Consider the following 57671-nt stretch of genomic DNA (forward strand, 5'->3'; position numbering starts at 1 on the left):
CCTCGGCTTCGAGTCCGGCGAGCAGGACGGCCGGCGCGCGCTCGACGGCGCTGTACGTCAGGCCCGTGCCGTCCAGGTCCCTGCCGCGTCCGGCGACGTGCGCGGCGAGGAAGTCGGCCTCCTCGGCGCTGTGGACGCGGGCCCGGAAGTCGATGTCGTCGGTGTCCAGCGCGACCCGGGCGAACTTGGCGTAGGCGTAGGCGTCCTCGACGGTGAGCCGGCCGCCGGTCAGCACGCCGGCGCGTCCCCGGGCGGCCGCGAGTCCCCGGGCGGCGGCGTCCAGCGCCTCCGGCCAGGCGGCGGCGCGCAGTTCACCGGTCTCGGCGTCGCGGACCAGGGGGTGGGCGAGGCGGTCGGGCAGCTGCGCGTAGCGGAACGCGAAGCGTCCCTTGTCGCACAGCCACTCCTCGTTGACCTCCGGGTCGTTGCCCGCCAGGCGCCGCATGACCTTGCCGCGCCGGTGGTCGGTGCGGGTGGCGCAGCCGCCCGCGCAGTGCTCGCACACCGACGGCGAGGAGATCAGGTCGAACGGCCGGGAGCGGAAGCGGTAGGCGGCGGAGGTGAGCGCGCCGACCGGGCAGATCTGGATGGTGTTGCCGGAGAAGTACGACTCGAACGGGTCGCCCTCACCGGTGCCGACCTGCTCCAGCGCGCCGCGTTCCAGCAGTTCGATCATCGGGTCCCCGGCGATCTGCTGGGAGAAGCGGGTGCAGCGCGCGCACAGCACGCAGCGTTCGCGGTCCAGCAGGATCTGGCGGGAGATGGGGACCGGCTTGGGGTAGGTGCGCTTGACGCCCTCGAAGCGGGTGTCGGCCTGCCCGGCGCTCATCGCCTGGTTCTGCAACGGGCACTCGCCGCCCTTGTCGCACACCGGGCAGTCCAGCGGGTGGTTGATCAGCAGCAGCTCCATCACGCCGCGCTGCGCCTTCTCGGCGACCGGCGAGGTCAGCTGCGTGCGCACCACCATGCCGTCGGTGCAGGTGATGGTGCACGAGGCCATCGGCTTGCGCTGGCCCTCGACCTCCACGATGCACTGGCGGCAGGCCCCGACCGGGTCGAGCAGCGGGTGGTCGCAGAACCGGGGGATCTCCACGCCGACCATCTCGGCGGCCCGGATCACCAGCGTGCCCTTCGGCACCGACAGCTGGATGCCGTCGATGGTGACGGAGACCAGGTCCTGCGGCGGGACCGGCGCCTGGTCGCCCCCGGAGGGAGCGCTCGTCGTGACGGTCATGCGTTCACCTCCAGGTGGGACGCGCCGCCCCACGCGGTGGACAGCGCGGGGTCGAAGGGGCAGCCGCCCCCGGTGACGTGCTCCTCGTACTCGTCGCGGAAGTACTTCAGCGAGGAGAAGATGGGGCTGGCGGCACCGTCGCCGAGGGCGCAGAACGACTTGCCGTTGATGTTGTCGGCGATGTCGGCGAGCTTGTCGAGGTCGGCCATGCGGCCCTTGCCCGCCTCGATGTCGCGCAGCAACTGCACCAGCCAGTAGGTGCCCTCACGGCAGGGTGTGCACTTGCCGCAGGACTCGTGGGCGTAGAACTCGGTCCACCGGGTGACCGCGCGCACCACGCAGGTTGTCTCGTCGAAGCACTGGAGCGCCTTGGTGCCGAGCATGGAGCCCGCGGCGCCGACGCCCTCGTAGTCCAGCGGCACGTCGAGGTGCTCGTCGGTGAACATCGGTGTCGAGGAGCCGCCCGGCGTCCAGAACTTCAGCCGGTGCCCGGGGCGCATCCCGCCCGAGACGTCCAGCAGTTGGCGCAGGGTGATGCCGAGCGGCGCCTCGTACTGGCCGGGGCTGGTGACGTGGCCGGAGAGCGAGTACAGCGTGAAGCCCGGGGACTTGTCGCTGCCCATCGAACGGAACCACTCCTTGCCCCGGTTGAGGATCGCGGGAACCGAGGCGATGGATTCGACGTTGTTCACCACAGTGGGGCACGCGTACAGACCGGCGACCGCGGGGAAGGGGGGTCGCAGCCGGGGCTGGCCGCGGCGCCCTTCGAGGGAGTCGAGCAGCGCGGTCTCCTCGCCGCAGATGTACGCGCCGGCGCCCGCGTGGACGGTGATGTCCAGGTCGAACCCGGACCCGGCGATGTCGTTGCCGAGGTATCCGGCCTGGTACGCCTCGGCCACCGCGTGGTGCAGCCGGCGCAGCACGGGGACGACCTCGCCGCGCAGGTAGATGAAGGCGTGGTGGGAGCGGATCGCGTGACAGGCGATCACCATGCCCTCGATGAGCGAGTGCGGATTGGCGAACAGGAGGGGGATGTCCTTGCAGGTGCCCGGTTCCGACTCGTCGGCGTTGACCACGAGGTAGTGCGGCTTGCCGTCGCCCTGCGGGATGAACTGCCACTTCATCCCGGTCGGGAAGCCCGCGCCGCCGCGGCCGCGCAGACCCGAGTCCTTCACGTACGCGATGACGTCGTCCGGCGGCATGGCGAGCGCCTTGCGCATGCCCTGGTAGCCCTCGTGGCGCAGGTAGGTCTCCAGCGTCCAGCTGCGCGGCTCGTCCCAGAAGGCGGACAGGACGGGGGAGAGCAGCTTCTCCGGTGACTCCTCGTTGAGCTGGGTCGCCACGCTCATCACTCCCCCTCCTCGGTGCCGTCGGTCACGGGCCCTGCCGGGTGCTCGGGGTCGGAGGCCGACGTGGCCTGCGGCGCGTCGTGCGAGCTGGGGTGCCCTGGCGGCGGTTCGTCGGACGGGTAGCCGGAGCTGCGCGGCGAGACGATCCTGCCGGGCGAGCCCGGCACGGTCTCGCCCTTGGCCAGCCGCAGCCCGGCGAGCGAGGCGTGCCCGGCGCCGCCGCCCGCCTCGACCGCCCCGGCACGCGGGTCGGGGAATCCGGCCAGCACCCGGGCGGTCTCGCGGTAGGTGCACAGCGGGGCGCCGCGGCTGGGCTTGACGGTGAGGCCGGCGCGCAGGTCGTCGACGAGGCGCTTGGCGGTCTCGGGGGTCTGGTTGTCGAAGAACTCCCAGTTGACCATCACCACCGGCGCGAAGTCGCAGGCCGCGTTGCACTCGATGTGCTCCAGCGTGACCTTGCCGTCCTCGGTGGTCTCGTCGTTGCCGATGCCCAGGTGCTGCTGGAGCGCCTCGAAGATGGCGTCGCCGCCCATCACCGCGCACAGCGTGTTGGTGCAGACGCCGACCTGGTAGTCGCCGGAGGGCTTGCGGCGGTACATCGTGTAGAAGGTGGCCACGGCGGTGACCTCGGCGGTGGTCAGCCCCAGCAGGTCGGCGCAGAACCGCATGCCGGTCCTGGTCACGTACCCCTCCTCGGCCTGCACGAGGTGGAGCAGCGGCAGCAGGGCGGAGCGGGAGTCGGGGTAGCGGCCGATCACCTCGGCGGCGTCGGCCTCCAGCCGGGCCCGTACGTCGGCCGGGTACTCGGGCGCGGGCATCTCGGGCATCCCGAGCCCCACCGCACCCTGTTCTGGGGTGTTGGTCACCGGTCGACGCCTCCCATCACGGGGTCGATGGACGCCACCGCGACGATCACGTCGGCGACCTGGCCGCCCTCGCACATCGCCGCCATGGTCTGCAGGTTGGTGAACGACGGGTCGCGGAAGTGCACCCGCTGCGGCCGGGTGCCGCCGTCGGAGACGACGTGCACGCCCAGCTCGCCCTTGGCGGACTCCACCGCCGCGTAGGCCTGGCCGGGCGGCACCCGGAAGCCCTCGGTGACCAGCTTGAAGTGGTGGATCAGGGCCTCCATCGAGGTGCCCATGATCTTGCGGATGTGGTCGAGGGAGTTGCCGAGGCCGTCCGGCCCGAGCGCGAGCTGCGCGGGCCAGGCGATCTTCTTGTCGGCGACCATCACCGGGCCCGGCTCCAGCCGGTCCAGGCACTGCTCGACGATGCGCAGCGACTGCCGCATCTCCTCCAGGCGGACCAGGAAGCGCCCGTAGGAGTCGCAGGTGTCGGTGGTCGGCACCTCGAAGTCGTAGGTCTCGTAGCCGCAGTACGGCTGGGCCTTGCGCAGGTCGTGCGGCAGGCCCGCGGACCGCAGGATGGGTCCGGTGGCACCGAGTGCCATGCAGCCGGCCAGGTCGAGGTAGCCGACGTCCTGCATGCGGCCCTTGAAGACCGGGTTGCCGGTGGCGAGTTTGTCGTACTCCGGGAGGTTCTTGCGGAAGGTCTTCACCAGTTCCCGGATGTTGTCGACGGCGCCGGGCGGCAGGTCCTGGGCGAGGCCGCCGGGGCGGACGTAGGCGTGGTTCATCCGCAGGCCGGTGATCAGCTCGAAGGCGTCCAGGATGAGTTCACGGTCCCGGAAGCCGTAGATCATGATCGTGGTGGCGCCCAGCTCCATGCCCCCGGTGGCGATGGCGACCAGGTGCGAGGAGATCCGGTTGAGCTCCATCATCATCACGCGGATGACGGTGGCCCGGTCCGGGATCTGGTCGGTGATGCCGAGCAGTCTCTCGACCGCGAGGCAGTACGCCGTCTCGTTGAACAGCGGCGTCAGGTAGTCCATGCGCGTCACGAACGTGGTGCCCTGCGTCCACGTCCGGTACTCCATGTTCTTCTCGATGCCGGTGTGCAGGTAGCCGATGCCGCAGCGGGCCTCGGTGACCGTCTCGCCGTCGATCTCCAGGATCAGCCGCAGCACGCCGTGGGTGGACGGGTGCTGGGGGCCCATGTTGACGACGATCCGCTCGTCGTCGGCCTTGCCGACGGTCTCGGCGAGTTCGTCCCAGTCACCGCCGGTGACGGTGAAGACCCGGCCCTCGGTGGTGGCGCGCTCTTCGGCTTGCTGAGGCGATGCGTAGCTCACGAGTACGACCTCCGCTGGTCGGGAGCCGGGATCTGGGCGCCCTTGTACTCGACGGGGATGCCGCCGAGCGGGTAGTCCTTGCGCTGCGGGTGGCCCTGCCAGTCGTCCGGCATCATGATCCGGGTCAGCGCGGGGTGGCCGTCGAAGACGATGCCGAAGAAGTCGTAGGTCTCGCGCTCGTGCCAGTCGTTGGCCGGGTAGACCGGGACGAGCGACGGGATGTGCGGGTCGCTGTCGGGGGCCGAGACCTCCAGCCGGATCAGCCGGTTGTGGGTGATCGAGCGCAGGTGGTAGACGGCGTGCAGCTCGCGGCCCTTGTCGCCGGGGTGGTGGACGCCGGAGACCCCGGTGCACAGCTCGAAGCGCAGCGCCGGGTCGTCGCGCAGGATCCTGGCCACCCGGGGCAGGTGCTCGCGGGCGATGTGGAAGGTGATCTCGCCGCGGTCGACCACCGTCTTCTCGATGACGTTGGCCGGGAGCAGGTCCTGCTCCTCCAGCGCGCCCTCCAGTTCGTCGGCGACCTCGTCGAAGTCCCCGTACGCGGATCCGCCGTACGGCCGGGAGGCCTCCCCCGGCATCCGCACCGTGCGGACCAACCCGCTGTAACCGGACGTGTCCCCACCGTTGTTGGCGCCGAACATGCCGTGCCGCACGCCGATGACCTCGCCGTGGTCACCGCGCTGGCCGGGGAGGTTGGTGGCGCTGACGTCCTTGTCGGGGTTGACGCCGTTGCTCCCGGCGCCGTTGGCTTCGGAGTCGCTCACCGCAGCAGCCCCTTCATCTCGATCGTCGGCAGGGCCTTCAGCGCCGCCTCCTCCGCCTCCCGGGCCGCGCGCTCCTTGTTCACGCCGAGCTTCTCGCCCTGGATCTTGGCGTGGAGCTTGAGGATCGCGTCGAGCAGCATCTCGGGGCGGGGCGGGCAGCCGGGCAGGTAGATGTCGACCGGGACGATGTGGTCGACGCCCTGCACGATGGCGTAGTTGTTGAACATGCCGCCGGAGGAGGCGCACACGCCCATGGAGATGACCCACTTCGGGTTCGGCATCTGGTCGTAGACCTGGCGCAGCACCGGGGCCATCTTCTGGCTCACCCGGCCGGCGACGATCATCAGGTCGGCCTGCCGGGGCGAGCCGCGGAAGACCTCCATGCCGAAGCGGGCCATGTCGTAGCGCCCGGCGCCGGTGGTCATCATCTCGATCGCGCAGCAGGCCAGACCGAAGGTGGCCGGGAACACCGACGCCTTGCGCACCCAGCCGGCCGCCTGCTCGACCGTGGTGAGCAGGAAGCCGCTCGGCAGCTTCTCCTCGATACCCATCGCGTTTGCCCCTGTCCTAAAGGCTGGTGTCCCAAATGTCGGGTTTCGCGTCCATTGTCACTCGGTGACTCAGTCCCATTCCAGGCCCCCGCGCCGCCAGACGTAGGCGTAGGCGACGAAGACGGTGAGGACGAAGAGCAGCATTTCCACGAGGCCGAACAGGCCGAGCGCGTCGAAGGTCACGGCCCACGGATAGAGAAAGACGATCTCGATGTCGAAGACGATGAAGAGCATCGCCGTCAGGTAGTACTTGATCGGGAAGCGGCCTCCGCCGGCCGGCTGGGGCGTCGGCTCGATACCGCACTCGTAGGCGTCCAGCTTGGCCCGGTTGTACCTCTTTGGCCCGGTGAGCGAGGCCATGGCCACGGAGAAGATCGCGAACCCCGCTCCGAGGCCTCCGAGCACGAGGATGGGCGCGTAGGCGTTCACCGTCCCGCACTCCTTCCAGTCGGCGTTGACTGACATGCCGGTCGGCGTTGGCCGGCACGACGGACCGGACCCGGGCCGGCGGGCCGCCCCACGGCGGTCCCGGCCGCGCGACGACCGGGGCAGCAGTCGCGATCCGTGGCCGCGCGGACCTAGATCACGGCTATGTGAGGCAGTTCACAAGCCCGAACCGCCTGCATCCTATGCCCGTCCGTGTGTGATCTGCGACACGGGGTGCGCCAACGACTTTGTGATCTCCACCACCTGACGAAGGATCATGAAGCCGGACGACCGGTGCCGGTCGCACGCAAAGCGCTCATCTGATCACCATAGGTCACATCAAGTCCGGTAACCGCAGGTCACACCAGTCGACGCAATACCAAGTCACGCCGTCCGACGCAAAGTTGGTCATGGCCGGTCCGTCGTGATATGGCGCGAACACGTCGGTCGTGGGCGCCGCGCGGGAGGTCGCCGACGGGTGGGGCGGGAGGCGGCCGACGGGTGCGCGCGCCCTGCCCGCGGGTCGCCGGACCGGAGGACGCGGGACACGCCGCGCTGACCCCGGGGAACTACTGTCCGTCCACTGTGTGAACGCGTGCACGAGCGGCCGGAGGCGCGCATTCCGTCACCTGCGCGTAAGAGGGGAGAAGGCGCCGTCGCGTACGGCTTTCAATGAGCCGTCAGAAGTCGGGAACGCGGGCCGGAATCGGCGGTTGTGAAGATCGAATTCGCGCGTTGTCCAGCCTGTCCACGACAACTGTGGCGCATCTTACGTTTTTTGTATGGACCCAAGAATTCCTGATAGCCATATCTGCCATGTCCCCAACGCAGACCCGGGCCCCGCAGTCCGATCCCCGCACAAACCGCCGGCGGCACGCCCGACATACCCAGCCCAACTGGGTGAAACGCGCCGGAGTTACCGGTGGCGTGATCGGTGCGGCGGTCCTGACCGCGGCGGCGTCCCCCGCCTCGGCCACCCCCGCCACCGGTGACGCGCCGGTCAACGAGGTGACCCAGACCCTCGACCTCTCGCAGCTGCGCGCGGCCGACGCCACCGCCCAGGCGGCCGTCAACTACCAGCTGCAGGCGGCCGAGCAGCAGGCCTCCACGGCCGCCGTGAAGACCGCGGAGCAGCACAAGAAGGCCGACGACGCCAAGCGCGCCGCGGCGGCCAAGGCGGCCAAGGAGCGCGCCGAGCAGGCCGCTTCGCGCTCGCAGGAGCGCCCGTCGCTCTCCCTGACGTCGAACAGCTCGTCCGCTTCGTCGTCTTCGTCGTCCTCCGCCTCCGGCAGCGTCGCCTCCGTGGTGAGCTTCGTCGAGTCGCAGGTCGGCAAGGCCTACGTGATGGGCGCGACCGGGCCCGACGCGTACGACTGCTCCGGCCTGGTGCAGGCCGCGTACCGCACGATCGGCGTGGACCTGCCGCGCGTCTCCGAGGACCAGTCGACGGCCGGCACGCAGGTGTCGCTGAGCGACCTTCAGCCCGGCGACATCCTCTACTGGGGCTCCGCGGGCAGCGCGTACCACGTGGCGATCTACATAGGCGGCGGCAACTTCATCGGCGCCCAGAACCCGAGCAGCGGCGTCGTCGAGCACCCGCTCAGCTACGACGAGCCGACCGGCGCGGTGCGCGTGGCGTAGTTCGCCGCTTTTGTCCTGCACTTGCTCCACGTTCGCCGGAATTGCCCTCTTTACACCTGAACGGCCGCCAACCCTTTGCGGGTCGGCGGCCGTTCGGCGTTCTCCGTAGCCGGGGTCAGCCGGTGAGCGGCATCGTCAGGCTGGGCTGGACCGGGTTGGCGTCGGGACGCACCCGGTTGACGGCGGTGCCGAGGGCGAAGAACTCGACCGCGTGCTCGCCCCAGTAGCGGTGGTCGTTGACCGTCGTTCCGACGACGCCGTCGGCGCCGATCTGCTGGCCCTCGTACTGCATCCGCGCCATCGCCAGCTCCCGCGCGTCGTACAACGCCTGGGTGAACTGCGGGAGTTCGGTGTTCTGGCCCGCCTGGGAGATGGTCTGCCGCAGGGTCTGGTGGGCGACGTGGTAGACGCACGAGCCGAGCGCCAGGCGGCGCGGCAGCCAGCCGTGCTGCCACAGCGTCCAGAAGTCCTGGCCGGACAGGGTCGTGGTGAACGGCCTGCCGTCCGGCGCCCGGTACGACTGCGCGCTGTCGGTGGCGCGCACCGCGGTGCCGAAGGCGATGTACTCGATGACGTCGGAGAAGAAGCCGTAGTTCATCGGCCGCAGCACGACGCTCAGCACACCGTCCGCGCCGAGCTGCGCGGCCTCGGCCTCCATGCGGCCCATCGCCAGCTCGCGGACGTTGTACATGGCCTGGCTGAGGTAGCCGAGCTCCTGGCTGGTGCGCCAGTTCCCCTGCTGGGTGCCGACGTGGTAGACGCTGGTGCCCATCACCATGCCCAGCGGCTCGAACCCGGCCTGGGTGACGAGCACGAACTCGTTCACCGACAGGTCGGAGGTGAAGCAGGGCCGCCCGGCCCGCGAGTTGTCCAACCGGGTCCGCGCCACATCCGGCAGCGGAGGCAGCGCCGGCCCGGCACCGGCAGTGGTCGTCGTCATCTTCAGGCTCCTGTTCCCCGTGGGTCCCCGGATGCTAGTGCGGGACCCTGGAGCCCGAGCACGCGGGGCGATCAGCCCCTGTTGCGCTGAACACCCCTTCCGCCCGCCGTGTTCGGTCAGCCCGCCTGGACCGGGCCGATGGTCAGGCTGTGGATGGTGGGGCCGGCGCAGTGCTGGGTGCTCCACGGGATGAACAGGGCCGCCTTCTGGTTGGGCGGGTAGACGCGCAGGCCCTGCGCCTGCGACAGCCGGCACTGGGACGGGTCGTAGCCGCCGATGCCGTTCGCGTCGTGCAGGACGGCACTGGCGGTGCCGTGCGGCTTCAGGGTGACCACGTGGGCCGGACCGCCGCTGCGCTGGGCGGCGTTGCCGGACTGCACGCCTGCCTGCTTGACGTAGGAGACGCCGGGGAAGCCGTCGAGGGTGCAGGTGGTGCCGGAGACGTTGGTGAAGACGATCTTCGAGTAGTACTGGCCCGCGCCCACGCTCGCGTCCTGCTGGGTGGCCTTGAGCTGGCCGGTGGCACACGGCACGACGCTCGCCGCGCCGCCTGCCTGCGTCCGCAGCGAGGAGGACGACGTGCCGGAGGTGGCCGTGGAGCCCGTGCCGGTGGACGTGGACGGCTGCGAGGAGGTCCCCGTCGAGCCCAAGGCGGACGCGCTCTGCGAGGCCGTCGTGCTGCCGGAGGCGGCCGTGGACGAGCCGCCCGAGGAGCACGCGGTCAGGGACAGGGCCGCCGTGGCGAGCGCGGCGGCCGATATCGCCAGTCGTGCGGACCTGGTTCGCATCGTCGAATCTCCTAACGGAAAGCCGTGGGGGGAGTCTTCACTTCCTCGTCTTTCCGACCTTGCGCCGGAGATTCCCCGATGTCACGTCCTGTTACGCGGCTATGACACGCCCCTGCCCGGCCTGCGACAATCAGGAACGCGGCGCGACCTTTTTCCGGCCCCGGTCTGCGGACGGCACGCCCCGGCCCCACCGCGATCGATCGTGGATGCTGCTCCGGGGGGCGGGGGCTAGGGTGGTGATCGATCACGGTTACCGACGAGGGGGTTCCGAGGTATGAGCGGGAGAGTGACTGCGGTCAGCAGCAACGGGGAGTATTCGTTCACCAAGCCGAACCGGGACAGTGTCCGACTGCTCGCCGGGCTTGGTGTGGAAGGGGACGTCCACGCCGGTGTGACGGTCAAGCACCGCTCGCGCGTGGCGCAGGATCCCACTCAGCCGAATCTGCGCCAGGTCCACCTCATCCACGAAGAGCTCTTCGCGGAGGTCGGCGAAGAAGGATTCAAGGTGGCGCCCGGCGAACTCGGCGAGAACATCACCACGCGCGGCATCGACCTGCTCGCTCTGCCGGTCGGCACCCTGCTGCACGTCGGCGACTGCGCGGTCCTGGAAGTCACCGGCCTGCGCAATCCCTGCCTACAGATCGACAACTTCCAGGACGGGCTGCTGAAGCAGGTGGTCGGCCGCGACGAGGCGGGGAGGATCGTACGCAAGGCCGGAATCATGAGCATCGTGAGGGAAGGCGGCGTGGTGCGCCCTGGCGACACGATCGACACAGCACTTCCCAGCGGTCCGCACCGGCCCCTGGACCGGGTCTGACCGGCCTGGCCGAGCCGTGACATCTGGCCAGGCCGTGACATGGCGATGGCCGCGCGGTTGTCGAGGCGTGAGGTCCGAGCGGGCCCGCGCGGCCACGGCCCATCGTTCCGGCGTGCGGCCCCCGGCCGCACGCACGGTCACGAACGCGGCGCGACCTTCGACAATCCGTTGATCACGCGGTCCATCGCGTCGCCGCCGGTCGGGTCGGTCAGGTTGGCCAGGAGCTTGAGGGTGAAACGCATCAGCATCGGATGGGTCAGGCCGCGCTGGGCGGCCAGCTTCATGATCTTCGGGTTGCCGATCAGCTTCACGAACGCCCGGCCCAGCGTGTAGTAGCCGCCGTACGTGTCCTTGAGGACCTTGGGGTAGCGCTGGAGGGCCAGTTCGCGCTGGGCCGCGCCCGCGCGGGCCGCCGCCTGGGTGATGACGTCCGCCGCGATCTGGCCGGATTCCATCGCGTAGGCGATGCCCTCGCCGTTGAACGGGTTGACCAGACCGCCCGCGTCGCCGACCAGCAGCAGGCCGCGGGTGTAGTGCGGCTGGCGGTTGAAGGCCATCGGCAGGGCCGCGCCGCGGATCGGTCCGGTCATGTTCTCCGGGGTGTAGCCCCAGTCCTCGGGCATGGACGCGCACCACGCCTTGAGGATCTCCCGCCAGTCCAGCTCCTTGAAGTCGGCGGAGGTGTTGAGCACGCCGAGGCCGACGTTGGACGTGCCGTCGCCCATGCCGAAGATCCAGCCGTAGCCGGGCAGCAGCCGGTCCTGGGCGCCGCGCCGGTCCCACAGCTCAAGCCAGGACTCCAGGTAGTCGTCGTCGTGGCGCGGGCTGGTGAAGTACGTGCGCACCGCGACGCCCATCGGGCGGTCCTCGCGCCGGTGCAGGCCCATGCCGAGCGACAGCCGGGTGGAGTTGCCGTCGGCCGCGACCACCAGCGGGGCGTGGAAGGTGACCGGGGTCTTCTCCTCGCCGAGCTTCGCCTCGACGCCGGTGATCCGGCCGGTGCGCGGGTCGGTGATCGGCGCGCCCACGTTGCAGCGCTCGTACAGCCGCGCGCCCGCCTTCTGCGCCTGCTGGGCCAGCTGCTGGTCGAAGTCGTCCCGCTTGCGGACCAGGCCGTAGTCCGGGTACGAGGCCAGCTCCGGCCAGTCCAGTTCGAGCCGCGCCCCGCCGCCGATGATGCGCAGGCCCTTGTTGCGCAGCCAGCCGGCCTCCTCGGAGATGTCGATCCCCATGCCGACCAGCTGCTTGACGGCGCGCGGGGTCAGGCCGTCGCCGCAGACCTTCTCGCGGGGGAACGCGGTCTTCTCCAGCAGCAGCACGTCCAGGCCGGACTTGGCCAGGTGGTAGGCGGTGGCCGAACCGGCGGGACCGGCTCCGACCACGATCACGTCGGCGGTGCGCTCGGTGGCGACGGTCGGCTCTGTCACGGTCCAGTCTCCAGTCCGCTGGGCGAATCTACGGGGTGTGCACGGGCGGGGGACGGCAGCGCGTGGGCCGGTTCCCGTCCGCGACGAGTCTAGGCAGGCGGGGCGGCGAGGGGGACGGCCGGGCGCGGTGTCACGCCAGGGCCGCGCCGGGCGGCCGCCGTCAGGGCTTCGTGGCGCGGTGCAACGCGACGATGCCGCCGGTGAGGTTGCGCCAGGCCACCTTCGACCAGCCCGCCTCGGCCAGCAGCGCGGCCAGGCCCGGCTGGTCGGGCCAGGCGCGGATGGAGTCGGCGAGGTAGACGTACGCGTCCGGGTTGCTGCTGACCGCCGTGGCGACCGGGGGCAGCGCGCGCATCAGGTACTCGGTGTAGACCGTACGGAACGGCGCCCAGGTCGGGTGGCTGAACTCGCAGACCACGATCCGCCCGCCGGGCCGCGTCACCCGCAGCATCTCGCGCAGCGCGCCCTGCGTGTCCTGGACGTTGCGCAGGCCGAAGGAGATGGTGACGGTGTCGAAGACGTCGTCCGCGAACGGCAGCCGGGTCGCGTCGCCCGCGGTGAACGGCAGGCCGGGCCGGCGCCGCTTGCCCTCGCCCAGCATGCCGAGGGAGAAGTCGCAGGGCACCACGCGGGCGCCGGCGCGCTCGAAGGGCAGCGAGGAGGTGCCGGTGCCGGCCGCCAGGTCCAGCACGCGGTCGCCGGGACGGGCGTCCACGGCGCGGGCGACCGCCTTGCGCCACAGCCTGCTCTGGCCCAGGGACAGCACGTCGTTGGTGAGGTCGTACTTGGCGGCGACGTCGTCGAACATCGAGGCGACGTCGGACGGCTGCTTGTCCAGGAAGGCGCGGGTCACGCCCCCAGCATAGGCAGCGCGCGGCGGCCCCCCGCGTACCGCCCTCACCGCCTGCGGTGCAGCACGCGCCCCGCGAGCACGGTCGCCAGGCACTCCCCGGCGTCCCCGAGGACCGTCAGGTCCGCACGGGCTCCCGGGGCCAGCGCGGGCACCACGGCCTCGTCCACCACCCTGACCCCGCTGCGCCGCGCGGCGTCCCGCAACGCCGGGTCGGTGACGTGGCGGGCGACGACGGCCGCCGCCCCCGTCCGCATCACCGCGTACACCCGCTCCCGCGGACTCGGCGCGTCCGGCAGCGGTCCTTCGTGCACCAGGGCGGGCCCGAGCGTGCCGGGCCAGCACCGCACGCGCGCGGACGGGTAACGCGCGGTCAGCTCCTCCAGACCGCCGACCGCCTCGATCCGGTCCCCCGACACCACCACAGCGCCCTCCGGCACGGGCGGCCCGGACTCCCAGCGCGTCCGCAGCAGCGGCGCGGTGTGAATCGTCAGCACCAGGGACTACGACGCGTCGATGAGCTTCAGCTCGGGATGCGCCGTGCCCCCCTCGATCGCGGTGGACGAAAGGTGCGACACCACATGGTCGTTGACCGGGTCGTTCGCCGGGTCGTCGTGCACGACGAGGTGCTCGTACGTGGTCGCCCGCTGCGCCGGGACGCGGCCCGCCGAGCGGATCAGGTGGATCAGCTCCATGCGGTTGGAGCGGTGCTTGGCCCCGGCCGAGGAGACCACGTTCTCCTCCAGCATCACCGAGCCGAGGTCGTCGGCGCCGTAGTGCAGCGACAGCTGGCCGACCTCCTTGCCGGTGGTCAGCCACGAACCCTGGATGTGCGCCACGTTGTCCAGGAAGATCCGGGCGATGGCGATCATGCGCAGGTACTCGAAGAGCGTGGCCTGCGTCATGCCCTTCAGGTGGTTGTTCTCCGGCTGGTAGGTGTACGGGATGAACGCGCGGAAGCCGCCCGTGCGGTCCTGGACGTCGCGGATCATGCGCAGGTGCTCGATGCGCTCGGCGTTGGTCTCGCCGGTGCCCATCAGCATCGTGGAGGTGGACTCCACGCCCAGGTTGTGCGCGGTCTCCATGATCTCCAGCCAGCGTTCGCCGGACTCCTTGAGCGGGGCGATCGCCTTGCGCGGGCGCTCCGGCAGCAGCTCGGCGCCCGCGCCCGCGAAGGAGTCGAGGCCGGCGGCGTGGATGCGGCGGATGGCCTCCTCCACGGAGACACCGGAGATGCGGGCCATGTGCTCGACCTCGGAGGCGCCGAGGGAGTGGATGACCAGCTGCGGGAACGCCTTCTTGATGGCGGAGAAGTGCTCCTCGTAGTACTCGACCCCGTAGTCGGGGTGGTGGCCGCCCTGGAACATGATCTGGGTGCCGCCCAGCTCCACGGTCTCCGCGCAGCGGCGCAGGATGTCGTCGAGGTCGCGGGTCCAGCCCTTGGCGGTGTCCTTCGGCGCCGCGTAGAACGCGCAGAACTTGCACGCCGTCACGCAGACGTTGGTGTAGTTGATGTTCCGCTCGATGATGTACGTGGCGATGTGCTCGGTGCCCGCGTAGCGGCGGCGGCGGATCGCGTCGGCCGCGGCGCCCAGCGCGTGCAGCGGCGCGCTGCGGTACAGGTCGAGGGCTTCTTCCGGGGTGACCCGGCCCCCGGCGGCGGCACGGTCGAGCACGGACTTGAGGTCGTCCTGCGAGGTCACCACGTCGTCGTCCCTCCGGGGTTGCGTTGACGGACCGTCTCAGCCTACCGGGTCGCATGCGGCGCCGTTCTGGCCCGTTTCGTCCCCATGGCGGGCCGCCGCGAGCCTCTTGGGGCGGGGCGGGCAGGCCCGTGACACCCCCAAATCGTCCGGCTACCCTCTTGACCGGCAAGCGCGCGCGAAGCTATTGGGGGAGCCGGGATGTCGGAGACTGGCGGCGGGCCGCGGCCCGGACTGCGGCTGCGCGATCTGCGGGAGCGCCCTGAGGCGGCGGCCGGCGCCCGTACCGGGCAGGGGAGGAGAGCCGACGCGCTGCGCCGGGCCGCCCGCGCGGTCTGGGCCGCCGTACGCCCGACCCGCAACCGCACGACCGGCTACGTGGCCGTCGGCGCGGTCGGCGCACTGGTCGGCACCTCGGTCGCGGTCGGTGTGGGCGCCGCCGGAGCCCTGCCCAGGCTGGCCGACGTCGGCGCGTGGCTGGGCAGTTCGCACAAGGGCGAGGCCGCCCACGCCAACGGCCTGACCGGCCAGGTGGACGGCAAGGTCACGCTGCCCGGGATGGCGGGCGACCCGGTGCAGATCTCGCAGGACGGCAAGACGGTCCTGGTCCTCGACACCCGCACCGGCAAGGTGGTCCGGCTCGACCCTTCGCAGCTGACCGCCGAGCAGTCCACCGAGTACGGCGCGGCCGGGCTGCAACTGGTCTCCGGCGGCGCGGTCTCCTACCTGGTCGACCCCGCGCACGGCACCGTCCAGCGCATCGACCCGGTGCTCACCACACCGCTCGGTCCCAAGCTGGACCTGGGCGCGCCGCTGGGCGCCGCGGAGGTGGACCCGCGCGGCACGCTGTGGGTGCCGGTGCCCTCGCGCGGCCAGGTCGTCCCCGTGACCGGCGACACCCGCAGCCCGGCCGTCACCGTCGGCAGACCCGGCGACAATCTCGTCCTCACCCTCGCGGGCGGGCAGCCCGTGGTGACCGACACCACCGCCGGCGTCCTCAGGACGCTGTCGGCGACCGGCACGCAGGAGTCGTTCAACCTCCCCGGCGTGGCCGCCTCCGGCGCCTCCGGCGTGCTGATCCCCGACCAGACCGACGACGCCGTCGTCCCCGTCCTGGACACCGGCGACGGCACGATGGTGCTGGTCCAGACCGGCACCGGCGGTCAGACCGACGTCAAGGTGCCGACCGGCGGCGACCGGCTCGGCGCGCCGCAGGTGCTGGGCAGCAAGGTCTACATCCCCGACGACTCCACCGGCAGGCTGGTGGTCTACGACACGGCCACCGCCTCGTTCGACCCCACCTACACCGTCACCGGCACGCCCGGCACCCTCAACGTCTTCGTGCGTGACGGCCTGTTGTGGGCCAACGACGAGAACAACGCCACCGCGGCGGTGATCAACGCGGACGGGCAGGCCCACCGCATCGGCAAGTACGCGGACGACGTGCCCACGCACCGGCAGCCGCGCGAGCACGACCCGGTGGTCGACACCGTGCCGACCGCGCCGGTCCACACCTCCGTACCCGCCGGGCCCACCCGGCACCGCGCGCCGTCAGGCCCGCCGCCGGGCCCGGTGGACACCGTGCGGCCGACGCCCACGCCCACCCCCAGGCCCAAGCCGAGCCCCTCCCGTGACTGCGGCACCGACTGGCAGCCGGGGTGCCCGGAGCCGATGGCCCCGGGCACGCCGCAGGCCCAGTCCGGCGCGGGCACGATCACCGTGACGTTCGCCGCGGCCTCGGGCACGACGCCGAAGGACTACACGCTCAGCGGCGCCCCCGCGGGCGCCACCGTCACGCCCGACTCGGTGGGCCCCGGCGGCCCGTTCATGTTCGAGGTGCGCGGCGGGTCGTGCGGGAGCCGGTACACGTTCACGGTGGTCGCCCACTACGCGGGCGGCGCCCCGGACAAGGCGTCGCAGCCGTCGGCGCCTGCGCAGCCGTGCGTGGTCCCGACCCCGCCGACGGTCAGCGTGTCGGTACCGCAGGGCGGCCACGGCGCGGACCTGAGCTGGACGTCGTCCGGGAGCGGGATGACGTACACGGTCTCCGGCGCGGGCGCGACGGCCACGACCAGCGGCCTGTCGCACAGCGTGCGGGGGCTGACCAACGGCAGGACGTATGCCGTGACGGTGACGGCCCGCAACGGCGCGGGGTCGAGGGCGGGCAGCGCGACGATCAACCTGACGCCTCCGGCGCGGACGTTCCACGTCACGGACAACTCCAACAACGGCGATCCGCTGTACGTCCACACAAGCCCGTACGCGACGACGGCCAACCGCACGACGACTCACATCAACGCGGGCGACAACACGACCCAGCTGACCGTCTACTGCCAGACCACCGGAAGCCACGTCAGCAACGACAACGGCAACTACAGCGGCAGTATCTGGGACCGCATCCAGTGGGACGGCAGCAGCAACAGCTACGTCAGCGATCTGTGGGTCTCGACCGCCAACCACCGCAGCGGCCAGTTCTCGCCCCAGGACGTATGGCAATGCACCTGACCCCCGCCCCCGTACCGATCCCCGACACCCCCCGAGCGAGCGCCCGATGACCGTCCCCGCGCAGCACCCCGCCTCCGGGCCGAACGACGCCGTCTCGCTGTTCGCCCAGTGCTTCCACGCCCTCGCCGACAACGTCGAGCGCGTCGTGAAGGGCAAACGGCCCACCGTCGAGCTGGCGTTGACCTGTCTGTTCGCCGAAGGGCACCTGCTCGTCGAGGACGTGCCGGGGACCGGCAAGACGACGCTCGCCCGGTGCCTGGCGGCCTCCCTGGAGGCAAAGTTCGCGCGCGTGCAGTTCACCCCGGACCTGCTGCCCTCCGACATCACGGGCGTGACGGTCTACCGTCAGAACACCGGCACCTTCGACTTCCTGCCCGGCCCGGTCTTCGCCAACATCGTGCTGGGCGACGAGATCAACCGCGCCTCGCCCAAGACCCAGTCCGCGATGCTGGAGGTCATGGAGGAACGGCGGGTCACCGCCGACGGCAGGACGCACCCGGTGCCGCGGCCGTTCATGGTGCTGGCCACGCAGAACTCCGTGGACATGGGCGGCACCTATCCCCTGCCCGAGGCGCAGCTCGACCGGTTCCTGATGCGCGTCACCGTGGGATACCCGGACCACGCCTCCGAGGTGGCCGTGCTCAACGGCTCGGCGGCGGGCGCGACTCCCGAGTCGCTGTCCACGATCGCCTCCGCGCACCACATCGCGGAGTTCATCCAGGTGGCTCACCAGATCCAGGTCGCCGAGCAGCTCTACGACTACATCGTGCGGATCACGGCCGCCACCCGTGAGCTGCCCGACGTGCGGCTGGGCGCCTCGCCGCGCGGCAGCGTCGCGCTGGCGAGGGCGGTGCGGGTGCGCGCCGCCTCGCAGGGGCGGCCGTACGCGCTGCCGGAGGACGTCAAGGCGCTGGCCGAACCGGTGCTGGCGCACCGCCTGATCCTCACGCCGGAGGCCGAACTCAGCGGCCGCACCGGCGCGGACGTGGTGGCGCAGGTGCTGGCCACCGTGCCGGTGCCGCACGCGGGCGGGGCCCGGGTGTGATGCTCACGCCGACCGGGTGGGGCGTGGGGGTCGCCGGCGCGGTGCTGACCGCGCTGGGCTACGCCTTCGGCTACCGCGAGGCGGCGGCGCTGGGCGTCGCGGGGCTGCTCGCGGTGGCGGTGGCCGTGGTGTGGACGCTGCCGCGACCGCGTCTTGAGGCGACGCGCCGGATCGCGCCGCGCAAGGTGGCCAGGGGCGAGTACGCGCAGGGCGTGGTGACGCTGGCCAACGCGGGCTCGCGCACCCGGCGCGGCCTGCGGGCCACCGACGTGTGCGGCGGCGAGGCGCTGAGCCTGGCGGTGCCGGTGCTGCGGCCGGGCGCGACGTACGAGGCGCGCTACCCGCTGCCGACCGCGCGGCGCGGGCGGATCGCCGTGGGGCCGTTGGGACTTGAGCGCACCGACCCGCTGGGCCTGTCGCGCCGGACGGTGGCGTACGGGGAGGCCGACGCGTTCGTGGTGCGGCCGAAGGTGTGCGTGCTGCCGGTGCTGCCGTCCGGCACGGCGCACCACATGGAGGGCCCGACCTCGGACACCGCCGACGACGGTTCGCTGACCTTCCACGCGCTGCGCGAGTACGTGCTCGGCGACGACCTGCGCCGGGTGCACTGGCGATCCTCGGCGCGCACCGGCACGCTGATGGTTCGTCAGATGGTGGACGTCTCGCTTCCGCACACCACGCTGGTGCTCGACACCCGCACGGTCGCGTACGGCTCGGAGGACGACTTCGAACTCGCGGTGGACTGTGCGGCGTCCATCGGGCACGCGGCGGCCCGTTCCAACTTCCCCGTCGAACTGCGCGGCGCGGGCGGTCTGTTGCTGCGCGCGGACGGATCGGGGCAGGACGCGGAGGCGCTGCTCGACCGGCTGGCGCTGGTGGAGGGCACGCGGGAGCGCTCGGCCGCGGCGGCCTTCGACGGCCTGGAGAACCACCGCGGCGGCGGCTCGCTGATCGTGGTGACCGGCACCGGCGACACCGAGGGCATGGCGGCGCTGGGCCGGGTGCGGCGGCGGTTCGACCGGGTGACGCTGCTGCGGGTGGGCGGCGACGCCGAGGCTCCCGGGGCGCGCGAAGTGGCGTCCGACGTACCGCAGTTGCCGATCTCCTCGCTCAACGCGCTGGTCGCGAACTGGCGTTGGGAGGCCGTGCGGTGAGCGCCACCGAGACGGGAACGGGTACCGGAAGCCGTCCGGCGCGGGTGCGGCCCGCGCCCGCCGCCGGGAACGACTGGGAGTGGGCGGCCCCCGCCCCTACCGCCGCCCCGCCCCCGCACGCCCCGGGTCCCGCAGGGCCGCACGGCGCCCCGTCGCCCGGGGCCGGCGCCCCGCACGCCCGAGTCCCCCGGCGCCGCCGCCTGCTGGTCTCGCTGCTGCCGCTGGTGCTGCTCCTGGCCGTGTCCGGCTGCGGCTTCCTGCGGGTCTACCCGGCGGCCCGGCTGGCACCGGTCGTCGCGGTCGCGGTGCTCGCGCCGATGACGCTGTCGGTGCTGCTGTCCGGGGCGCTCTCGCGCCGCCGCGCCACGCTCAACCCCCTGTGGCCCTCGGTCCTGCTGACCGTCGTCGGCTGGCTGGTGACCGTCTGCGCCACCCTGTTCCGGCACAGCGGCGGCGGTCTGCCGACGCCCGCCGCGATGAGCGACGCGTGGTCGGCGCTGCTGGACGCGCCGCGCGCCGTCCTCACCACGATCCTCCCCGTTCCGGGCACGCCCGCGCTGCTGGTGCTGCCGCACGCGGTGCTGTGGCTGGCGTCGTTCGCCACCGCCGAACTGGGCTTGCGCACGAAGGGACCGCTGCTGCCCGCGCTGCCCGGCGTGGTCGCGTTCGGCGTCCCCGTGGTCTTCGGGGTGGGCGGCCCGGGGCCCGGGCTCGTACTGGTGGGCGCGCTCGCGGCCTGCGCCGGGCTGGTCGCGCTGACCCGGGGCCGGGTGGCGCCGTCGTGGCGGTCGCTGGCGGTCGGGCTGCCGACGGTCGCGGCGCTCGCCGTCGTCGCGGGCGCGGTCGGCCCGTACCTGCCGGGCGTCGGCGCGCCCTACGACCCCCGGCACACGGTCACCCCGCCGATCACGCGCCCGATGTCGGTCAGCCCGCTGGACGAGGTGGCGGTCTGGATGCGCGCCGGGACCCAGCCGGTGTTCACGGTGCGCACGAGCGGCGGCGACGGCGGCCAGAACTACCGGCTCGCGGTGCTCGACTCGTACGACGGCGTCACCTGGTCCAGCGACGCCCGTCTGGAGCGCACCGGCGGCCGGGTGCCGTCGCAGCCCGGCGTCGACCCGGGCGGTACGCAGAAGGTGGTGCAGCACTTCACCGTGGATTCGCTGCCCGGGATCTGGCTGCCCGCCGCCGACCGGCCGGTCCAGGTGAGCGCGCCCGCCTCCGCCGACCTCGCGGTCGACCCGGCCGGCGGTACGTTGACGGTGGGCGGCAGCGCGCTGGGCCCGGACCAGGCGTCGGTGCGGGCGGGCTACCGCTACACCGCGACCAGCGAGGTCCCGGTCTACGACGCGAGCCGCCTCCAGTACGCGCCGGCCGCCGACGATCCGGCGATGACCGAGCTGCCGCGCACCGACGCGGCGGGGCAGCCCATCGAGGCGGTCTCCACCTTCACCAGGACCGCCGCCCAGGCCACGGCGGGCGCCACGTTCCCGTACGAGCAGGCCGTCAAGCTGGCCGACTGGCTGCGCGACACCTACCACTTCGACCCGACCGCGCTGCCCGGACACAGCTACCGGCAGCTGGAGTTCTTCCTCACCAGCGGCAAGCGCGGCACCAGCGAGCAGTTCGCCGCGGCGTTCGCGGTGATGGCGCGCACCCTGGACCTGCCCTCTCGGGTGGTCGTCGGCTTCCGGCAGGGCGTGCCGGTCGGCGGCGGCACGTACCAGGTGCGCGGGCAGGACGTGCTGGCCTGGCCGGAGGTGGAGTTCCAGGGCATCGGCTGGGTGCCGTTCTACCCGACGCCCGACGCCGCCTCCGCGCACGGCGCCTCCGTCGCGCCCGCCGGGCAGCCGAAGCAGCGTCAGCAGGTCGACCAGAAGATCACCCAGCAGCCGCGTTCGGCCACCCCGCCGCGCAAGGACGGCGTCGGCGGGCAGGCCGCCGCGCCCGGCCGCGCGGGCGGTCCGCCGCCGTGGCTCTACGCCCCCCTGGCGGTGCTCGCGCTCGCCGTCTGCTACCTGCTGCGCGCCGCCTGGGTGCCGTGGCGCAGACGGGCGCGGCGGCGCGGCGACCCGGATCCGGGGCGGCGGGTGCTGGGCGCCTGGCAGCAGATCGTGGACCGGCTGACCGAGATCGGGCTGCCCCCGACCGGCGCCCACACCGCGGCGGAGGTGGCCGCGTTCGGCGCGGAGCGCGTCGGCGGGGCCGCGGGCGAGCACCTTCCGGCGCTGGCGGAGCTGGTCAACCAGGTCGGCTACGCGGGCCGGGCGCCGGACGCCGCCGCCGCGGACGCCGCCTGGCGGCACTGCGACGCGGTCGAGCGCGTGGTGGTCGCGAGCCGCCCGCGCCGGGAGCGGCTGCGGCGGGCGCTGCGCCCTTCGGCACTGCTGGGCCGCCGGTAGCGCACCGTGGCGGGCGCCCTCGTGGGCCCGCGAGGACCGCCGGATTCCGATCCCGTACCGAAGGGGGACGAGCGGGATGCGCGGGCGGTGCGGGGCTGAGCGGGCGCGATACGTTGGGCAGCGCCGCGGGCGCGTCACGCCGCGGAAACGGGAGAACGCAGGGCACGGGAGGGTCAGTGGACCGGACGCCGGGATGGGGCCACAAGGACGCGGGCGGCGCCGGCAGCCTCGGCAGTTACGGCGCGGGCGGCGCGTGGGCCGAGCGGGCGCGGCCGGGGACCGGTTCCTCGGGCGGCGGCTCGTACAGCGGGATCGCCGCGGAGGCCGACGCGATGGGCGGACGGCTGCCGCAGGGCTACCAGTTGCTGCGCCGGATCGGCACCGGCCGCCACAGCACGGTGCTGCTGTGCCGCGAGGAGGCGACCGGGCAGGAGGTCGCCGTCAAGCTGCTGCACCTGACCGTGGACGACGAGGGCGCCCGGCTCGCGGCGCACTCCGAACTGCTGTCGGCGGGCGCGGCGGCCAAGCACCCCTGCTCGGTGCTGGTGGACGACGCGGGCTTCACCCAGGACAACCACCCCTACCTGGTCGAGCGGTTCTGCCGGGGCGGCAACGCGCAGGCCAAGCTGGCCAACTCCGGCCCGTTCCCGGTCGACGAGGTCGTCGTCATCGGCATCCGCGCCGCGCTGTCGCTGGCCTGCGCGCACCGGCGCGGCGTGCTGCACCTGGACGTGCGGCCCGCCAACGTGCTGTTCGACGACGCGGGCGACGCGCTGCTGGCCGACCACGGGGTGGGCCGGGTGCTCCAGCGCTCGGCGCCCGAACTCGGCGCGGTCTTCGACCCGATGTACGCCTCGCGCGAGCTGTTCGGCTGGGAGAAGCCCGGCCCGTCGGCGGACGTCTACAGCCTCGGGGCGACGCTGTACGCACTGCTCAACGGGCTTCCGGCGTACGCGGAAGCGGGCAGCACCAGCTGGTCGGCGCTGTACAACGAGGTGCTGCGCGGGGAGTTGCCGCACCCCCACCGGATGGACGTGCCCCCGCAGTTGTTCGACCTGGTGCGCCGGATGATGTCGGTCAACCCCGAGGGCCGTCCGCCGCTCACCGAGGTGCACCGGGTGCTGCGGCTGCTGCTGCCGCCCGCCTACGCGAGCCGGGTGCCCGACCAGGACCCGCAGCCCGCGCCGGAGCCGGTGCTGCCCGGCTGGGACCCGGCCGACGACGTCACGCCGGAGGAGCAGGCGGAGGCCGAGCGCATCGGCGCCGAGGCGGAAGCCGAACTCAAGCGGCGCTCCCGGCGCCGGATCATGGCGTCGGCTGCGGCCCTGGTGGTCTTCGCGGCCGCGGCGACGGCGATGACGCTGGTGCTGCACCACGGCGGCAAGAAGACGCAGGCGCACGGCGGCCCGTCCGGCTCGGCGTCCGCGCCGGCCTCCGGCACCCAGGGCAACCCGCAGGCCCAGCAGGTCCCGCAGGACAAGGTGGCGGCCCTGATGCCTCGCGGTGTCTCACTCGCGGCGGCCGACGGCAGCGTGCAGGTGTCCTGGAAGCAGCCGCAGCAGCCCGCCACGGTGGCCGGTTACTACGTGCAGGCCTCGGCCAACGGCAAGCAGGTCGCCCTCAAGCCGGCCGGGTCCAGGACCGACTCCGAGGTGGTCTTCACCGACCCCGCCTCGCTCAAGCCGGGGGTGTGCTACACGGTGGTGTCCATCGTGGAACTCACCAACGGCCAGGTGCAGTACGCCCCGGCGCCGCAGGTGTGCCGTACGACGACCGGCTGACCCCGCCACGGGCCGAGCCCGCCCGAACGGCGACGCGCCGCCGCGGTCCCGCGTGGGACTGCGGCGGCGCGTCGGCGCGTACGACCCGAGTCAGTGGCCGATGCCCTTCGCGAGCTGCTCGTCCGCCTGCTGGAAGGTCTGCGCGGCCTGCTCCAGGAACTTGGCCATGCCGTCGATGCCCTCGATGGTCTTCGTCGCACCGTTGTTGAACTCGGTGTACGACTGCTCGAACTGCTTCGACGAGCGGTCGGTGACGTAACCGCCGTTGACCAGCTGGTTGACGTACTTCTGCAGGTCGTGCAGCTTCTGGGTGATGTCGTGCTGACCCGTGCGCAGCTTGGTCGCCGCGTCCTTCATGTCCTGGTACGTGACGTTAACGTTCGCAGCCATACCGGCTTACCTTTCGAGCACGCCTCAGGGCCGACCCCCGTGGCTCCCTGGTACAACGGTCGTTCAGCTTACGGGGGGAGACGCGGCCGTCGCATCCCCCGTTCCCGCAAGTGGGAGGCGGGGCGCGAGGTTTCACCGCGTTCCGCGCCGCCTTCACCGTTCCCACACCTGGCCCGGCACCCGGCGCCTGGGAGGCCGTCGCGGGCCTGAGGCATCATGGTGGCCGTCCGACGAGAACCACCCCGCGACGGCGAAGGCCGGGCGCGGGCCATGATCCAACGCCCGGGGGGACGGCCGTGGAACTCCAGCTCAGCGTCATCGACCCGGTCCGGGACGGCCGCGCCGACGTGCTGGTCGACGCGGACCCGGCGGCACCGGTCGGCGCGCTCGCCGTCGAGATCGCCCGGCAGCTCGGCAGGCCCGACGACGGCCAGGGCCCGCCCGGGCTGCACGTGGGCGGCTTCCGCCTCGACCCCGAAGTGAGCCTGGACGCCTCCCCGCTGCGCGACGGCGCCCTGGTCTCGCTGGCCGCGCCGGTCGCCTGCCCGACGCCCGACGCGCAGGGCACCGTCGAGGTGCGCGTCGTGGGCGGCCCCGACGCGGGCGGCGTGCACCGGCTGGGACCCGGGGTGGCCGTGGTGGGCAGCGGCGCCGACGCCTGGATACGGCTGGCCGACCCCACGCTGCCGCACGCCGCCGTCGAGGTGGACGTCGCCATCGACGGCACCGTGACCGTCCACCCCTCCTACGGCGCCACCGCCACGCTGGACGGCGAGGCGCTGACCGGGCCGATGCCGTGGCGCAGGCGCAGCGTGGTGGCCGTCGGCCAGAGCCTGCTGGAGCTCCAGCACCCCACGTTCCCCGACGCCGCGCTCAAGCCCTCCGAGGACGGCACCGGCCTGGACTACAACCGGCCGCCGCGCATCACCCCGCCGCCGCGCCCCACCAAGTTCAACCTGCCCTCGCGGCCCAAGCAGAGCGAGGCGCGGCCGCTGCCGTGGGTGATGGCGGGCATCCCGCTGGTCGGCTCGGTCGCCATGGCGACGATGATGCACCAGCCCTCGTACCTGTTCATGGCGGTGCTCAGCCCGCTGACGATGGTCGGCAACTACGTCAACGACCGCAAGCAGGGCAAGAAGTCGTTCCGCCAGACGCTGGCGGACTACGAGAAGCAGAAGGACTCCATCGAGCGGCAGGCCCGCAAGGCCGCCGCAGCCGAGACCGGCGCCCGCCGCGACGGCGCGCCCGACCCGGCCGAGGTGCTGGTCACCGCGACCGGCCCGGGTCAGCGGCTGTGGGAGCGGCGCCGAGCCGACTTCGACTACGGCCAACTGCGCGTCGGCACCGGCACGTTGCCCTCCGAGGTCGAGGTCTCCGACCCGATGCAGGAGGAGCACAAGCGCACCGCGCCGCGCAAGCTGCTGGACGTGCCCGTGACCGTGCCGCTCCAGGAGCACGGGGTGCTGGGCATCGCCGGGCGCGGGGAGATGCCGCGCGCCATCGGCCGCTGGCTGGTCGCGCAGGCCGCCGTGCTGCACTCCCCCGCCGACCTCCAGGTCTGCGTGCTGACCGACCCCAGCGGCCGGGAGAGCTGGGAGTGGGTGCGCTGGCTGCCGCACGCCCGCGCCCGCGACGGGCAGTCGGCGATCTCGCTGATCGGCACCGACTCCGACTCGGTCGCCCGGCGCATCTCCGAACTGCTGGCCCAGGTCACCGCCCGCCAGGAGGCGGCACGTGACGCGGGTCTGGCCGCCAACCAGATGTGGAGCGGGCCGACCACCCTGGTCGTCCTCGACGGCTCGCGGCGGCTGCGCGCCCTGCCGGGCCTCACCCAGATCCTGCGCGACGGCCCGAAGGTCGGCATCCACCTGGTCTGCCTCGACGCCGACCGGCGGCTGCTGCCGGAGGAGTGCCGGGCGCTGGTCGAGGAGGACTACTACGGCATGCTCCAGGTCTCGATGGCCGGCCAGGAGCCGGTCACCGGGGTCCGCCCGGACTGCGTGAGCCCGCAGTGGTGCGAGCAGACCGCCCGCGCGCTCGCCCCGATCCGCGACATCAGCGGCGACGACGGCGCTGCGCTGCCGGACGCCTGCCGCCTGCTGGACGTCATCGACCTGGAACCGCCCACCGCGCAGGGCATCGTGGGGCGCTGGGCGGCCGGCGGCCGGTCCACCAGCGCGGTGGTCGGCGCGTCCTTCGACGGCGCGTTCGCCATCGACCTGGTGCGCGACGGGCCGCACGGCCTGGTCGCGGGCACCACCGGTTCCGGCAAGTCGGAACTGCTGCAGACCATCGTCGCCTCGCTCGCGGTGGCCAACCGGCCGGACGCCATGACGTTCGTGCTGGTCGACTACAAGGGCGGCTCGGCGTTCAAGGACTGCGTGAAGCTGCCGCACACCGTGGGCATGGTCACCGACCTCGACACCCACCTGGTGGAACGCGCCCTGGAGTCGCTCGGCGCCGAACTGCGGCGCCGCGAGCACATCCTGGCCGCCGCGGGCACCAAGGACCTGGAGGACTACATCATCGCGATGCGGTCCAACCCGTCGCTCGCGCCGATGCCCCGGCTGCTGATCGTCATCGACGAGTTCGCCTCGATGGCCCGCGAACTGCCGGACTTCGTCACCGGCCTGGTCAACGTGGCGCAGCGCGGCCGCTCCCTCGGCATCCACCTGATCCTGGCCACCCAGCGCCCGTCCGGCGTGGTCTCGCCGGAGATCCGCGCCAACACCAACCTGCGCATCGCGCTGCGCGTCACCGACGCCGCCGAGTCCTCCGACGTCATCGACGCCCCCGACGCCGGGCACATCGCCAAGTCCACGCCGGGCCGCGCGTACGTACGGCTGGGCGCCTCGTCGCTCCTGCCGTTCCAGTCCGGCCGGGTGGGCGGACGCCGTCCGGGGCAGGTCGCCACGAAGGCGCCGGCGCCGTTCACCGCGGCCGTCGGCTGGGAGGCGCTGGGGCGGCCCGCGCCGGAGCGGCCCGCGGGCGCGAAGTCCGGCGACGACGACCTGCTGACCGACCTCGCCGTGCTGGTCGACGCGATCATCGAGGCCAACGGGCAGCTGGGCATCCCCGCGCAGCACAGCCCGTGGCTGCCCGCGCTGCCTGAGGCGATGACGCTGGACGACCTGGAGCCGCCGCGCCGGCTGTCGCGCGACGGACTGCTGCCCGCGCCGTACGCCATCGACGACCTGCCGGGCCAGCAGGCCCGCCGCACCTGCGTCATCGACCTGCCGAGCTTCGGCCACCTGATGATCGCGGGCGCGCCGCGCACCGGACGCTCGCAGGCGCTGCGCACCATCGCCGGCTCGCTGGCCCGCGCCAACTCCCCGGCGGACGTGCACCTTTACGCGCTGGACTGCGGCAACGGCTCGCTGCTCGCACTCAACTCGCTGCCGCACTGCGGCGCGGTGGTGCGCGCCAACGAGGCGGACCGCGCGGTGCGGCTGATCGGCAACCTCTCCGCCGAGGTGCAGCGGCGCATGGCGCTGCTGGGCGAGCGCGGCTTCACCGACATCAACGAGCAGCGGCTCGGCGTCCCCGAGCAGGACCGGCTGCCGCACATCGTGCTGTTCCTGGACCGCTGGGAGGGCTTCACGCCCTCGCTGGGCGAGCTGAACGCGGGCGAACTGACCGACGCGGTCCACCAGTTGATGCGTGAGGGTGCCTCCGTCGGCGTCCACGTGGTGATCTCCGGCGACCGCACGCTGCTGCTGGGCCGGATCTCGACGCTGACCGAGAACAAGATGGCGTTCCAGCTCAGCGACCCCTCCGACCTGACCCTGATCGGTCTCAACCCGCGCAAGGTGCCGCAGTCCATGCCGCCGGGCCGGGGCTTCCGCCAGCAGGGCGCGGTCGAGACGCACGTGGCGATGCTGACCCAGGACCCCTCGGGCCAGGCGCAGGCCGCAGCCCTCGTCACCATCGGGCAGTGGGCCAGGGGCCGTTGGGCCGGCGTGCCGCGCTCCCGCATGCCGTTCCGGGTGGACGTGCTGCCGAACCGGATCTCCTTCGAGGAGGCGTGGGAGCTGCGCGAGCCGGGCGACCGTTCCGTGGCGAGCCCGATGTGGGCGCTCACCGCGGTCGGCGGCGACCAGCTGCTGGCGCTCGGGCCCGACCTGGCCACCGGCAGCCCGGCGTTCGTCGTCGCGGGGCCGCCGCGCTCCGGCCGCAGCACCGTGCTGCTGACGATGACGCGCTCGCTGCTGTCGGTCGGCACCCAGGTCATCCTGGCCGCCCCGCGCCGCCAGTCACCGCTGCGTCGGCTGAAGAACGCGCCGGGCGTCGTCGGCTACTTCGCCGGGGAGGACATCTCGCCCGACGAGCTGCGCGAGGCGCTGGAGCGGGTGCACGGGCCGGCCGTGCTGCTGGTGGACGACGCGGAGCTGCTGCGCAACTGCGAGGCCAACGATGTGCTGACCTCGCTGGTGCGGCGGTCGGCCGGCAAGGACGTCGGCGTGGTCATCGCGGGCGACGCGGACGACGTGTGCGGCGGCTTCTCCGGCTGGCAGGTGGAGATGAAGAAGGCCCGGCGCGGTCTGCTGCTCTCCCCGCAGAACCTCTCCGACGCCGACCTGGTCGGGGTGCGGCTGCAACGCGGCTCGGTCGGGCAGCCGGTGGTCCCGGGCCGCGGGCTGCTCCACCTCGGCGACGGCGAGGTGCGCACCGTCCAGGTCCCGCTGACGGCGCTGTAGCGGACCTCGTCACGCGGACCTCGTCACGCGAGCGTCGTCACGCGAGCGCGGTCACGGGGGCGCGGTCGCGCGGTCGCGGTCGCGGGGGCCGGGCCCGCGGCGGTCGGGCCCTCGGCGTCCGCCGCGCCTACGCGGTGCGCGGGCCCGTGTAGTCCTGCGGGCGGTACAGCTCCACGCGGACGTCCGGGTCGAAGCCGGTCGTGGCGCCGACCCGGCGGGTGAACTCGGCGATGCCGGCGAGCTGTTCCGCGCCGAGCGAGAAGTCCAGCGTGGTGAAGTACCGGCGCAGCACCTCCTGGTCGAACATCTCCCAGCGGGCGGCCTGCTCCGCGACCTTCTCCACCTCCTCCAGCGACAGGTCGCGGGAGGCGAGGAACGCCTTGTGCACCTCGTGGACCGCGCGCGGGCGCGTGGCCAGGAAGTCGCGCCGGGCCGCCCACACCGCGAAGACGAACGGCAGCCCGGTCCACTCCTTCCACATGGTCCCCAGGTCGTGGACGTACAGGCCGAGCCGGGGCGCGTCGTGCAGCGAGGCGCGCAGCGCCGCGTCGCCGATCAGCACGGCGGCCTGCGCCTCCTGCATCATCAGCCCGAGGTCGGGCGGGCAGGTGTAGTAGTCGGGGCTGATCCCGTAGCGCTCGGCCAGCAGCAGCTGCGCGAGCCGGACCGAGGTGCGCGAGGTGGAGCCGAGCGCGACCCGGGCCCCGTCCAGCTGCTCCAGCGGGACCTGGCTGACGATCACGCAGGACATCACCGGGCCGTCGCAGCCCACCGCGATGTCCGGCAGCGCGACCAGCTGGTCGGCGTTGCGGAGGAACTCCACGAGGGTGATCGGCGAGATGTCCAGGTCGCCGTGGACCAGCCGCTCGCTGAGCTTCTCCGGCGTGTCCTTGGTCAACTCCAGATCGAGGAGCGTCCCCGTTCGAGCGAGCCCCCAGTACAACGGCAGGCAGTTGAGGAACTGGATGTGGCCCACCCGGGGGCGGACGGGGCGGGGGTCGTCCAGCGAGGCCTTGGCTGCAGAATTGTCCACATCAGGAGGCTAGACCCGGCGCCTTGCCGCACCGCGCAGGGGGCCGCCGAAGGCCCCGCGGTGCGCCGCCGGACCGGCCGCCGCACCTCGCCCCTTACCGACGGTCACGCCTCTGAGCAGGGACGACGCGGACCCGACACAAAGATCTTTGGGGCCTTCCGCACACCACGCGCCCGTGCTACGCTCAGCGCAAGTTGCAGTTTGGTTTCCCTTGCAGTACAGAGCCTGCGGAGCTGACGCCGCAGGCTTTTGTAGTTTTCAGACTTCTTTGCAGGTTCTGGAGCAGGGCAACCCGTGGCCCAAGGAGGGCTTTATGGCTACCGGAACCGTGAAGTGGTTCAACGCTGAAAAGGGCTTCGGCTTCATCGCCCAGGACGGCGGGGGCCCCGACGTCTTCGTTCACTACTCCGCGATCAACGCCTCCGGCTTCCGTTCGCTCGAAGAGAACCAGCAGGTCACCTTCGACGTCACGCAGGGCCCGAAGGGCCCGCAGGCGGAGAACGTCACCCCGGCCTGAGCATTCCGGCCCGCGTGAGGCGGGCAGGGTTGTCGCACGACAGCAGTACCCAAGGAGCCCCGCGCGAAGCGCGGGGCTCCTGCCTTCTCCCCGGCGCCTGGCGGCCCCGGGGGAATTGACGGGACAGGCGCGCCGCCGCGCCGGCCCCCGGCCGCCGAGCTGCGGGCCTTCGGCCCGGCGTACGCCGCGTCCGGCCTCCGCAGGGCGCCCGCCGGGCCCGGCCCCGGCCGCCCGGCACAAGCGCCACCGCCGCTCATGCGGCCGGGTGCGAACCGCAGGTCGCCGAGCGCCCCCGCGCCGGGGCGTCAGGTCCAGCGGCCCCAGGCCCGGCGGCAGACCGGCCGGCCCGGCGTTCGCTTCCCGGGCGTGGTCCGGCAGGCAGCCGAGCGACACCTTCCGGGGCCCGGGCCGCTAAGCCCTCCCGGCGGGTGCGGGCCCGCCAGGCCCTCCAAGGTCGCCCAAGCGGTCCGCTAGGGCCGGTACAGGGACTCCACTCGGTCCGCGTACGTGCGCAGCACCGCCGCTCGCTTCAGCTTCAGCGACGGGGTCAGGTGGCCGCTCATTTCCGTGAAGTCCACCGGGAGCACCGCGAATCGGCGGATCGACTCGGCGCGCGAGACCGTGTAGTTGGCGTCGTCGACCGCCTGCTGGAGGTCGGCGCGCAGTTCCTCGTCCTCGATCAGCCGCGACAGCGGCACGTCCTGCTTCCGCCGCATCCGCCGCCAGTGCGCGAGCCCGTCCGGGTCCAGGGTGATGAGCGCGGCGACGTACGGGCGGCCCTCGCCGACCACCATGCACTGGCTGACCAGCGGATGCGCCCGCAGGCGGTTCTCCAGCGGCGCCGGTGCGACGTTCTTGCCGCCCGCCGTGATGATGATCTCCTTCTTGCGGCCGGTGATGACCAGATAGCCCTCGTCGTCCAGCCGCCCGATGTCGCCGGTGGCGAACCAGCCGTCCGCCGAGGCGGGCCGCACGCCGCCGCCGGCCGTCCAGTAGCCCCTGAAGACCTGGGCGCCCGCGAGCAGGACCTCCCCGTCCGCCGCGATCCGCACCGCCGTGCCCGGCAGCGGGCGGCCCACGGTGCCCAGCCGGGGCGCCTGCGGCGGGGTGACGGTGGCCGCCGCCGTGGTCTCGGTGAGGCCGTAGCCCTCGAACACCTCGACGCCCGCGCCCGCGTAGAACGCGGCCAGATCCCGGCCGAGCGGCGAGCCGCCGCAGATGACGTGGCGCACGCGGCCGCCGAGCGCCGCCCGCACGCGCCGGTAGACCAGCGGCTCGTACAGCGCGTGCGCGGCCCGCAGGGCGACCGCGCCGGTGCCGCCCACGGCCAGCGCCTCCCCGTGTCGCCGGGCGACCCGCGCTGCGCGGTCGAAGGAGGAGGCCCGGCCCATCGACTCGGCGGTGGCCCGGGCGGTGTTGAAGACCTTCTCCAGCACGTAGGGGATCGCCGGCAGGAACGTCGGGCGGAAGCCGGCCAGGTCGGCGAGCAGGTCGTCGGTGGCGATGCTGGGCGCGTGCCCGAGCCGGACCCGGGCGCGCAGGCAGCCGATCGCCACCATCCTCCCGAAGACGTGGCTGAGCGGCAGGAACAGCAGCGTGGACGCGGGCTCCTCGCTGCGCGCCTTGAAGACCGGGTGCAGCAGCTCGGTCGCGTTGTCGATCTCGGCGAAGAAGTTGCCGTGGGTCAGCACGCAGCCCTTGGGCCGGCCGGTGGTGCCTGAGGTGTAGATCAGGGTGGCGATGGTGTCCGGTGTGAGGGCGGCGCGGCGCACGCGCACCACCTCGTCGGGGACGCGCCGCCCGGCCGCGGTCAGTTGCGCCAGTGCCGCGGTGTCCAGCTGCCACAGCTCGCGCAGCGCGGGCAGCTCACCGCGGACCGAGGTGACCAGGCGGGCCTGCTCGACGTTCTCGACCGCGCAGGCCACCGCCCCGGAGTCGGCGAGGATCCAGGCGGTCTGGGAGGCGGAGGAGGTCGGGTAGACGGGGACGGTGACCGCCCCGGCGGCCCAGGCGGCGAAGTCCAGCAGCGTCCACTCGTACGTCGTCCTGGCCATGATCGCGATGCGGTCGCCGGGGCGCAGACCGGTGGCGATCAGGCCCTTGGCGACGCCGAGTACCTCGTCGCGGAAGGTGGCGGCGGTGACGTCGTTCCAGCGGCCGGAGGTGTCCTTGCGGCTGAGTACCGCGTCGCCGGGCGCCTCGCGGGCGTTGTCGAACGGGATGTCGGCGAGGCTGCCGCGGGTGACGGCGGGCGCGACCGGCGCGGTGGCGGCCTGTACGACGCGGCCCGCGTGGCGGATCAACTCCGGTTCCGGGAGCGCGGGTTCGCGGCTTCCGGCCGCTGGCGGCACGCGGGACATCGGCGGCTCCCGTGGGGCTCGGCGACGCGGGAGGGACCGCCCGGCGCGGCCCGTCGCCCGGCGTCCCGTATACCGCCGGTAACTTACTGTGGAGTAGGTCGCTCGCCAAGAGGCGCGGCGCGAACTTTCACCCCGCCCCCACGAACCCCGCTCGAAGCCGCCCGGACCGCTCCGGAAGGGGGCGCGTCGCCGCGAAAGGCCTCAGGCGCTCTGGGCGCGGGCCGCGTCGTCCGCCGCGTCCTCGTCGGCCGCCTTCGCCTGGTACGCGGCGCGGGACCGCTCGACGCGCTCGGAGATCTGCACCGACGCCCGGTCGCGGGCGCCGCGCAGCAGCACGTAGCTCAGCGGCGCGGAGACCACCAGGGCCAGCAGCAGCACCCACAGCAGATTCGACTTGCCCAGACCGGCCGGGAGGACGTGCAGGTAGACCAGGCCCCAGATCACGCCGAAGCTGACCAGGAACAGGCCGGCGCGCAGCGCGGTGTAGCGGAGCATGGCACTCGGCTTCCAGCTCACAGCGATTCCACTCTTTCGTTCCGGTATTGGGGGTACGTCACGTAGCCCATCCAGTGAAGCACGCACCCTTACCGATCACGTCAGGGGGAGCCACATCATGACGTCGTCGCGCTCGTCGCCCGGGGCGACGCGGATCGCGGACGGCACCCGGCCGACCTCCTTGTACCCGGCGGCCTCGTAGAACCGCTCCAGGCCCAGCCCGCCCCGGCAGGTCAGCCGCAGCGCCCGAAGACCCTGGTCGCGGGCGAACTCCTCGGCGGCGCGCAGCAGACGCAGGCCGACGCCGCGGCCCTGGAGCGCCGGGTCCACCATGACGGTGTACAGCCAGCCCCAGTGACCCATCAGGCGGTGGGTGTTGAGACTCAGGAACGCGGTGGCCACCGGCCGGTCCCCGTCGAAGCCGACGAGCGGGCGGACCCGGCCCTGCTCGATCTGCGGCAGGTACGCCTCCAGCGACGGGCGCACGTCGTCCTCGGTCACCGGCGGCACGAACCCGACCGCGCCGCCCGCGTTGCTGACCCGCGCCCACAGCGCGACGAGCGCGTCGCACAGCGCGGGGGTGGGCTCGGGGTCACGACGAAAGGTAAGGGTCATGAGGCCCAGGGAAGCATTACGCCTCCCGCGCGGGCAAACGCGTTCCGCTCTCTGGACACGACCGCCCGCCGCGCGGCGGGCGGCGGGCGGCGGGCGGCGGGCGAACAAGCGGGTCCGCGATGGGCGGCCAGACGCCGCGAGGCCACGCGAGGCCGAAAGGCCACGAGGTGCCGGCGCGACCGGCGGCGGCACGGACGCCGGGCCCGGGCGGGGGCGCCGGGCCCGGGGCCCGGCGGGACCGCGCACCGCTCCCGGGCCGGCCTCCTGGCCGGATCAGACGCGCATCGCCTGCGGGGTCTCGCGGCGGTCCGGGTCGGGGCCCTCGTACTCGCGGATGATCTCGTAGCGGGTGTTGCGCTCCACCGGGCGGAAGCCCGCGTCCCGGATCAGGTCCAGGATGTCGTCGCGGGTCAGCTTGTTCGGCGTGCCGAAGTCGTCCGCGTCATGGGTGATCTTGTACTCGACCACCGAGCCGTCCATGTCGTCGGCGCCGTGGTTGAGCGCGAGCTGCGCGGTCGACAGCCCGTGCATCACCCAGAACACCTTCACGTGCGGCACGTTGTCGAACAGCAGCCGCGAGACCGCGAAGGTCTTCAGCGCCTCCGCGCCGGTCGCCATCGTGGTGCGCGCCTGAAGGGTGTTGCGGATCTTGCCGTCGGCCATGTCCACGAAGTCGTGCTGGTAGCGCAGCGGGATGAAGACCTGGAAGCCGCCGGTCTCGTCCTGGAGTTCGCGCAGCCGCAGCACGTGGTCGACGCGGTGCCGGGGCTCCTCGATGTGCCCGTACAGCATCGTGCACGGGGTCTTGAGACCCTTGGAGTGCGCGAGGCGGTGGATGCGGGACCAGTCCTCCCAATGGGTGCGGTGGTCCACGATGTGCTGCCGGACCTCCCAGTCGAAGATCTCCGCGCCGCCGCCGGTCAGCGACTCGAGCCCCGCGTCGATCAGTTCGTCCAGGATCTCCGAGGCGCTCAGGCCCGAGATGGTCTCGAAGTGGTGGATCTCGGTCGCGGTGAACGCCTTCAGCGCCACGTGCGGCAGCGCCTCCTTCAGCGCCCGCAGCGACCGCGGGTAGTACCGCCACGGCAGCGTCGGGTGGAGGCCGTTGACGATGTGCAGCTCGGTCAGGCTCTCGTTCTCCATCGCCTTCGCCAGCCGCACCGCCTCCTCGATGCGCATGGTGTACGCGTCCTTCTCGCCCGGCTTGCGCTGGAACGAGCAGTACGCGCACGACGCGGTGCACACGTTGGTCATGTTGAGGTGGCGGTTGACGTTGAAGTGGACGACGTCGCCGTTCTTCTTCGTGCGCACGTGGTGGGCGAGGCCGCCCAGCCAGGCCAGGTCGTCGGACTCGTAGAGGGCGATCCCGTCCTCGCGGGTCAGCCGCTCCCCTGCGTAGACCTTCTCCTCCAGCTCGCGCTTGAGCCCCGCGTCCATCCGCCCTCCTTCGTCAACCGGGCCCGCACGGCTTTCGGCGCGGGCCCCGACCGAGCCTACGCCTGCGTTTCGCCCGGAAGCTCCCCGACCCGGTTCTCCCACTTGGTGGACAGCACCACGGTGGTCCGGGTGCGCGCCACCCCGCGCAGGCCGGACAGCCTGCGGATGGTGTGCTCCAGGCCGTCCACGTCGGCGACCCGCACCTTGAGCATGTAGGAGTCGTCGCCGGCGATGAACCAGCAGTCCTCGATCTCCTCCAGGTCGTGCATCCGCCGCGCCACGTCCTCGTGGTCGGCGGCGTCGCTGAGCTGGATGCCGATCAGCGCCGTCGCGCCCAGGCCCAGGCTGGCCGGGGCCACGGTGGCGCGGTAGCCGGTGATCACCCCCGCCTGCTCCAGGCGGTTGATGCGATCGGTGACGCTCGGGCCGGACAGGCCCACGAGCCTGCCCAGCTCGGCGTAGGAGGCCCTGCCGTTCTCGCGCAGCGCCTGGATGAGCTGCCTGTCCACCGCGTCCATGTACTCGGGGCCTTCCAATCCTGCTGAAGTCGGGCGGGTTACGGTTCGAATCTAAGGCACGCACCGTCAGGTGCTGACATCCGTACCGCCGCCCAGCGTCCCGGTCCACCGGCGGTACAGCTCGTGCGGGACCCCGGCGGCGTCCAGCGCGCGGCCCGCCACGAAGTCCACCAGCTGCTGCGCGGTGACGGCGCCGGAGTAGAAGGCGGGGGACGCGGGCAGCACGACCGCGCCCGCCTCGTCGAGGGCGACCAGCTGGCGCAGCACCGGGCCGCCCAGCGGGGTCTCGCGCACCACGACGACCAGCGGGCGGCGCTCCTTCAGGGTCACGCTCGCGGTGCGCTGGAGCAGGTCCTTCGACAGCCCGAGCGCGACCCCGGCGACGCACGCCGTGCTGGCCGGGACGATCAGCATCCCCTTGGCCGGGTACGAGCCCGACGAAGGCCCGGCGGCCAGGTCGCCCGCGGGCCAGTACCGCACCCCGCCGCCGTCCCCCGGACCGCCGCCGAAGCTGCCGTCCGCGCCCTCGTACGCCTTCAGCTCGGCGGCGAACGCCTCGGGGTCGCCGTCCGCGCCGCGCGCCAGCCAGCGCCGCAGGTCCTCGCGCCAGTGCGCGTCACGGAACGGGCCGCCGGTCTCGTCCAGCAGCGTCAGCCGGGCCGCGCGGCTGACGACCAGGTCGACCGCCTCGCCCGCGCGCAGCAGCGCGCGGATTACCGAGGCCGCGTACGGCGTGCCCGACGCGCCGGAGACGCCGACCACCCAGGGACGCCGCTCGCTCGGGCGGCCGTCGCGGGGTGCGCGGGGCGGGATCGCGTTCACACGCCGAGCCTATCCGGGTGCCTCACGCGCCCAGGCCGCGCACCAGCAGGTCCAGCAGCGCGCAGACGAACAGCGCGATGCCGATGAAGCCGTTGACCGTGAAGAACGCCCGGTTCAGGCGGCTCAGGTCGTGCGGCTTGACGATGGAGTGCTCGTAGAGGAACGCCACCGCCACGATCGTCAGGCCGATCCACCAGAACACCCCGGCGCCGGTGAGCAGCCCGTACCAGACCAGCAGTCCGGTGGTGACCACGTGGGCGGCGCGGGCGCCGTGCAGGGCGGCGGGGATGCCGAAGCGGGCCGGGACCGACTTCACGCCGTGCGCCCGGTCGGCGGCGACGTCCTGGCAGCCGAAGATCAGGTCGAAGCCGCCGATCCACACGCCGACCGCGAGCCCCAGCACGACCGCGTCCCACGACCACGACCCGGTCACCGCGAGCCACGCGCCGATCGGGCCCATGGCCTGCGCGAGACCGAGGATGGCGTGCGGGAAGTTGGTGAACCGCTTGCCGTACGGATAGACCACCATCGGGACCACCGCGATCGGCGCCAGCGCCAGGCACAGCGGGTTGAGCAGCGCGGCGGCGCCCAGGAAGACCACGACGGCCACCAGCGCGCCGGTCCACGCCGAGCGCACCGACACCGCGCCGGTGACCAGCTCGCGCCCTGCGGTGCGGGGGTTGCGGGCGTCGATCTCGCGGTCGATGATCCGGTTCGCGGCCATGGCGAAGGTGCGCAGGCCCACCATCGCGACGGTCACCAGCAGCAGTTGCCACCAGTGCACGGACGCGCTCTGGCGCCGCATCGCGGTGAGGGCGGCGATGTAGGCGAAGGGCAGCGCGAAGACCGAGTGCTCGATCATCACCAGGCGCAGGAAGGCCCTGATCCGGCCGGGCCGCGCGGGCTCCGGCGAGAACAGGTCGGGGGAGGCGGACTCGGCGCTCACAGCCTTGGACCATCCCCGCAGGCGCGGGGAGCGGCTGCGCGCCGCCCTCGTTCCATGATGGACTGAGCGCTCACAGCCCGTACTCCTTCCAGCGTCGGGTCACCCGTTCGGCGACCTCCGGGTCGGACACCACCATCTGCGGCCAGCCGCCGTCCCGCGTGTACCCCTCCTCGGGCAGCTTGCGCGTGGCGTCGATGCCCGCCTTGCCGCCCCAGAACTGCTGGTACGAGGCGTGGTCGAGGTGGTCGACGGGGCCCTCGACCACGGTGAGGTCGCGCGCGTAGTCGGTGTTGCCGAAGGCCCGCCAGGCGACCTCGTGGTAGTCGTGCACGTCGCAGTCGGCGTCCACCACGACGATCAGCTTGGTCAGCGACATCATGTGGGCGCCCCAGATGGCGTGCATCACCTTCTGGGCGTGCTTGGGGTACTTCTTGTCGATGGAGACGATCGCGCAGTTGTGGAAGCCGCCCGCCTCCGGCAGGTCGTAGTCCACGATGTCGGGGATGATCACCTTCAGCAGCGGCAGGAAGAACCGCTCGGTGGCCTTGCCCAGCGGCCCGTCCTCGGTCGGCGGGCGCCCCACCACGATGGACTGCAGCAGCGGGCGGCGCCGCGTCGTGACGCAGTCGATGGTGAGCGCGGGGAACGGCTCGCGCGGCGTGTAGAAGCCGGTGTGGTCGCCGAACGGCCCCTCCGGCAGCGTCTTCCCGGGCTCCAGCCAGCCCTCGATCACCACCTCGGCGGCGGCCGGCACCTGGAGCGGCACGGTCACGCAGTCGACCATCTCGACCCGCTTGCCCTGCACGAACCCGGCGAACAGGTACTCGTCGATGTCGCCGGGCAGCGGCGCGGTGGCCGCGTAGGTGACGGCGGGCGGGCAGCCGAAGGCGATGGCGACCGGCAGGCGTTCGCCGCGCCGCATCGCGGTCTGGTAGTGGTTGCGGCTGTCCTTGTGGATCTGCCAGTGCATGCCGATGGTGCGGCGGTCGTGGCGCTGGAGCCGGTACAGGCCCAGGTTGCGCACTCCGGTCTCGGGGTCCTTGGTGTGGGTCAGGCCCAGGTTGAAGAACGAGCCGCCGTCCTGCGGCCAGGTGAACAGCGCGGGCAGCGCGTCCAGGTCGACGTCGTCGCCCTTGAGGACGACCTCCTGCACCGGCGCGTCCTTGACCTTCCTCGGCGGCACGTGCGTCATCCCGGCGAGCTTGCCGAACGCCTCGCGCACCCCGGTGAAGCCGTGCGGCAGTTCAGGCCTCAGCAGCCCGGCGATCTTGCCGCTGATGTCGTCGTACGAGGTCAGGCCCAGCGCCTTGAGCATCCGGCGGTCGGTGCCGAAGACGTTCATGGCCAGCGGCATCGACGCGCCGCGCACGTTCTCGAACAGCAGGGCCGGGCCGCCGGCCTTGTTGACGCGGTCGACGATCTCGCCGACCTCCAGGTGGGGGTCGACCTCGGCCCTGACGCGCCGCAGGTCGCCGTCGCGCTCCAGCGCTCGCAGGAACGAGCGAAGATCGTCGTAAGCCATGCCCTCCAGTATCCGGTACGCACTACGCTGGATCCGTCATGGGTCGGCGTCCCGCGGGTGGGTACCCGAGCCCGTGGCGTACGCGGGGCGCAGCGGGACCGGGCCGGGCGGCACCGGGACCGGCGGGGCTGGTTCGACGGGACTGGGGGGACGGCTCGGTATGGCAGGCGGCTCTTCTACCTTCCTGATGGCGGTGACCGTGTGGTCGGTCACGCTGCTGCTGGTCCTCGCCCTGTGGGTCTACACGTTCGTCGACTGCGTCAACACCCCGGAGGACCGGGTGCGCACCCTGCCCAAGGTGGTGTGGGTGGTGGTGATCGTGCTGTTCGGGATGGTCCCGTTGGCGTCGGCCGCGTGGTTCGCGGTGGGGCGTCCGGCGCGCAGGTCGATGGAGGCCGACGCGTTCGCCGGCTGGCCGCCGCCCGAGGAGCGGTGGGTCCCGCCGGACGACAACCCCGCGTTCCTGCGCTCCCTCGACGCGGCCAACCGCGCCCGCCGGGGCGACGACGGCGCCGAGAGCGGCGAGGCGCCGCAGGGCCAGGACTGAGCCCGTCGCGGAGGGCGGAACCGGCCCCCGGCACGCCTGCGTCAACCTCCGCCAACTCCCTTCCCACGCACGGGTGATGGCGTCGCAATCGTTCCCCATCAGTTGCGGAAGCGTTCACGCGCTGCCTCCTCTCCTTGACGAGTACGCGCCAGCAGAGTCGTGAGCGGCCCTCACGGGCTCCGCTCGCGACGGCTCTCGATGACCGTCGATGACAGGGAGAGGGGAACACCCATGCCCGACATCACCCGGCGCAGACTTCTCGGTTCGGCGGCGGGCGCCGTCGGCGGCGCCGCGGCGCTGTCGCTGCTGCCGCCCAGCGTCCAGCAGGCGGTCGCCGCCGGACCCGCCCGGCACGGTTCGCTGGACGACGTCGAACACGTCGTCATGCTGATGCAGGAGAACCGCTCCTTCGACCACTACTTCGGCACCCTCAAGGGCGTGCGGGGCTTCGCCGACCCGGACGCCCTGACGCTGAGCACCGGCAGGTCCGTCTTCCACCAGCCGGACGCGGTCAACCCGGACGGCTACCTCCTCCCCTTCCACCTCGACACCAAGAAGACCTCCGCGCAGGCCATCCCGTCGACCTCGCACGCCTGGTCGGTGCAGCACCAGGCGTGGAACGGCGGCAGGATGGACAACTGGCTGCCCGCGCACCGCGCGGCCGACGGCTCAGACGGCCCCTACGTGATGGGCTACTACACGCGCGAGGACATCCCGTTCCAGTTCGCGCTGGCCGAGTCGTTCACCGTCTGCGACAACTACTTCTGCTCGATCATGGGTCCGACCTGGCCCAACCGGATGTACTGGATGACCGGCACGATCGACCCCGACGGGCGGCACGGCGGCCCGATCCTCAGCAACGTCGCCCCGAACGGCGGCTACACCTGGACCACGTACGCCGAGCGCCTCCAGGCGGCGGGCGTGAGCTGGAAGGTCTACCAGCAGACCGACAACTACGGCTGCAACATGCTGGCGAACTTCGCGCAGTTCCAGAACGCCAAGCCGGGCGACCCGCTGTACGACAACGGCATGGCGTTCCAGCCGGAGGGCACCTTCGAGGACGACGCCCGGGCCGACCGCCTGCCCACCGTCTCCTGGCTGATCTGCACCAGCACGCAGTCCGAGCACCCCGACTACCTGCCCGCGGCCGGGGCGGACTTCGTCGCCTCCAAGATCGAGGCGATCGCGTCCAACCCGAAGGTGTGGGCGAAGACCGCGTTCATCCTCAACTACGACGAGAACGACGGCCTGTTCGACCACGTGCCGCCGCCCACCCCGAAGCCCGGCACGCCCGACGAGTGGGTGCAGGGGCTGCCCATCGGCGGCGGCTTCCGGGTGCCGTGCATCGTGATCTCGCCGTGGACGGTGGGCGGCTGGGCGGCCGGTGAGGCCTTCGACCACACCTCCGTACTGCGCTTCCTCGAACGCGTCACGGGCGTGACGGAGCCCAACATCAGCCAGTGGCGCCGCCGCACCTTCGGCGACCTGACCTCCGCCTTCGGCTTCCGCCAGCCGGCCAAGCGCCCGCCGCACCTGCCCACGAACACCGCGGCGCAACTGGCCGAGGCCGAGCAGGAGGTCGCGACCCTCCCCAAGCCCACCCTCCCCGGCGCCCGGCAGACCCCGCCCCACCAGGAACCGGGCCGGCGCAAGCGCCGCTGACGGCCGCCCGTCACGTAGGCGAAGGGGTCCGGGAGCACACGCTCCCGGACCCCTTCAGCGTGCCGGCGTCGCCGGACTCACACGCCCGCGTAGGAGTGCTTGCCGACGATGAAGACGTTGACGCCGTAGTAGTTGAACAGGAAGCACGCGAAGCCGATCAGGGCCAGGTAGGCGGCCTTGCGGCCCTTCCAGCCGGCGGTGGCGCGGGCGTGCAGGTAGCAGGCGTAGGCGACCCAGGTGATGAACGACCAGGTCTCGGTGGGGTCCCAGCCCCAGTAGCGGCCCCACGCGGACTCCGCCCAGATCGAGCCCGCCATGATCGTGAACGTCCACAGCGGGAAGACCGCCGCGTTGATCCGGTAGGCGAACTTGTCCAGCGTCGCCGCCGCGGGCAGCCGGGCCCACACCGAGGAGAAGCGCCCGCCCGCGCGGCCCGCCGCCAGCGCCACCTCGTAGCGGTCGCGGAACAGGTAGAGGATCGTGGCGACCGCGCCCAGGTGGAAGATCGCGCCGCAGATGATGGCGCAGGAGACGTGGATCCACAGCCAGTACGAGTGCAGCGCGGGCACCAGCTGGTCGGAGGAGGTGTAGAGCACCGAGACCGCGAGGCCCAGGTCGAGCAGGACCGCGGTGACCAGGAATAGGCCGATCCACCGCACGCTGCGGCCCAGCGCCAGCAGCACCAGGTACGCGCCGACCGCGACCAGGCCGAGCGTGACCGAGAACTCGTACATGTTGCCCCACGGCGCCCGGTCCACCGAAAGGCCGCGGAAGACCACGCCGCCGAAGTGCAGCGCGAACGCCAGCACGGTCAGCGAGATGGCGATCCGCCCGTACAGCTCGCCCTGCTCGTCGTCGCCGGCCGCGCCCTTGCCGTCCTCGATGTTGCGGTCGTCGCCGCCGCGGGTGACGACCTTGGGGCGCTCCAGCACCGCGGTGCCGCCGCCGCGCTTGGCGACCTTGACGGCGGGCGCGCTCGTCGCGGGGGACGCGGGCAGCGCCGCCGAGGAGCGGGCGACCTTGCTGCGGCTGCCGAACGTCCACTCCGCGATGTGGGCGAGGAAGGCCAGCGTGTAGACGGCCATGGCCGAATAGACCAGGTAGTTGCTGAGGTTGGCGAACTGCTCGTTCACCCCGGCGGCGATGTCGATCACGCGTGCTCCTTGTCCGAGCTGTCGTCAGGGGCGGTGGTGGACGGCGATGCGGGTTCTTCGGCTACGGACGGCGCCTTGGCGTGCACCACGTCCACGAGGCGGGCGAGTTCCTCGGCGGCCTTGGGCGACTCGGTGCGGCCGAGCCCGGCCAGCTCCACCACCGTGCGCCCGTCCTCACCGGGCAGCGCCCGCACCCAGATGCGGCGGCGCTGGATGAACAGCGAGGCGGCGAGACCGACGAGCATGGCGAGCGCGCTGCCCAGGGCCAGGTCGATGCCGGGCTGGTGGACGATCTCGAAGTCGGCCCACTGGCTGACGCCGTCGAGCGTTATCGAGCCGGCGCCGTTCGGCAGCTTGAGGGTGTCGCCGACGACCATCGGCATCTTCAGCGGCTGCCCGCCCACCGTGAACTGGTGCAGGTTCTTGTTGCCGGTGTCCAGCACGTAGACGTTCTGCGGGAGCCCTGCGTCCATGCCGAGGTCGCCGTAGTACGCGGTGAGGAAGAGCGTGGGCTTGTTCAGCGCGGGGAAGGTCGACTGCGGGCCCATGACCGGGTCGATCGTCGTGGTCGGGGTGAACAGGCCCGCGAAGCCCAGCTGCTCCGGCTTGCCCTTGCTGTCGGTCGCGTCGGGGACCTTGATGACGCCCTGCGAGGTGAGGTTGCCGTCCTCCGGCAGGAACGGCACCGGGCCGCTGTAGGCGACGTTGCCCTTGCCGTCCTTGACGGTCACGTTCATCGCGTAGCCGTGGGACGTCAGGTAGACCTTGTTGCCCTCGATGTCCAGCGGGTCGTTGACGCGGATCCGGGTCTTGTGGTCCTTGTCGTCAGCGCCGAAGTAGGTGACGTCCGCGTAGAACGTGGTCGGGGTGCCCTTGGTCGGACCCGAGGTCTGGTACGCGGCGTGGAAGTCGTCGAGCGTGAAGCCGAAGTGCGCCATGTCGTCGGGGTTGAACAGGGCGCCGTGGCTGAGGTCGTCGTACTGCGTCTGGTTGTTGGTGAAACCGCCCGCGGGTCCCGGGACGACCAGCTTGGTGCCGTCGGACTTCCACAGCGTGCCCCAGGCGAAGGCGATCAGCAGGCCGAACAGGGCGATGTGGAAGAGCAGGTTGCCCGCCTCGCGCAGGTAGCCCTTCTCGGCGGCGAGCGAGCCGGTGCCCGGCGCGACCCGGTAGCGGCGGCGGCGCAGGGTGCCGCGGGCGGCGCCGAGCACGTCCTCGGGGGCGGCGTCGGTGACCCAGCTCGCGTAGGCGGGCATCCGGTCGAGCTTGCGCGGCGCGCGCGGCGGGTTGCCGCGCAGCTGGCCGATGAACTGCCAGCTGCGGGGCAGGATGCAGCCCGCGAGCGAGACGAACAGCAGGATGTAGATCGCGGAGAACCACACCGAGCTGTAGACGTGGAAGAGGCCGAGCTTGGTGTAGATCGGGCCCAGGACGCTGTGGTTCTTCAGGAAGTCGGAGACCTTCACCGGGTTGGTGGAGGTCTGCGGGATGATCGAGCCGGGGATGGCGGCCAGCGACAGCAGGAACAGCAGGATCAGCGCGACCCGCATCGAGGTCAGCTGCCGCCAGAACCAGCGGGCCCAGCCGAGCACGCCGAGCCGCGGCCCGCCGGACGGCCCCTCCCCGGAGCCGTCCTGCGGCTCCGGTTCCTCGACCGGCGCGGTGCTCAGCGCCCGCGCGGCGGCGTCGGACGCCCCGGCGTCAGCCGCACGGCTGTCGGCCGCGCCGGTGCCGGACGCCTTCGCGGTGCCGGACGTGTCCGGCGGCCCGCCCGCGGTCGCGTCGGTGTCAGTCGTGCTCATTGATCAGATCCCCACATTGAAGCCGTTGGACCAGATCTGCATCTGGTAGACGATCCGGTCCCAGCCCCCCGTCACCAGCAGGACGCCGACCGCGATGAGCATGCCGCCGCCGATCCGCATCACCCACGCATAGTGCCGCTTGACGAAGGCGAACGCGCCGAGCGCGCGCCGGAACGCTATCGCGGCGACGATGAACGGCACCCCGAGCCCGAAGCAGTACATCGCGGTGAGCAGCGCGCCGCGCCCGGCGCTCGCCTGGTTGGCGGACAGCGCCAGCGAGGCGGACAGCGTCGGGCCGAGGCACGGCGTCCAGCCCAGGCCGAACAGCACCCCGAGCACCGGGGCGCCGGCCAGCCCGATGGAGGGCCGCTTGTGCAGCCGGAACTCGCGCTGGAAGAGCCCCGGCACGACGCCCATGAAGGCGATGCCGAGCAGGATGGTGACGGCTCCCAGCACCCGGGTGATCGGCTCCCGGTACTCCTGGAGCGTGTAGCCGAAGGTGCCGAACAGCGCGCCGCCGGAGACGAAGACCGCGGTGAAGCCGAGCACGAACAGCGACGCGCCGGCCGCCATCCGCCCGCGCCGCGCGTCGCCGAGGTCGGCGCCGGACACCCCGGTGACGTACGACAGGTAGCCCGGCACCAGCGGCAGCACGCACGGGGAGAAGAACGACACCAGGCCGCCCAGCAGCGCCACCGGGATCGCCAGCAGCAGCGCCCCGGACAGCACCGTCTGGTTGGGACCGGTGGCCCCGGCGGCCAGCAGTGTCACGTCACTTCTCCGCGATGATCGGGTCGAGCGCCTTGTTCAGCTGGTCGGTGCTGAGCGCCTCCAGAGCGCGCACCGCGATCTTCCCGTGCCGGTCGATGACCAGCGTGGTCGGGATGGACTGCGGGGGGAGGCTGCCGTTGGGGAACTTCACCAGCAGCTTGCCCTCGGGGTCGTAGAAGCTCGGGTAGGTGATCCCGAAGCTGCGCTCGAAGCTCTTGGACTGCGCGGTGGAGTAGTCGCGGATGTTGATGCCGACGAACTGCACGCCCTTGGCCGCGTCCTGCTTCGAGACCTGGGCGAGGTTGGGCGCCTCGGCGCGGCACGGGTCGCACCACGACCCCCACACGTTCAGGACGACGACCTTGCCCTTGAACTGGTCGAGGGACAGCTGCTTGCCGTCGACCGTGGTGCCCGAGATGTCCGGGGCGGTGGGCCGCTTGCCCTGCGGGACGGTGGTGATGACCTTGCTGCTCTGGACGAAACTGGTGCCCGACGCGTTCGACGCGGACCCTCCGGAGGAGGCGCTGCACCCGGCCAGGGCGAGCACGAGAGCGGCGCCCGTGGCCGACGCGAAGGCGGCGCGGTGTCGGGGGCGCGGATGCGGGGCGCGCGGCAGACTCATGTGAAAAGTTTCGCATGGGGCTTCTGGCGCGTTTTAGCACCCCCCGCCAACGTCGGCCGCGCGTCGCTCACCAGCGTGAACGGCCCGCCGCGCGCCGCGGTGGCGGCGGACGGCGAGCCGGTGGGGTGGCGGCGGTCACACGGCGCGGGACCGGGCGTCGCGCATGTCACACGCGCGTGGTGAACGCGTTCACGGTCGGCGTCACACGTTCCTGGTGAACTCGCTCCAGCCCTCCGTGGGCTTCTCGCCGACGTTCAGGGTGCGCAGCTTGGCCAGCAGCCTGGGGTCCTGGGCGTCGAGCCAGTTGACGTACTGGTGGAACGAGACCATCCGGACGTCCTTCTTGCCCTGCGCGGAGATGTGCTTGAGGGCGTTCTCGACGGCGTCCATGTAGATGCCGCCGTTCCACTGCTCGAAGTGGTTGCCGATGTAGAAGGGCGCGCGGTTGGTCTGGTAGGCGCGTTCGAAGCCGGCGATGTAGGAGGCGGTGGCCTGGTCGCGCCAGCCGGGGTAGTTGGACGGGTCGGACTTGGTGGCCGCGTGGGACTGGTTGGCCAGCATGTTGTAGTCCATGGACAGGACCTCGAAGTCGTGCCCGGGGAAGGGAATGGCCTGGAGCGGCAGGTCCCAGATGTCGTGCTTCTTCGAGGGCCAGATCTGCAGGCCGCCGGGCGAGCTCGCGTCGTAGCGGAAGCCCATCTTCTTGGCGGTGGGCAGCCACTGGTTCTGGCCGAGCAGGCAGGGCGTGCGGCCGCCGATCAGTTCCTTGCGGTAGTCGAACGGCAGGGTCTCGACGTCGGTGAAGCCGGTGTTGGTCTTCCACTGGGTGACGAAGTCGACCGCCTGCTGGATCTCGCTCTCCCACTGGGCGGAGGTCCAGTTGCCGACGGTGCCGGTGCCGTCGCAGAAGTGGCCGTTGAAGTGGGTGCCGATCTCGTGGCCCTCCAGCCAGGCGAGGCGCACCTGCTCCAGGGTCATCTTGATGTGCTCGTCCTTGAAGTACCCGATCGCCGAGGCGCCGACCGGGTTGTTCGGCGGGCGGTACAGGTGCTTCTTGGACTCGGGCAGGCAGTACAGGCCGGACAGGAAGAAGGTCATCTTCGCGTCGTGGTCCTGGGCGAGCTGGCGGAAGCGGGCGAACAGCCCGTTGTCCAGCTCGCCCGCGCCGTCCCAGGAGAAGATCACGAACTGCGGCGGGGTCTGGCCGGGCTCCAGACGCTCGGCCACCGGCTGGTAGGGCTGGGCTCCGGTGTACGAGGTGGAGCCGTCGCCGATCGGGGTGCCGGCGGGCTGGGCCGGGCCGTTCGGGCGGCCGGCGGGAGTCCCGCCGGCCTTCGACTTCGAGGTCCCGCCGGCCGAGCAGCCGGCCGCGGCGCCCACGGCGGCGCCGGCTGTGAGCGCGAGCATTCCCCTTCGTGTCATCGAGCGCATGCTGTAACCCCGCCATCCACGGTCGTGTTCCGGTCCACTGACGCCGTGTCACAGACACGGGAGATCCCATGTCACATGGGAATCCCATGCCACAGCGGCAACTGTGGGCACCTTGTGAGGCGCACAACCCATTAGACGTGATGTTCGGTTTGGCGGTTCCTGGCAAACGGCTGAATTTATATGCTGATTGACTCCGACATACGCCACACAGGGGACATTTTGTAACTAACCGTCAGCTAAGCCCCGAAGCTCTTCGATCCGCTTGGTGCGTCCTTTGCCTTGGCGCCCGCCAGCAGATGCGCCGGGACGAGGTCGCGGGCGGGCTCGCTGTAGCCCACCGAGACGATCCTGTCACCGCGATAGGTGAAGCTGGTGAGGCTGGCCAGCGTGCACTGCCGCTTGCGCGGGTCGTGCCAGAGCCTGCGTCGCTCGACGAAGCTGCGCACCACCCAGATCGGCAGCTGGTGGCTGACGCAGACCGCCTCGTGGCCACGCGCTGCGTCCTTGGCGGCGTCCAGCGCGGCGCTCATCCGCACCACCTGGTCCACGTACGGCTCGCCCCAGCTCGGGCGGAACGGGTTGGTCAGGTACTTCCAGTTCGCCGGCCTGCGCAGCGCGCCGTCCCCGACGCCGAAGGTCTTGCCCTGGAAGACGTTCTCCGCCTCGATCAGCCGCCCGTCGGTGGCGACCTGGAGGCCGTGCGACGCGGCGATCGGGGCCGCGGTCTCCTGCGCCCGCTCCAGCGGGGAGGCGACGACGTACGTGATGTCACGGTCCGTCAGGTGCTCCGCGACCCGGTCGGCCATCTTCCGGCCCAGCTCGGACAGGTGGTAGCCGTCGAGACGGCCGTAGAGCACGCCGTCGGGGTTGTGGACCTCGCCGTGCCGCATCAGGTGGACGACGGTGAGCTCCTGGTCGCGGTCGGTCATCGCCGCTCCCTCTCCTGGTCGGCCCGCGCGGCGGCGCGGGCGGCGGCCGGCAGCGCGGCGGCGATCCGCTCGACGGCGGCGGAGTCGTGCGCGGCCGAGACGAACCACGACTCGAACGCGGACGGCGGCAGGTAGACGCCCTGCGACAGCATCGAGTGGAAGAACGCGGTGAAGCGGTGCGCCTCCTGTGCCTTGGCCTCGGCGTAGTTGGTGACCGGCGCGTCGGTGAAGAAGACGGAGAACATGTTCCCCGCGCGCTGCACGCGATGCGCCACGCCCTCCTTGGCCAGCGCCTCGGTGACCGCGCCGCTGACCTCGTCGGCCACCCGGTCCAGATGCGCGTAGACGGCGTCGTCCAGCAGCCGCAGCTGCGCCACGCCGGCCGCGGTGGCCACCGGGTTACCGGAGAGCGTGCCCGCCTGGTAGACCGGCCCGGCCGGGGCCAGCTTCTCCATCACGTCGGCCCGGCCGCCGAAGGCCGCCGCCGGGAAGCCGCCGCCCATCACCTTGCCGAAGGTCATCAGGTCCGGCGTGACGCCGTCGAGCCCGTACCAGCCCGCCTTGGAGACCCGGAAGCCGGTCATCACCTCGTCGGAGACGTACAGCGCGCCGTTGGTACGGCACAAATCAGCCAATCCCTGGTTGAATCCCGGGAGCGGCGGGACGACGCCCATGTTGCCCGGCGACGCCTCGGTGATGACGCAGGCGATCTGGCCGGGGTTCGCCTCGAAGGCGGCCCGTACGGCGTCCAGGTCGTTGTACGGCAGCACGATCGTGTCGCCCGCCTGGGCACCGGTGACGCCGGGGGTGTCGGGCAGCGCGAAGGTGGCGACACCGGAACCGGCGGCGGCCAGCAGCGCGTCTACGTGACCGTGGTAACAGCCGGCGAACTTGATCACCTTGGCCCGCCCGGTGAACCCGCGCGCCAGCCGGATCGCGGACATCGTCGCCTCGGTCCCGGAGGACACCAGCCGGACCCGCTCCACGGGCGCCACCCTGGCCACGATCTCCTCCGCCAGTTCGACCTCGCCCTGCCCGGGCGTGCCGAACGACGTGCCGCGCGCCACGGCGGCCAGCACGGCCTCGGTCACCCGGGGGTGGGCGTGGCCGAGGATCATCGGGCCCCACGAGCACACCAGGTCGACGTACTCCCGGCCGTCCGCGTCGGTCAGGTACGGACCGGTACCGGACACCATGAACCGGGGCGTTCCGCCCACGGCGCCGAAGGCACGGACCGGAGAGTTCACGCCACCCGGCGTCACCGCGGCAGCCCGGTCGAAGAGGGTCTGAGAAACTGGGGCTTCGTACTCGTACGGATTGGTCACGTACCCATCGTCTCAGAGCGCCGCGGCGTTCCCTCGGGGCGGGCGGTACGGGACGGAATCCACGTGATCAGGTCTCGACCCTGCATCGCCGGACATCTGAGACGATGATCGGGTTGCGCGGTTGGGCTTGCGAATGGTCGGGTAGTGAAATGCAGCCAGGTGGCGAACTGGGCGAAGGGGCGGGTGACAGCGGCCCCGAGCGCGCCCGCCCCACCGGCAAGAGGCGCCGGCCGTCCGGCAGTGAGCGTCCGCGAGCCGCGGAGGGTGGAAGCAGGGGTGGCCGAGTGGGGGTGACCTACAAGTACTTCGGCGCGCCCGACGGCGCCACGGCGGCCCGCGTGCCGATCTCCATGCGCCCCGAGGAGCTCGGCGGCGACGAACTCGGCAACGGCATGTTCACGAAGGTCAAGCCGGAAACGATGTCGGCGATGGTCCTCACCGGCATCGAGGGCATCCCGCTGGCCAAGGTCCCCCCGCTCGAACTCGTCGTCCTCCACCCCGACTACGCGGTCGTCAAGCTCCCGGTCAACGTGGTGGAACCGCTGCGCAAGGCGGGCGAGGAGGAGTTGGGCGCCGCCGCCTTCATCTGGTCCACGGTCCCCGACCGCCGCGGCCCGCGCGACGCGTTCGTCATCTACCAGATGCTCCACGAGTGGCAGGACTTCGCCCACCGCCTCCACGAGGCGGGCCACCAGCTGTACTGCCTGGTGTGGCCGTAGGCCGCCGACGCGGCCCGGTGGCCGTCAACCCGGGTGGTTGCGGCGGGCGTTGAGGTGTTCCGGGGTCGCGTCGGGGCGGTCCTTGTGTACGAACGCGCGGCGCAGGGCGTGGTACGGGTCCTGCGGGTCGGCGAACGTCTCCCGCATTCGCCGCAGTTCGTCCGCGCGGTACGCGCTGAGCGGCCGCCGTGCCTCGTCGCGTTCGCGCAGCGCCTTCTTCTCGCCGACCCGCCGCTGGGTGAGCGGGGCGGTCGCCAGGCCCGACGCGAGGTGGGCCACCGTGCCGGGGAAGGACTCGGGGGTGGTGTGCAGGACGCGGTCGACCAGGCCGATGTCGTGCGCCCGCGCGCTGGAGACGGGCAGCGCGTCCTCCGTCAGCCGCCGGGCCCGCTCCGCGCCGACCTTGCGCGGCAGCGTGTACGTCCACAACTCCGAGCCGTACAGCCCCATCAGCCGGTAGTGCGGGTTGAGGACGACGCCCGCTCTGCACCACACCTCGTCGGCGGCGAGCGCCAGCATCGCCCCGCCCGCCGCCGCGTTGCCGCCGAGCGCGGCGACGGTGAGCCGGTCGGTGGTGGTCAGCACCGCCTCGGCCAGGTCGTCGATGGCGTTGATGTTGCGCCAGGACTCCTCGGCCGGGTCGTCGGCGGCCTCGATGACGTTGAGGTGGATGCCGTTGGAGAAGAAGTCCCGGCCGCCGCCGAGCACCAGCACCGACGTCGGCCGCGTCAACGCGTGGCGGTAGGCGGCCAGCAGGCGGCGGCACTGGCCGGTGCTCATCGCGCCCCCGGGGAACGAGAACGTCAGCACGCCCGCCGCGCCGTACTCGCGGTAGCGGATCTCCGACCAGGTGCGGCGGTGCGCGGGCAGCGCGAGCGGCACGTGCGAGTCCGGCACGCCGCGCGGCAGCCGGTCGCCGAGCGCCAGGACGGCCGGGAGCTTGAAGGTGGCGGGACCGCCGGGCGCGCGGCGCGGGCGCAGCTGCGGGATCCACACCGCGCCGTCGACCGTGGCCCGGCACAGCGCCCCCGCCCGCACCGCCAGCAGCTCCCCGGGCACGCCGCGCAGGCAGTCCTCGACGTGGCCCCCGTGCAGGTACCACTCGCCGCCGAGGAATGCGTCGAGCACACCCGGGTGCGAGTCCGCGGCGCGCAGCTTGCGCAGCACGGTCGCGGTGTCGTCGTGCGACCAGTCGATACGGCGGTCGGCCTGGCCGCAGTACGGGCGGGTGCGCACGGCGTCCGGCGGCTGCGGGACGGGGGTGTACGTGCCGGAGGCGAAGCGGTCGACGGCCAGGGTGACGGCCTCCAGCGCGGCGTCGGCCACCTCGTTGCGGTACGTGTCGCTCTTGCCTGCGTCCGGCGGCAGCGGGCACGGCACGCTCGCCCACACCTCGCCCGCGTCCATCTCCCCGACCGCCCGCAGCACGGTGACGCCCCACTCGGCGGCGCCCTCGGTGATCGCCCAGTCCAGCGAGGACGGCCCCCGGTCGCCCACCGGGCCGGGGTGGACGATCATGCAGGGTCGCCGCGACCACACCTCGGGCGGGATCGCGGTCTTCAGCATCGGGGCGACGATCAGGTCGGGGTCGTGCGCGCGCACCGCCTCGGTCAGCGGCCCGACCGCCAGTTCCACGCGGACGCGGTGGCCGCGGTCGCCGAGTTCGGCGAAGACGCGTTGGGTCAGGCTGTTGAAGGCGCTGGCGACCAGCAGGATGTCCACGGCACGCACTCCCGTCCGTACGGCGCCGCGCCGGACGTGGGCGCCGACCACGCGAGCGAGGATGGGCCATCGCGGGCCTCCGGGCGCCGCCGCCCCGCCCGGCGGGGGGCACGGATCACACGGGCGGCGGGGCGCACGGCGGGGCGCGGCGGGCGTCGCGAGGGGCGTACCGGAGGCGCCGCGAGGCGATCGGGCCGTCACGCGGACGGCGGCGGGCGGCGGGCGGGGGCGCCGGACGCCGACTAGGCTCCCCGCGGGGGCCCCCGCCTTAAGGAGCAGGCCGTCATGACTCTCCGCCTGAGGACCATCTCCCGCGAGGAGCACCTCGCGTTCGTCGACAGCCTGCCGTCTGCCAGCCACCTCCAGGTGCCGTCCTGGGGCGAGGTGAAGGCCGGGTGGGAGCCGGAGAGCCTGGGGTGGGTGGACGACCGCGGGCGGATCGTGGGGACCGCGCTGGTGCTGTACCGCGGGCTGCCCAGGGTGCGCCGCTCCCTCGCCTATCTGCCGCAGGGCCCGGTGATCGACTGGACGGACACCGACCTCGGCCGGTGGCTGGAGCCGCTGGTGGATCACGTGCGCACCCGGCGGGCGTTCGCCGTGAAGATGGGGCCGCCGGTGATCGTGCGGCGCTGGGACGCGGCGACCGTTAAGGACGCGATCGCCGACCCGGACGTGCGGTCGCTGGCCGACGTCGAGCCGACCACCACGGACCCGGTGGGCCTGGCGGTGCCGGAGCGGCTGCGGGCGCTGGGCTGGCGGCCGGCGGACGACGCGGAGGACGGCGGTGGCGGCGAGCACGGATTCGCGGCGGGCCAGCCGCGCCACGTCTTCCAACTCCCGCTGTTCGGGCGCACGTTGGAGGAGATCCAGCAGGGCTTCAACCAGCAGTGGCGGCGCAACGTCAAGAAGGCGGAGAAGGCGGGCGTGAAGGTGGTCCGCGGCGACCTCGACGACCTGACCGCGTTCTACGAGCTGTACGAGGAGACCGCGGGGCGTGACCGCTTCGTGCCGCGCCCGCCCGAGTACTTCCGCCGCATGTGGCGCGCGCTGGCCGCCGAGCACCCCGACCGCATCCGCCTCTACCTTGCCTCGCACGACGGCGACACGCTCGCGGCCGCCATCATGATCACCGTCGGCCGGCACGTCTGGTACTCCTACGGCGCCTCCACGTCCCGCAAGCGCGAGGCCCAGCCGAGCAACGCCGTCCAGTGGCAGATGATCCGCGACGCCCACGACCTCGGCGCCGACGTCTACGACCTGCGCGGCATCACCGGCACCCTGGACGAGTCCGACCCCCTGGTGGGCCTCCTGCGCTTCAAGGCCGGCACGGGCGGCGAGGCGGCCGAGTACGCGGGCGAGTGGGACCTGCCCCTCAACTCCGCCCTGTACAGGGCGTTCCGCTTCTGCCTGACCCGCAGGGGCTGAGCGGGTGGCCTGATCGCGCCACCCGCGGCCTGATCACATCGGGCCCGCGGGGGACCGTGGGCTCCCGGGGGTGGAGGGGCCGTAGGGTGGATCTTGACGCCTCGGCGGCGCACCCCTCGGACATCGGCCGCCGGTGGGAAGGAGACGCGCAGCAATGACCCGTACCGCAGTGGTCACCGGAGCAAGCAGTGGGATCGGGGCCGCGACCGCGCGCCGGCTCGCGGCGGCCGGATACCTCGTCGTCCTCGCCGCGCGGCGCGAGGACCGCGTCAAGGAACTCGCCGCCGAACTGCGCGACGCCGGCCACGAGGCCCGCGCGCAGGCGCTGGACGTGACCGACCGCGCCGCCGTGGACGCCTTCGCGGCCTCGCTGGAGCGGTGCGACGTGCTGGTGAACAACGCGGGCGGCGCGCTCGGCGCCGACCCGGTCGAGAGCGCCGACCCGGCCGACTGGCGGGCGATGTTCGAGGTCAACGTGATGGGCGTGCTCCACCTCACGCAGGCCCTGCTGCCCGCGCTGCGCGCCTGCGGCGACGGCACCGTCGTCGTGCTCTCCTCCACCGCGGGCTTCACCGCGTACGAGGGCGGTGGCGGCTACGTCGCCGCCAAGCACGGCTCGCACGCCATCGCCGCCACCCTGCGCCTGGAGCTGTGCGGCGACCCGATCCGGGTCGTCGAGATCGCCCCGGGCATGGTGCAGACCGAGGGCTTCGCGCTGACCCGGTTCGGCGGGGACGAGGAGAAGGCCGCCGCGGTCTACGCGGGCGTTCCGGACCCGCTGACCGCCGACGACGTCGCCGACACCATCGCCTGGGCGGTGACCCGCCCGCCGCACGTCAACGTGGACCTCCTCGTGGTGCGGCCCCGGGCGCAGGCCGCGCAGCACAAGGTGCACCGGGAGGCGTGACGCCGTGCGGCGGACGCGGCCGGTCCTGGTCTACGACGGCGACTGCGGGTTCTGCGCGGCCTGCGTGCGGTTCACCGAGCGCCGGCTGCGTCCCGGCGCCGACATCGTGGCGTTCCAGTCCGCCGACCTCGGCGCGCTCGGCGTGAGCCGGGAGCGCGCCGAGCACGAGGCGCTGTGGGTCACCCCGCCGGGCACGGTGTACGGCGGGGCCCAGGCGGTGGCGCGGCTGCTGCTGCGCGCGGGCGGCGGCTGGGCCCCGCTCGGCGCCGCGCTGACCCTGCCGCCCCTGCGCTGGATCGCCCACGGCGCCTACCGCGTCATCGCCCACAACCGCGGACGGCTGCCGGGGGCAGGCGGGGCGTGCTCGGTGCGGCGCTGACGTCGCGTCAGGGGCGCGAACTCCCGGCGCGCGCACACGAGTGGCCGGCCCGGCGTCTCCCGGCGGCGCTCAGCCCTTGACGCAGACGACCTGCTTGAGCTGGGCGACCACCTCGACCAGGTCGCGCTGCTGGTCGATGACCTGCTCGATCGGCTTGTACGCGCCGGGGATCTCGTCCACCACGCCCGCGTCCTTGCGGCACTCGACGCCCTGCGTCTGGTCCTCCAGATCGCGGGTGGTGAAGCGCTTCTTCGCCGCGTTGCGGCTCATGCGCCTGCCCGCGCCGTGCGAGGCGGAGTTGAAGGCGGCGGTGTTGCCGAGGCCGCGCACGATGTACGAACCGGTGCCCATCGAGCCGGGGATGATCCCGTACTCGCCGGAGCCCGCCCGGATCGCGCCCTTGCGGGTGACCAGCAGGTCCGCCCCGTCGTAGCGCTCCTCGCTGACGTAGTTGTGGTGGCAGGAGATCACCTCGTCGAAGCCGACCTTCGCCGTCTTGAACTCCTTGCGCAGCACGTCCTGCAGCAGCGCCATCATGATCGCGCGGTTGCGCCGGGCGTAGTCCTGCGCCCAGAACAGGTCGCGCCGGTAGGCGGCCATCTGCGGGGTGTCCGCGATGAAGACCGCGAGGTCGCGGTCGATCAGGTCCTGGTTGTGCGGAAGCTTCTGCGCCTCGCCGATGTGGTGGTCGGCGAGTTCCTTGCCGATGTTGCGCGAGCCGGAGTGCAGCATCAGCCAGACCGAACCGGTCGTGTCCAGGCAGACCTCGATGAAGTGGTTGCCGGAACCGAGCGTCCCCATCTGCTTGGTGGCCCGCTCGCGACGGAATCCGACCGCCTTGGCCAGCCCGTCGAAGCCCGCCCAGAAGTCGTCCCAGCCGGCGGTGGCGAAGCCGCGCAGCCCGCGCGGGTCGACCGGCTCGTCGTGCAGGCCGCGGCCGACCGGGATCGCCCGCTCGATCCTGGAGCGCAGCCGCGACAGGTCGCCGGGCAGGTCGTTCGCGGTGAGCGAGGTCCGCACCGCGCTCATGCCGCACCCGATGTCCACGCCGACCGCGGCGGGGCAGACCGCGCCGCGCATCGCGATCACGGATCCCACCGTGGCGCCCTTGCCGTAGTGCACGTCCGGCATCACGGCCAGGCCCTCGATCCACGGCAGCGACGAGACGTTGCGAAGCTGCCGCATCGCCACGTCCTCGACGCCCGACGGATCGGCCCACATCCGGATCGGCACCCGGACGCCCGGGACCTCGGTGTACGTCATCTTTCCCCCTTGGGTGCTCACCCTCGGCATCCTTACCGGGGCGAAGCGGTCATCTATCCGCACAACACTGTCAAAGCGTGTCACAAAAGGAATCGAGGACGAAGCGACTCAATCAGCACGCGAAACCGGCGGCGGCACAGAACTCTGCGGTAGACATTGTGTCGGGCGGGTGCGAGGCGGCGGCAACACGTTTTCCGGAAGGGGCCAGGTCAGTGGCGGCAAGGGGAGAGCCCACGGGGAAGCCGGCACGCGACCGCGCCCTCGCCGGCGGCGTACTCGTGGGCGCGTTCGCGCTCACCGCGATCGCCGCGCTCAGCGCGTGCAGCTCCTCCACCGCCGACGGCAGCGACGGCGGCTCGGGCACCGCAGCGCGGACCGGTTCGGTGAGCGCCGCGCCGCCCGGCAAGTACCAGACACTCCCCGAGCCCTGCGGCAGCGTGAGCCAGGACACCCTGCACGACCTGCTTCCCGGTGCCTCCGACTACTCCGGCCAGTCCGCGCTCACCTACGACACCGACCGCGTCGTCGGCTGCAAGTGGTCCGGCGTCCTGTCCGGCCAGGAGCGCCGCCTGCACGTCACGCTGGAGCGGGTGGTCTCCTACGACCCCGCGGTCAGCGACGAGGACAAGGCCGAGCAGGACTACGAGCAGAGGGCGTCCGCCGCGCACATCCCCGACGCGATCCCGTCGACGTCCACTTCGGCGTCCACGTCGACGTCCACCTCGGCGCCCCCTTCGGCCTCCGGCCCTTCGCCGGCGCCGTCCGACTCCCCCTCCACGCGCCCGAGTTCGAGCCCGTCGGGCGCCGCGGGCCCGTCGGCGTCCAGCGGTGGCCCGGGCGCCGACGACGCGGACACCGCGCCGCGCCGGGTGGGCGGTATCGGCGACGAGGCCTACCTGAACGACGTCCTCACGGCCGAGGACTCCGGGGTCCGGCGCGAGGTCACGATCGTCTTCCGCGAGTCCAACGTCCTGGTCACCGTGGTCCTCTCGCAGTCGTCCACCGACAAGACGCAGGTCCCGTCCTCCGGCCCGCTGCAACTCGGCGCGGACGACGTGGCCCACGAACTGGCGAAGAAGATCGAGGAAGCGGAGTAGCCCCACCGGGACCCCTCGGGACGGCTACGGGGGGTGGCTGCCCGCTGGGCCGCCGGGGCCGACTACGCGGGTCTGCTACGCGGGACGGCCACGGGCACGGCGACCGCGCTCATCGCCCCCGCGATACGGCCACGGCGGCCAGCCGCACAAACCCCTCCGCCCCGCCACCAATCCCCCACCAAACCGGACAGACACCCCCATCACTCAACCCTCCGGAACGAAAAGGGCGTTCGACTGGACGAACAGGGCGAAGCACGTATCGTGGCCGTCCGTACGACGACCTACCGAAGGACCCGACCCATGCACGCAACCGCCCCGCGCCTCGCCCGCCTGATCGCCTGCGCGGCAGTGCCGGCGATGCTCATCGCCGGCTGCTCGTCGGGCTCCAAGGCCTCCTCCGGCGACGCGAGCGGCTCCTCCGCGCCGTCCTCCACCACCGCCGCGCCCACCCTGGCCGCCGCCCGCTACACCAAGCTGCCCGACCCGTGCCGGGCGATAGCGCAGGCCACCGTGAAGACGATGGTGCCCAGCGCCCAGGACGCGGACGGCAAGGCGGTCAGCTCCGGCACCGACAGCCACGCGGGCTGCTCGTGGACCGGCCTGGACGGCTACCAGTACCGCTTCCTCGACGACACCTTCCAGCGCTTCGACACCATCGCGAACACCACGTCCGCCGAGGACCAGGCGCGGTCCGCGTACCAGCTCGCGGTGCAGACCGCGGCGAAGGCCTCCGGTGCGAAGACCGCGGCCGCGCCGGGCCTGGGCGACCAGGCGTCGCTGATCACCTGGGACGCGAAGAAGGACGGCGCGCAGTACCACTACGCCACCGTGATCGCGCGTTCCGCCAACGCCGTCGTCACCGTCGACTTCAGCGGCGCGGGCCTTCAGGGCGACGAGCAGCCCAAGACCGACCGCATGAACGAGGACGCCCAGCAGGCCGCGAAGGAAGCGCTGGCGGCGCTCAAGTAGCCGCCCGCGCCCGCCGCGTTCACG

The 57671-nt window shown here is 72.5% G+C and carries 49 protein-coding genes (1 of these 49 only partly in view); 17 read left to right on the top strand and 32 right to left on the bottom strand.

Annotated features, from left to right (window positions below):
- The 7 genes from CK485_RS05285 to CK485_RS05315 form a co-directional block, all read right to left on the bottom strand.
- Positions 1 to 1234 carry the beginning of an NADH-quinone oxidoreductase subunit G gene (locus CK485_RS05285; protein ID WP_109447373.1) on the bottom strand. It extends 1256 nt beyond the left edge of the window, so the window shows 1234 of its 2490 coding nt (coding positions 1-1234); it begins with the start codon at positions 1232 to 1234; its stop codon lies beyond the left edge, outside the window.
- A complete protein-coding gene (gene nuoF / locus CK485_RS05290; RefSeq protein ID WP_199239229.1) occupies positions 1231 to 2583 on the bottom strand; it encodes an NADH-quinone oxidoreductase subunit NuoF in 1353 nt (450 codons plus the stop codon). The genes CK485_RS05285 and nuoF overlap by 4 nt, the downstream gene beginning before the upstream one ends.
- Positions 2583 to 3410 (bottom strand): NADH-quinone oxidoreductase subunit NuoE, encoded by an 828-nt coding sequence (gene nuoE, locus CK485_RS05295; protein ID WP_109447377.1) that lies wholly within the window; start codon positions 3408 to 3410, stop codon positions 2583 to 2585. The genes nuoF and nuoE overlap by 1 nt, the downstream gene beginning before the upstream one ends.
- 35 nt (positions 3411 to 3445) lie before the next feature.
- Positions 3446 to 4777, bottom strand: a complete 1332-nt coding sequence (locus CK485_RS05300; RefSeq protein WP_109447379.1) for an NADH-quinone oxidoreductase subunit D — start codon at positions 4775 to 4777, stop codon at positions 3446 to 3448.
- Complete coding sequence (locus CK485_RS05305; RefSeq protein ID WP_109447381.1) at positions 4774 to 5541, bottom strand: NADH-quinone oxidoreductase subunit C; 768 nt, start codon at positions 5539 to 5541, stop codon at positions 4774 to 4776. The genes CK485_RS05300 and CK485_RS05305 overlap by 4 nt, the downstream gene beginning before the upstream one ends.
- Positions 5538 to 6092: an NADH-quinone oxidoreductase subunit B gene (locus CK485_RS05310; protein ID WP_109447383.1), complete on the bottom strand. Its 555-nt coding sequence runs from the start codon at positions 6090 to 6092 to the stop codon at positions 5538 to 5540. Before CK485_RS05310 ends, CK485_RS05305 begins: the two co-directional genes overlap by 4 nt.
- A gap of 69 nt (positions 6093 to 6161) precedes the next feature.
- The gene (locus CK485_RS05315) at positions 6162 to 6521 is read right to left on the bottom strand and encodes an NADH-quinone oxidoreductase subunit A (protein ID WP_109447392.1); all 360 of its coding nucleotides are present in this window, start codon (positions 6519 to 6521) and stop codon (positions 6162 to 6164) included.
- 924 nt (positions 6522 to 7445) lie between these two features.
- Here CK485_RS05315 and CK485_RS05320 point away from each other — a divergent pair.
- Positions 7446 to 8159 (top strand): C40 family peptidase, encoded by a 714-nt coding sequence (locus tag CK485_RS05320; protein WP_342673455.1) that lies wholly within the window; start codon positions 7446 to 7448, stop codon positions 8157 to 8159.
- A gap of 115 nt (positions 8160 to 8274) precedes the next feature.
- On the opposite strand, the gene CK485_RS05325 is transcribed toward CK485_RS05320, so the two are convergent.
- A complete protein-coding gene (locus CK485_RS05325; protein WP_109447396.1) occupies positions 8275 to 9099 on the bottom strand; it encodes a heavy metal-binding domain-containing protein in 825 nt (274 codons plus the stop codon).
- A 116-nt stretch (positions 9100 to 9215) separates the two neighbouring features.
- A complete protein-coding gene (locus tag CK485_RS05330; protein ID WP_109447398.1) occupies positions 9216 to 9887 on the bottom strand; it encodes a DUF4232 domain-containing protein in 672 nt (223 codons plus the stop codon).
- Positions 9888 to 10161: 274 nt separating this feature from the next.
- Here CK485_RS05330 and CK485_RS05335 point away from each other — a divergent pair, with 274 nt between their 5' ends.
- Positions 10162 to 10704, top strand: coding sequence for an MOSC domain-containing protein (locus tag CK485_RS05335; RefSeq protein WP_199239230.1), 543 nt, complete (start codon positions 10162 to 10164; stop codon positions 10702 to 10704).
- A gap of 137 nt (positions 10705 to 10841) precedes the next feature.
- On the opposite strand, the gene CK485_RS05340 is transcribed toward CK485_RS05335, so the two are convergent.
- From CK485_RS05340 to mqnC, 4 genes are all read right to left on the bottom strand, one after another.
- Positions 10842 to 12131 carry a geranylgeranyl reductase family protein gene (locus CK485_RS05340; RefSeq protein WP_109447402.1) on the bottom strand — a complete coding sequence of 430 codons (1290 nt, stop codon included), beginning with the start codon at positions 12129 to 12131 and terminating at the stop codon, positions 10842 to 10844.
- Between the two features lie 160 nt (positions 12132 to 12291).
- Positions 12292 to 12984: a demethylmenaquinone methyltransferase gene (locus CK485_RS05345; RefSeq protein ID WP_109447404.1), complete on the bottom strand. Its 693-nt coding sequence runs from the start codon at positions 12982 to 12984 to the stop codon at positions 12292 to 12294.
- Positions 12985 to 13028: 44 nt separating this feature from the next.
- The gene (locus tag CK485_RS05350) at positions 13029 to 13478 is read right to left on the bottom strand and encodes a hypothetical protein (protein ID WP_109447406.1); all 450 of its coding nucleotides are present in this window, start codon (positions 13476 to 13478) and stop codon (positions 13029 to 13031) included.
- A gap of 6 nt (positions 13479 to 13484) precedes the next feature.
- Complete coding sequence (gene mqnC, locus CK485_RS05355; RefSeq protein WP_109447649.1) at positions 13485 to 14684, bottom strand: cyclic dehypoxanthinyl futalosine synthase; 1200 nt, start codon at positions 14682 to 14684, stop codon at positions 13485 to 13487.
- Positions 14685 to 14885: 201 nt separating this feature from the next.
- Here mqnC and CK485_RS05360 point away from each other — a divergent pair, with 201 nt between their 5' ends.
- The 5 genes from CK485_RS05360 (at position 14886) to CK485_RS05380 (ending at position 23571) form a co-directional block, all read left to right on the top strand.
- Entirely contained in the window at positions 14886 to 17189 is a 2304-nt protein-coding gene (locus CK485_RS05360) for a hypothetical protein (protein ID WP_109447408.1), read from the top strand.
- Positions 17190 to 17235: 46 nt separating this feature from the next.
- Positions 17236 to 18234, top strand: coding sequence for a MoxR family ATPase (locus CK485_RS05365; RefSeq protein WP_109447410.1), 999 nt, complete (start codon positions 17236 to 17238; stop codon positions 18232 to 18234).
- A complete protein-coding gene (locus CK485_RS05370) occupies positions 18234 to 19388 on the top strand; it encodes a DUF58 domain-containing protein (protein ID WP_109447412.1) in 1155 nt (384 codons plus the stop codon). Before CK485_RS05365 ends, CK485_RS05370 begins: the two co-directional genes overlap by 1 nt.
- On the top strand, positions 19385 to 21790 hold the full coding sequence (locus CK485_RS05375; protein WP_241968140.1) for a transglutaminase domain-containing protein: 2406 nt from the start codon (positions 19385 to 19387) through the stop codon (positions 21788 to 21790). The genes CK485_RS05370 and CK485_RS05375 overlap by 4 nt, the downstream gene beginning before the upstream one ends.
- Before the next feature lie 176 nt (positions 21791 to 21966).
- Positions 21967 to 23571, top strand: coding sequence for a serine/threonine-protein kinase (locus tag CK485_RS05380; protein ID WP_241968141.1), 1605 nt, complete (start codon positions 21967 to 21969; stop codon positions 23569 to 23571).
- A gap of 90 nt (positions 23572 to 23661) precedes the next feature.
- On the opposite strand, the gene CK485_RS05385 is transcribed toward CK485_RS05380, so the two are convergent.
- The gene (locus CK485_RS05385; protein WP_109447416.1) at positions 23662 to 23961 is read right to left on the bottom strand and encodes a WXG100 family type VII secretion target; all 300 of its coding nucleotides are present in this window, start codon (positions 23959 to 23961) and stop codon (positions 23662 to 23664) included.
- Between the two features lie 296 nt (positions 23962 to 24257).
- On the opposite strand from CK485_RS05385, the gene CK485_RS05390 reads away from it, so the two are divergent.
- Positions 24258 to 28658 (top strand): FtsK/SpoIIIE domain-containing protein, encoded by a 4401-nt coding sequence (locus CK485_RS05390; RefSeq protein ID WP_109447418.1) that lies wholly within the window; start codon positions 24258 to 24260, stop codon positions 28656 to 28658.
- A 127-nt stretch (positions 28659 to 28785) separates the two neighbouring features.
- Here the strand turns inward: CK485_RS05390 and CK485_RS05395 are convergent, their stop codons facing one another.
- A complete protein-coding gene (locus CK485_RS05395; protein WP_109447420.1) occupies positions 28786 to 29691 on the bottom strand; it encodes a menaquinone biosynthesis protein in 906 nt (301 codons plus the stop codon).
- Positions 29692 to 30004: 313 nt separating this feature from the next.
- Between CK485_RS05395 and CK485_RS05400 the strand changes: the two genes are divergently transcribed.
- Positions 30005 to 30208, top strand: coding sequence for a cold-shock protein (locus CK485_RS05400; RefSeq protein WP_030667277.1), 204 nt, complete (start codon positions 30005 to 30007; stop codon positions 30206 to 30208).
- Between the two features lie 470 nt (positions 30209 to 30678).
- Here the strand turns inward: CK485_RS05400 and CK485_RS05405 are convergent, their stop codons facing one another.
- From CK485_RS05405 to CK485_RS05440, 8 genes are all read right to left on the bottom strand, one after another.
- Entirely contained in the window at positions 30679 to 32568 is a 1890-nt protein-coding gene (locus CK485_RS05405; RefSeq protein WP_109447422.1) for an AMP-dependent synthetase/ligase, read from the bottom strand.
- A gap of 201 nt (positions 32569 to 32769) precedes the next feature.
- Positions 32770 to 33063, bottom strand: a complete 294-nt coding sequence (locus tag CK485_RS05410; RefSeq protein WP_109447424.1) for a DUF4229 domain-containing protein — start codon at positions 33061 to 33063, stop codon at positions 32770 to 32772.
- Positions 33064 to 33159: 96 nt separating this feature from the next.
- Positions 33160 to 33924 (bottom strand): GNAT family N-acetyltransferase, encoded by a 765-nt coding sequence (locus tag CK485_RS05415; protein ID WP_342673456.1) that lies wholly within the window; start codon positions 33922 to 33924, stop codon positions 33160 to 33162.
- A 27-nt stretch (positions 33925 to 33951) separates the two neighbouring features.
- Complete coding sequence (gene mqnE, locus CK485_RS05420) at positions 33952 to 35115, bottom strand: aminofutalosine synthase MqnE (RefSeq protein WP_109447428.1); 1164 nt, start codon at positions 35113 to 35115, stop codon at positions 33952 to 33954.
- Between the two features lie 56 nt (positions 35116 to 35171).
- Positions 35172 to 35633 carry an Lrp/AsnC family transcriptional regulator gene (locus CK485_RS05425; protein ID WP_109447430.1) on the bottom strand — a complete coding sequence of 154 codons (462 nt, stop codon included), beginning with the start codon at positions 35631 to 35633 and terminating at the stop codon, positions 35172 to 35174.
- A gap of 66 nt (positions 35634 to 35699) precedes the next feature.
- The gene (locus tag CK485_RS05430) at positions 35700 to 36455 is read right to left on the bottom strand and encodes a flavoprotein (RefSeq protein WP_241968142.1); all 756 of its coding nucleotides are present in this window, start codon (positions 36453 to 36455) and stop codon (positions 35700 to 35702) included.
- Positions 36456 to 36477: 22 nt separating this feature from the next.
- The gene (mqnP, locus tag CK485_RS05435; protein WP_109447432.1) at positions 36478 to 37401 is read right to left on the bottom strand and encodes a menaquinone biosynthesis prenyltransferase MqnP; all 924 of its coding nucleotides are present in this window, start codon (positions 37399 to 37401) and stop codon (positions 36478 to 36480) included.
- Between the two features lie 70 nt (positions 37402 to 37471).
- A complete protein-coding gene (locus CK485_RS05440) occupies positions 37472 to 38923 on the bottom strand; it encodes a menaquinone biosynthesis decarboxylase (RefSeq protein WP_109447434.1) in 1452 nt (483 codons plus the stop codon).
- Between the two features lie 187 nt (positions 38924 to 39110).
- On the opposite strand from CK485_RS05440, the gene CK485_RS05445 reads away from it, so the two are divergent.
- Both CK485_RS05445 and CK485_RS05450 read left to right on the top strand, forming a co-directional pair.
- A complete protein-coding gene (locus CK485_RS05445; RefSeq protein ID WP_109447436.1) occupies positions 39111 to 39470 on the top strand; it encodes a PLDc N-terminal domain-containing protein in 360 nt (119 codons plus the stop codon).
- 231 nt (positions 39471 to 39701) lie between these two features.
- Positions 39702 to 41132: an alkaline phosphatase family protein gene (locus CK485_RS05450; protein ID WP_109447438.1), complete on the top strand. Its 1431-nt coding sequence runs from the start codon at positions 39702 to 39704 to the stop codon at positions 41130 to 41132.
- Between the two features lie 77 nt (positions 41133 to 41209).
- Here the strand turns inward: CK485_RS05450 and ccsB are convergent, their stop codons facing one another.
- The 7 genes from ccsB to hemL all read right to left on the bottom strand — a co-directional run bounded on the left by ccsB (position 41210) and on the right by hemL (position 49166).
- Entirely contained in the window at positions 41210 to 42283 is a 1074-nt protein-coding gene (ccsB, locus tag CK485_RS05455; protein ID WP_109447655.1) for a c-type cytochrome biogenesis protein CcsB, read from the bottom strand.
- Positions 42283 to 44088 carry a cytochrome c biogenesis protein ResB gene (locus CK485_RS05460; RefSeq protein WP_109447440.1) on the bottom strand — a complete coding sequence of 602 codons (1806 nt, stop codon included), beginning with the start codon at positions 44086 to 44088 and terminating at the stop codon, positions 42283 to 42285. The genes ccsB and CK485_RS05460 overlap by 1 nt, the downstream gene beginning before the upstream one ends.
- A 3-nt stretch (positions 44089 to 44091) precedes the next feature.
- On the bottom strand, positions 44092 to 44853 hold the full coding sequence (locus CK485_RS05465; RefSeq protein ID WP_109447657.1) for a cytochrome c biogenesis protein CcdA: 762 nt from the start codon (positions 44851 to 44853) through the stop codon (positions 44092 to 44094).
- Positions 44854 to 44860: 7 nt separating this feature from the next.
- Positions 44861 to 45481: a TlpA disulfide reductase family protein gene (locus tag CK485_RS05470; RefSeq protein ID WP_109447442.1), complete on the bottom strand. Its 621-nt coding sequence runs from the start codon at positions 45479 to 45481 to the stop codon at positions 44861 to 44863.
- Between the two features lie 201 nt (positions 45482 to 45682).
- Positions 45683 to 46912 carry a hypothetical protein gene (locus tag CK485_RS05475; protein ID WP_109447444.1) on the bottom strand — a complete coding sequence of 410 codons (1230 nt, stop codon included), beginning with the start codon at positions 46910 to 46912 and terminating at the stop codon, positions 45683 to 45685.
- 236 nt (positions 46913 to 47148) lie between these two features.
- Positions 47149 to 47841, bottom strand: coding sequence for a histidine phosphatase family protein (locus tag CK485_RS05480; RefSeq protein ID WP_109447446.1), 693 nt, complete (start codon positions 47839 to 47841; stop codon positions 47149 to 47151).
- Positions 47838 to 49166, bottom strand: a complete 1329-nt coding sequence (gene hemL, locus CK485_RS05485) for a glutamate-1-semialdehyde 2,1-aminomutase (RefSeq protein ID WP_109447448.1) — start codon at positions 49164 to 49166, stop codon at positions 47838 to 47840. The genes CK485_RS05480 and hemL overlap by 4 nt, the downstream gene beginning before the upstream one ends.
- A 149-nt stretch (positions 49167 to 49315) precedes the next feature.
- Between hemL and CK485_RS05490 the strand changes: the two genes are divergently transcribed.
- Positions 49316 to 49885 carry a hypothetical protein gene (locus CK485_RS05490; protein WP_109447450.1) on the top strand — a complete coding sequence of 190 codons (570 nt, stop codon included), beginning with the start codon at positions 49316 to 49318 and terminating at the stop codon, positions 49883 to 49885.
- 24 nt (positions 49886 to 49909) lie between these two features.
- Here the strand turns inward: CK485_RS05490 and CK485_RS05495 are convergent, their stop codons facing one another.
- Complete coding sequence (locus tag CK485_RS05495) at positions 49910 to 51607, bottom strand: enoyl-CoA hydratase-related protein (RefSeq protein WP_109447659.1); 1698 nt, start codon at positions 51605 to 51607, stop codon at positions 49910 to 49912.
- A 285-nt stretch (positions 51608 to 51892) separates the two neighbouring features.
- Here CK485_RS05495 and CK485_RS05500 point away from each other — a divergent pair, with 285 nt between their 5' ends.
- The 3 genes from CK485_RS05500 (at position 51893) to CK485_RS05510 (ending at position 54318) form a co-directional block, all read left to right on the top strand.
- Positions 51893 to 53032, top strand: coding sequence for a peptidoglycan bridge formation glycyltransferase FemA/FemB family protein (locus CK485_RS05500; protein WP_109447452.1), 1140 nt, complete (start codon positions 51893 to 51895; stop codon positions 53030 to 53032).
- 154 nt (positions 53033 to 53186) lie between these two features.
- The gene (locus CK485_RS05505) at positions 53187 to 53939 is read left to right on the top strand and encodes an SDR family NAD(P)-dependent oxidoreductase (protein ID WP_109447453.1); all 753 of its coding nucleotides are present in this window, start codon (positions 53187 to 53189) and stop codon (positions 53937 to 53939) included.
- 4 nt (positions 53940 to 53943) lie between these two features.
- Complete coding sequence (locus tag CK485_RS05510) at positions 53944 to 54318, top strand: DUF393 domain-containing protein (RefSeq protein WP_109447455.1); 375 nt, start codon at positions 53944 to 53946, stop codon at positions 54316 to 54318.
- 69 nt (positions 54319 to 54387) lie between these two features.
- On the opposite strand, the gene CK485_RS05515 is transcribed toward CK485_RS05510, so the two are convergent.
- Positions 54388 to 55581 (bottom strand): RtcB family protein, encoded by a 1194-nt coding sequence (locus CK485_RS05515; protein WP_109447457.1) that lies wholly within the window; start codon positions 55579 to 55581, stop codon positions 54388 to 54390.
- 212 nt (positions 55582 to 55793) lie between these two features.
- Here CK485_RS05515 and CK485_RS05520 point away from each other — a divergent pair, with 212 nt between their 5' ends.
- Together CK485_RS05520 and CK485_RS05525 are read left to right on the top strand one after the other, a co-directional pair.
- On the top strand, positions 55794 to 56678 hold the full coding sequence (locus CK485_RS05520) for a DUF3558 domain-containing protein (protein WP_146214484.1): 885 nt from the start codon (positions 55794 to 55796) through the stop codon (positions 56676 to 56678).
- Between the two features lie 300 nt (positions 56679 to 56978).
- On the top strand, positions 56979 to 57647 hold the full coding sequence (locus CK485_RS05525) for a DUF3558 domain-containing protein (protein ID WP_109447461.1): 669 nt from the start codon (positions 56979 to 56981) through the stop codon (positions 57645 to 57647).
- The last annotated feature ends 24 nt before the right edge of the window (positions 57648 to 57671 follow it).

Source organism: Streptomyces sp. ICBB 8177 (assembly GCF_003144095.1).
Classification (GTDB): Bacteria; Actinomycetota; Actinomycetes; order Streptomycetales; family Streptomycetaceae; genus Streptantibioticus_D.

What these genes read in the sequence shown, in the direction of transcription:
- CK485_RS05410 (WP_109447424.1), bottom strand. Translation starts at nt 33,063, where the DNA reads ATGCTCCGCTACACCGCGCTGCGCGCCGGCCTGTTCCTGGTCAGCTTC.
- CK485_RS05500 (WP_109447452.1), top strand. Translation starts at nt 51,893, where the DNA reads ATGACTCTCCGCCTGAGGACCATCTCCCGCGAGGAGCACCTCGCGTTC.
- CK485_RS05405 (WP_109447422.1), bottom strand. Translation starts at nt 32,568, where the DNA reads ATGTCCCGCGTGCCGCCAGCGGCCGGAAGCCGCGAACCCGCGCTCCCG.
- CK485_RS05470 (WP_109447442.1), bottom strand. Translation starts at nt 45,481, where the DNA reads ATGAGTCTGCCGCGCGCCCCGCATCCGCGCCCCCGACACCGCGCCGCC.
- mqnE (WP_109447428.1), bottom strand. Translation starts at nt 35,115, where the DNA reads ATGGACGCGGGGCTCAAGCGCGAGCTGGAGGAGAAGGTCTACGCAGGG.
- CK485_RS05370 (WP_109447412.1), top strand. Translation starts at nt 18,234, where the DNA reads ATGCTCACGCCGACCGGGTGGGGCGTGGGGGTCGCCGGCGCGGTGCTG.
- CK485_RS05325 (WP_109447396.1), bottom strand. Translation starts at nt 9,099, where the DNA reads ATGACGACGACCACTGCCGGTGCCGGGCCGGCGCTGCCTCCGCTGCCG.
- CK485_RS05475 (WP_109447444.1), bottom strand. Translation starts at nt 46,912, where the DNA reads ATGCGCTCGATGACACGAAGGGGAATGCTCGCGCTCACAGCCGGCGCC.
- CK485_RS05335 (WP_199239230.1), top strand. Translation starts at nt 10,162, where the DNA reads ATGAGCGGGAGAGTGACTGCGGTCAGCAGCAACGGGGAGTATTCGTTC.
- nuoE (WP_109447377.1), bottom strand. Translation starts at nt 3,410, where the DNA reads ATGCCCGAGATGCCCGCGCCCGAGTACCCGGCCGACGTACGGGCCCGG.
- CK485_RS05400 (WP_030667277.1), top strand. Translation starts at nt 30,005, where the DNA reads ATGGCTACCGGAACCGTGAAGTGGTTCAACGCTGAAAAGGGCTTCGGC.
- nuoF (WP_199239229.1), bottom strand. Translation starts at nt 2,583, where the DNA reads ATGAGCGTGGCGACCCAGCTCAACGAGGAGTCACCGGAGAAGCTGCTC.
- CK485_RS05310 (WP_109447383.1), bottom strand. Translation starts at nt 6,092, where the DNA reads ATGGGTATCGAGGAGAAGCTGCCGAGCGGCTTCCTGCTCACCACGGTC.
- CK485_RS05440 (WP_109447434.1), bottom strand. Translation starts at nt 38,923, where the DNA reads ATGGCTTACGACGATCTTCGCTCGTTCCTGCGAGCGCTGGAGCGCGAC.
- CK485_RS05480 (WP_109447446.1), bottom strand. Translation starts at nt 47,841, where the DNA reads ATGACCGACCGCGACCAGGAGCTCACCGTCGTCCACCTGATGCGGCAC.
- CK485_RS05460 (WP_109447440.1), bottom strand. Translation starts at nt 44,088, where the DNA reads ATGAGCACGACTGACACCGACGCGACCGCGGGCGGGCCGCCGGACACG.
- CK485_RS05445 (WP_109447436.1), top strand. Translation starts at nt 39,111, where the DNA reads ATGGCGGTGACCGTGTGGTCGGTCACGCTGCTGCTGGTCCTCGCCCTG.
- CK485_RS05425 (WP_109447430.1), bottom strand. Translation starts at nt 35,633, where the DNA reads ATGGACGCGGTGGACAGGCAGCTCATCCAGGCGCTGCGCGAGAACGGC.
- CK485_RS05385 (WP_109447416.1), bottom strand. Translation starts at nt 23,961, where the DNA reads ATGGCTGCGAACGTTAACGTCACGTACCAGGACATGAAGGACGCGGCG.
- CK485_RS05360 (WP_109447408.1), top strand. Translation starts at nt 14,886, where the DNA reads ATGTCGGAGACTGGCGGCGGGCCGCGGCCCGGACTGCGGCTGCGCGAT.
- CK485_RS05450 (WP_109447438.1), top strand. Translation starts at nt 39,702, where the DNA reads ATGCCCGACATCACCCGGCGCAGACTTCTCGGTTCGGCGGCGGGCGCC.
- CK485_RS05490 (WP_109447450.1), top strand. Translation starts at nt 49,316, where the DNA reads ATGCAGCCAGGTGGCGAACTGGGCGAAGGGGCGGGTGACAGCGGCCCC.
- CK485_RS05365 (WP_109447410.1), top strand. Translation starts at nt 17,236, where the DNA reads ATGACCGTCCCCGCGCAGCACCCCGCCTCCGGGCCGAACGACGCCGTC.
- CK485_RS05505 (WP_109447453.1), top strand. Translation starts at nt 53,187, where the DNA reads ATGACCCGTACCGCAGTGGTCACCGGAGCAAGCAGTGGGATCGGGGCC.
- CK485_RS05515 (WP_109447457.1), bottom strand. Translation starts at nt 55,581, where the DNA reads ATGACGTACACCGAGGTCCCGGGCGTCCGGGTGCCGATCCGGATGTGG.
- CK485_RS05330 (WP_109447398.1), bottom strand. Translation starts at nt 9,887, where the DNA reads ATGCGAACCAGGTCCGCACGACTGGCGATATCGGCCGCCGCGCTCGCC.
- CK485_RS05525 (WP_109447461.1), top strand. Translation starts at nt 56,979, where the DNA reads ATGCACGCAACCGCCCCGCGCCTCGCCCGCCTGATCGCCTGCGCGGCA.